This window comes from Winogradskyella algicola, assembly GCF_005869935.1.
Lineage (GTDB): Bacteria > Bacteroidota > Bacteroidia > Flavobacteriales > Flavobacteriaceae > Winogradskyella > Winogradskyella algicola.
On the sequence record NZ_SZQF01000001.1, the window covers coordinates 1 to 57,671 of the forward strand.

45 protein-coding genes and 1 tRNA gene (1 of these 46 running past the window's edge) are annotated in these 57,671 nt (G+C 34.9%); 7 read left to right on the forward strand and 39 right to left on the reverse strand.

The genetic code is table 11. The features are described 5' to 3' along the window. Nucleotides 1–2,386: choice-of-anchor L domain-containing protein (locus tag FC091_RS00005; protein ID WP_138432234.1), on the reverse strand; the 2,386-nt coding region annotated here is incomplete at its 3' end. A 185-nt stretch (nucleotides 2,387–2,571) separates the two neighbouring features. Here FC091_RS00005 and FC091_RS00010 point away from each other — a divergent pair. The 3 genes from FC091_RS00010 (at nucleotide 2,572) to FC091_RS00020 (ending at nucleotide 4,632) form a co-directional block, all read left to right on the forward strand. Next, complete coding sequence (locus tag FC091_RS00010) at nucleotides 2,572–3,474, forward strand: NifU family protein (protein ID WP_138432235.1); 903 nt, start codon at nucleotides 2,572–2,574, stop codon at nucleotides 3,472–3,474. A gap of 74 nt (nucleotides 3,475–3,548) precedes the next feature. Beyond that, the gene (locus tag FC091_RS00015; RefSeq protein WP_138432236.1) at nucleotides 3,549–3,749 is read left to right on the forward strand and encodes a dodecin family protein; all 201 of its coding nucleotides are present in this window, start codon (nucleotides 3,549–3,551) and stop codon (nucleotides 3,747–3,749) included. A 70-nt stretch (nucleotides 3,750–3,819) separates the two neighbouring features. Then, nucleotides 3,820–4,632, forward strand: coding sequence for a mechanosensitive ion channel family protein (locus FC091_RS00020; RefSeq protein ID WP_138432237.1), 813 nt, complete (start codon nucleotides 3,820–3,822; stop codon nucleotides 4,630–4,632). On the opposite strand, the gene tsaB is transcribed toward FC091_RS00020, so the two are convergent. From tsaB to FC091_RS00190, 34 genes are all read right to left on the reverse strand, one after another. Beyond that, entirely contained in the window at nucleotides 4,629–5,300 is a 672-nt protein-coding gene (gene tsaB, locus FC091_RS00025) for a tRNA (adenosine(37)-N6)-threonylcarbamoyltransferase complex dimerization subunit type 1 TsaB (protein ID WP_138432238.1), read from the reverse strand. The genes FC091_RS00020 and tsaB overlap by 4 nt on opposite strands. A 9-nt stretch (nucleotides 5,301–5,309) precedes the next feature. Beyond that, nucleotides 5,310–5,846, reverse strand: a complete 537-nt coding sequence (locus tag FC091_RS00030) for a hypothetical protein (protein ID WP_138432239.1) — start codon at nucleotides 5,844–5,846, stop codon at nucleotides 5,310–5,312. 48 nt (nucleotides 5,847–5,894) lie between these two features. After that, nucleotides 5,895–7,205 carry an efflux RND transporter periplasmic adaptor subunit gene (locus FC091_RS00035; protein WP_138432240.1) on the reverse strand — a complete coding sequence of 437 codons (1,311 nt, stop codon included), beginning with the start codon at nucleotides 7,203–7,205 and terminating at the stop codon, nucleotides 5,895–5,897. 8 nt (nucleotides 7,206–7,213) lie between these two features. After that, nucleotides 7,214–8,554, reverse strand: coding sequence for a TolC family protein (locus tag FC091_RS00040; protein WP_138432241.1), 1,341 nt, complete (start codon nucleotides 8,552–8,554; stop codon nucleotides 7,214–7,216). 140 nt (nucleotides 8,555–8,694) lie between these two features. After that, a complete protein-coding gene (locus FC091_RS00045; protein WP_138432242.1) occupies nucleotides 8,695–9,855 on the reverse strand; it encodes an efflux RND transporter periplasmic adaptor subunit in 1,161 nt (386 codons plus the stop codon). Nucleotides 9,856–9,894: 39 nt separating this feature from the next. Further along, nucleotides 9,895–11,154: an ABC transporter permease gene (locus tag FC091_RS00050; protein ID WP_138432243.1), complete on the reverse strand. Its 1,260-nt coding sequence runs from the start codon at nucleotides 11,152–11,154 to the stop codon at nucleotides 9,895–9,897. A 1-nt stretch (nucleotide 11,155) separates the two neighbouring features. Beyond that, complete coding sequence (locus FC091_RS00055; RefSeq protein WP_138432244.1) at nucleotides 11,156–12,400, reverse strand: ABC transporter permease; 1,245 nt, start codon at nucleotides 12,398–12,400, stop codon at nucleotides 11,156–11,158. Then, on the reverse strand, nucleotides 12,393–13,094 hold the full coding sequence (locus tag FC091_RS00060; protein WP_138432245.1) for an ABC transporter ATP-binding protein: 702 nt from the start codon (nucleotides 13,092–13,094) through the stop codon (nucleotides 12,393–12,395). Before FC091_RS00060 ends, FC091_RS00055 begins: the two co-directional genes overlap by 8 nt. Nucleotides 13,095–13,217: 123 nt before the next feature. Beyond that, the gene (locus FC091_RS00065; protein WP_138432246.1) at nucleotides 13,218–13,451 is read right to left on the reverse strand and encodes a hypothetical protein; all 234 of its coding nucleotides are present in this window, start codon (nucleotides 13,449–13,451) and stop codon (nucleotides 13,218–13,220) included. Between the two features lie 2 nt (nucleotides 13,452–13,453). Further along, nucleotides 13,454–13,999: a DUF420 domain-containing protein gene (locus FC091_RS00070; RefSeq protein WP_138432247.1), complete on the reverse strand. Its 546-nt coding sequence runs from the start codon at nucleotides 13,997–13,999 to the stop codon at nucleotides 13,454–13,456. A 1-nt stretch (nucleotide 14,000) separates the two neighbouring features. Then, complete coding sequence (locus tag FC091_RS00075) at nucleotides 14,001–14,750, reverse strand: SCO family protein (protein WP_138432248.1); 750 nt, start codon at nucleotides 14,748–14,750, stop codon at nucleotides 14,001–14,003. Further along, the gene (locus FC091_RS00080; RefSeq protein ID WP_138432249.1) at nucleotides 14,743–15,453 is read right to left on the reverse strand and encodes a hypothetical protein; all 711 of its coding nucleotides are present in this window, start codon (nucleotides 15,451–15,453) and stop codon (nucleotides 14,743–14,745) included. The genes FC091_RS00075 and FC091_RS00080 overlap by 8 nt, the downstream gene beginning before the upstream one ends. Nucleotides 15,454–15,522: 69 nt before the next feature. Continuing rightward, entirely contained in the window at nucleotides 15,523–15,969 is a 447-nt protein-coding gene (locus FC091_RS00085) for a cytochrome C oxidase subunit IV family protein (protein ID WP_138432250.1), read from the reverse strand. Between the two features lie 21 nt (nucleotides 15,970–15,990). Continuing rightward, a complete protein-coding gene (locus tag FC091_RS00090) occupies nucleotides 15,991–16,992 on the reverse strand; it encodes a cytochrome c oxidase subunit 3 (RefSeq protein WP_138432251.1) in 1,002 nt (333 codons plus the stop codon). A gap of 36 nt (nucleotides 16,993–17,028) precedes the next feature. Beyond that, a complete protein-coding gene (locus tag FC091_RS00095; RefSeq protein ID WP_138432252.1) occupies nucleotides 17,029–17,628 on the reverse strand; it encodes a cytochrome c oxidase subunit 3 in 600 nt (199 codons plus the stop codon). After that, nucleotides 17,629–18,522 carry a heme o synthase gene (gene cyoE / locus FC091_RS00100; RefSeq protein WP_138432253.1) on the reverse strand — a complete coding sequence of 298 codons (894 nt, stop codon included), beginning with the start codon at nucleotides 18,520–18,522 and terminating at the stop codon, nucleotides 17,629–17,631. Between the two features lie 94 nt (nucleotides 18,523–18,616). Then, a complete protein-coding gene (locus tag FC091_RS00105) occupies nucleotides 18,617–20,734 on the reverse strand; it encodes a capsule assembly Wzi family protein (RefSeq protein WP_138432254.1) in 2,118 nt (705 codons plus the stop codon). A gap of 108 nt (nucleotides 20,735–20,842) precedes the next feature. Continuing rightward, complete coding sequence (locus tag FC091_RS00110) at nucleotides 20,843–21,637, reverse strand: energy transducer TonB (RefSeq protein ID WP_138432255.1); 795 nt, start codon at nucleotides 21,635–21,637, stop codon at nucleotides 20,843–20,845. Between the two features lie 121 nt (nucleotides 21,638–21,758). Continuing rightward, the gene (locus tag FC091_RS00115; protein WP_138432256.1) at nucleotides 21,759–22,487 is read right to left on the reverse strand and encodes an energy transducer TonB; all 729 of its coding nucleotides are present in this window, start codon (nucleotides 22,485–22,487) and stop codon (nucleotides 21,759–21,761) included. 65 nt (nucleotides 22,488–22,552) lie between these two features. Further along, nucleotides 22,553–22,915 carry a VanZ family protein gene (locus tag FC091_RS00120; RefSeq protein WP_138432257.1) on the reverse strand — a complete coding sequence of 121 codons (363 nt, stop codon included), beginning with the start codon at nucleotides 22,913–22,915 and terminating at the stop codon, nucleotides 22,553–22,555. Next, nucleotides 22,908–23,288 carry a glycine cleavage system protein GcvH gene (gcvH, locus tag FC091_RS00125; protein ID WP_138432258.1) on the reverse strand — a complete coding sequence of 127 codons (381 nt, stop codon included), beginning with the start codon at nucleotides 23,286–23,288 and terminating at the stop codon, nucleotides 22,908–22,910. Before gcvH ends, FC091_RS00120 begins: the two co-directional genes overlap by 8 nt. Before the next feature lie 73 nt (nucleotides 23,289–23,361). Beyond that, nucleotides 23,362–30,621: a T9SS outer membrane translocon Sov/SprA gene (gene sov, locus FC091_RS00130; protein ID WP_171032423.1), complete on the reverse strand. Its 7,260-nt coding sequence runs from the start codon at nucleotides 30,619–30,621 to the stop codon at nucleotides 23,362–23,364. Nucleotides 30,622–30,626: 5 nt separating this feature from the next. Continuing rightward, nucleotides 30,627–31,208, reverse strand: coding sequence for a Holliday junction branch migration protein RuvA (gene ruvA / locus FC091_RS00135; protein WP_138432260.1), 582 nt, complete (start codon nucleotides 31,206–31,208; stop codon nucleotides 30,627–30,629). Between the two features lie 71 nt (nucleotides 31,209–31,279). Further along, nucleotides 31,280–33,568, reverse strand: coding sequence for an NADP-dependent malic enzyme (locus tag FC091_RS00140; protein WP_138432261.1), 2,289 nt, complete (start codon nucleotides 33,566–33,568; stop codon nucleotides 31,280–31,282). Between the two features lie 75 nt (nucleotides 33,569–33,643). Continuing rightward, nucleotides 33,644–34,570, reverse strand: a complete 927-nt coding sequence (gene queG / locus FC091_RS00145; protein ID WP_138432262.1) for a tRNA epoxyqueuosine(34) reductase QueG — start codon at nucleotides 34,568–34,570, stop codon at nucleotides 33,644–33,646. A gap of 37 nt (nucleotides 34,571–34,607) precedes the next feature. After that, on the reverse strand, nucleotides 34,608–35,630 hold the full coding sequence (gene ruvB, locus FC091_RS00150) for a Holliday junction branch migration DNA helicase RuvB (protein WP_138432263.1): 1,023 nt from the start codon (nucleotides 35,628–35,630) through the stop codon (nucleotides 34,608–34,610). Nucleotides 35,631–35,698: 68 nt separating this feature from the next. Further along, nucleotides 35,699–37,495, reverse strand: coding sequence for a cytochrome c oxidase subunit I (locus FC091_RS00155; RefSeq protein ID WP_138432264.1), 1,797 nt, complete (start codon nucleotides 37,493–37,495; stop codon nucleotides 35,699–35,701). 27 nt (nucleotides 37,496–37,522) lie between these two features. Next, complete coding sequence (locus FC091_RS00160; RefSeq protein ID WP_138432265.1) at nucleotides 37,523–38,587, reverse strand: cytochrome c oxidase subunit II; 1,065 nt, start codon at nucleotides 38,585–38,587, stop codon at nucleotides 37,523–37,525. 25 nt (nucleotides 38,588–38,612) lie between these two features. Beyond that, entirely contained in the window at nucleotides 38,613–39,986 is a 1,374-nt protein-coding gene (locus FC091_RS00165) for an urease accessory protein UreE (protein WP_171032424.1), read from the reverse strand. A 22-nt stretch (nucleotides 39,987–40,008) separates the two neighbouring features. Then, complete coding sequence (locus FC091_RS00170; RefSeq protein WP_171032425.1) at nucleotides 40,009–40,617, reverse strand: c-type cytochrome; 609 nt, start codon at nucleotides 40,615–40,617, stop codon at nucleotides 40,009–40,011. A gap of 1 nt (nucleotide 40,618) precedes the next feature. Beyond that, a complete protein-coding gene (locus FC091_RS00175; protein ID WP_138432267.1) occupies nucleotides 40,619–41,158 on the reverse strand; it encodes a DUF3341 domain-containing protein in 540 nt (179 codons plus the stop codon). Between the two features lie 8 nt (nucleotides 41,159–41,166). After that, nucleotides 41,167–42,903 carry an NrfD/PsrC family molybdoenzyme membrane anchor subunit gene (gene nrfD / locus FC091_RS00180; protein ID WP_138432268.1) on the reverse strand — a complete coding sequence of 579 codons (1,737 nt, stop codon included), beginning with the start codon at nucleotides 42,901–42,903 and terminating at the stop codon, nucleotides 41,167–41,169. A gap of 29 nt (nucleotides 42,904–42,932) precedes the next feature. Further along, nucleotides 42,933–46,040 (reverse strand): TAT-variant-translocated molybdopterin oxidoreductase, encoded by a 3,108-nt coding sequence (locus FC091_RS00185; protein ID WP_138432269.1) that lies wholly within the window; start codon nucleotides 46,038–46,040, stop codon nucleotides 42,933–42,935. A 27-nt stretch (nucleotides 46,041–46,067) separates the two neighbouring features. Continuing rightward, on the reverse strand, nucleotides 46,068–47,381 hold the full coding sequence (locus tag FC091_RS00190) for a c-type cytochrome (protein ID WP_138432270.1): 1,314 nt from the start codon (nucleotides 47,379–47,381) through the stop codon (nucleotides 46,068–46,070). Nucleotides 47,382–47,591: 210 nt separating this feature from the next. Here FC091_RS00190 and FC091_RS00195 point away from each other — a divergent pair, with 210 nt between their 5' ends. Further along, entirely contained in the window at nucleotides 47,592–47,975 is a 384-nt protein-coding gene (locus tag FC091_RS00195) for an SPOR domain-containing protein (protein ID WP_246035773.1), read from the forward strand. Between the two features lie 73 nt (nucleotides 47,976–48,048). On the opposite strand, the gene infB is transcribed toward FC091_RS00195, so the two are convergent. The 3 genes from infB to rimP form a co-directional block, all read right to left on the reverse strand. After that, entirely contained in the window at nucleotides 48,049–50,730 is a 2,682-nt protein-coding gene (infB, locus tag FC091_RS00200; protein ID WP_138432271.1) for a translation initiation factor IF-2, read from the reverse strand. A gap of 71 nt (nucleotides 50,731–50,801) precedes the next feature. Continuing rightward, nucleotides 50,802–52,034: a transcription termination factor NusA gene (gene nusA, locus FC091_RS00205; protein WP_076619800.1), complete on the reverse strand. Its 1,233-nt coding sequence runs from the start codon at nucleotides 52,032–52,034 to the stop codon at nucleotides 50,802–50,804. A gap of 12 nt (nucleotides 52,035–52,046) precedes the next feature. Next, on the reverse strand, nucleotides 52,047–52,511 hold the full coding sequence (gene rimP, locus FC091_RS00210; protein WP_138432272.1) for a ribosome assembly cofactor RimP: 465 nt from the start codon (nucleotides 52,509–52,511) through the stop codon (nucleotides 52,047–52,049). 154 nt (nucleotides 52,512–52,665) lie between these two features. Here rimP and FC091_RS00215 point away from each other — a divergent pair, with 154 nt between their 5' ends. Continuing rightward, nucleotides 52,666–53,490: a universal stress protein gene (locus FC091_RS00215; protein ID WP_138432273.1), complete on the forward strand. Its 825-nt coding sequence runs from the start codon at nucleotides 52,666–52,668 to the stop codon at nucleotides 53,488–53,490. Nucleotides 53,491–53,662: 172 nt separating this feature from the next. Here FC091_RS00215 and FC091_RS00220 read toward each other — a convergent pair. Then, nucleotides 53,663–53,735: transfer RNA gene (locus tag FC091_RS00220), tRNA-Gln, on the reverse strand. A gap of 153 nt (nucleotides 53,736–53,888) precedes the next feature. Between FC091_RS00220 and FC091_RS00225 the strand changes: the two genes are divergently transcribed. After that, nucleotides 53,889–57,326 carry a glycosyltransferase family 117 protein gene (locus FC091_RS00225; protein WP_138432274.1) on the forward strand — a complete coding sequence of 1,146 codons (3,438 nt, stop codon included), beginning with the start codon at nucleotides 53,889–53,891 and terminating at the stop codon, nucleotides 57,324–57,326. Between the two features lie 5 nt (nucleotides 57,327–57,331). After that, nucleotides 57,332–57,671 carry the 5' portion of a polysaccharide deacetylase family protein gene (locus FC091_RS00230; RefSeq protein ID WP_138432275.1) on the forward strand. The gene runs 326 nt beyond the window's last position, so the window shows 340 of its 666 coding nt (coding positions 1–340); its start codon is at nucleotides 57,332–57,334; its stop codon lies off the right edge, out of view.

A 57,671-nucleotide genomic window follows, 5' to 3' on the forward strand; every position in this document is an offset into this window, starting at 1 on the left:
CATCGCGGTCGCTCAGATCAAACTCCACAAAACCGTCGGTGTCGTCGTCGCATTCCTCCAAGGCCATTGGCATGTTCGCAACTGGATTGCCCAATACCTCTAGTTCTAAGGTGGTGACTGCATAACATTCATTATTAACATTATCTTCTAAACGCGCATAAATAGTTTGGTTGTTGGGTGTAACATTGTTATAAGAAGTAGGCAATGGAGATGCATTATTTTCAGCATCAGCTTGATTTAAATGATATGTTACAGTAACATCATCCGGATCGTTTGTTCCTATAATTTCAGCGTCTCTATCGGTTAGAGTGAACGTTCCTATTCCATCAGTTATATCGCCATCACAAACTTGTAATGGACTAATTGTATTTCCTATCGTAAGATCACTAAACAACAATTGAAATGAAGTAGTATCAAAACACTCTTGTGAATCATCAGCTATTCTAACCCATATGGTCTGTGGATTAGAAATGTTAATATAATTAGATGGTAAAGCACCAACATTATCGATAGCATCTTGTTCGGTGAGATGATAAGTTATGGTGAAATCATTAGAATCTTGACTTCCTAACACATCATCATCATTTTCTGATAAATCAAATTCTGCAGTGGCATCTGCATCACAAATAGATAAATCAGAAGCTGCATTTGCAACAGGACTTGGTCTAAACTCAACCAAAATACTGTCCGAAGTTTCGCAACCCGGAGCAAATTCAACTTCGACAAAGTAATATCCTTCGTCTGTTATATTAATTGTAGGACCTGTTTCTCCATTAATAAGAGTAGCATCATTAAGATCATCAGAATCTGGAGAATAATACCATGTATGTGTTGCTGTAGGAGCCTCAGTATCTAGGGTTATTGCATTACCACCACATTCTGCAGTACCAGCAGCAATTGTTATATCATCTCCTAAATCACCACCTAAATTGAAACTTCCAGCTTCTAAAAAGATAGCTGAATCCCATATAGAATCACCTTCATCGGCCGCCACCAATTTAATTTCGTAGGTTGTATTAGGAATTACTGTTGCTGATGCTGTAAGCACAACTGTTCTACCACCATAATTAGTTTCACCAATATTATATCCTTCAAAAAAAGCTGGGTTATCAGTACAGTTTCCTGAATTATTAATATTTGTTACATTTACTGGTGTACCATCTGGTAAAACAGCCAAATTGGTATAAGCAACCGTTCCTTCTTCACGAAGTAAAAATGCAAATCCATCTGCAAAACTACATTCTGTAGAACCATCATATTCTTCAGAAGCCATTAAATATCTAAAACTTATCTCATTAGAAGTAGGAACAAAGTTAAACTTCACAAATGTTGCATCATTTGTGTCACCTGCACCAAAACCTAATGCGTTTTCTAAATCTGCATCTCCTGCTTGGCCATTATTATTGGAAACTAAATTGGGATTAATATTATTCCCTGCCTGAGCAGCTACACCTGATGTTATAATAATACCTTCTTCGAATGGAAAATTAACTGCTCCGCCTCTAGTAAAATATCCGTAACTCTTAGTACCTGTGTCACCTGGGGCACCATTAACCTGAAATGAGAAATTATCAACACCTGAGCATCCACCAGACACTAAAACGTTCTCCACTAATTCTGGTAAAGACATAGATGATTCTGGAAAAGCATTATTATTTACAGACACGATTGCCTGTAAAACATTAACAAAAAAAGTAATACTTTCTTGACACCCTAAAGGATTATCATCTTGAACCGTAAGTGTAACTAAGTATGTACCTGAAGTGGTAAAAGTATTTGAAACATTAGTACCTGTTGCTGTATTACCATCACCAAAATTCCAGGAGTAGGTTGCATTTGTACCATCTACAGAGAATGTTGCTCCTCCAACAAAGTCAACAGTTTCTCCAGGTAAAATCTCAACAACATTTGGAGATGTCTCTACTGGTGTGGTACTAACAACTTGTGGTGTGATTGTTTGACAAGAAACGGCACATGTAATATCTGCCTCCCATCCTGTTGTATTACCTGCACCATTAGACGTGAATGTTATAGTTAAACATCCTGAAGCGTTAGTATCTGAGGCTATAATAGTTCCAGGAGAGGCTACACCTGAATATGTACCTAAAACAGCTGCAGTGGTATCGTCCCCATCATAAATTGTTAAAACATCTGCGTTTAGCTGAGTGCTAAAATCTAAAAAATCTAGTATAATGAATTCATCTGCATTAGGTGGACAGATCGTAGTTGTAAAATTTTCGTTATTTCCATATGGTCCAAATTCACCACCAGAATCAAAAAATTTATCTGGCGCACATCGTGTAAACGTTCCATCTTGCATTGAAAGATCTTGAGAAAACCCAAGAGACGAAATTATAAGCGTTGTTACAAATATTATCTTTTTCATAGTTAGTCAGAATTCATTTAAAAACCTTCAACAAATGTTATCGAATTAACACTTCATGTCCCGTTTTTGTAAATGAGGACGAAATTTAATCAAATAAAATGAATTGACTTAAGAAATTAGTTACAAAACATCATATATAGGATTAACGTTTAATGTTGATATTTCATATTTTTGTAGAAAAAAGAATGCCAAAGACAAAAATAACCATAGTACCTACCTCTAATGAGACCATATTAAAATTTGAAGCTGACCGATTTTTAACTAATCACAATAGCTTTGAATTTAACAACATAGATGAGGCCAAAAACTCTCCTTTAGCGCAGCAATTATTCTACATACCATTTGTTAAGAAGGTATATATAACTTCGAACTTTGTCGCTATTGAACGTTACAATATTGTAGAATGGAGCGATGTTCAAGAAGAAGTTGCTACTCAAATTGAAGATTATCTTTCTAATGATGGTATTATTGTTACTGAAGAGGCTATAAAACCAAAAGCAGCAGTAACTGTTTATGCAGAGAGCACTCCCAACCCAAGTGTTTTAAAGTTTGTTTGCAACAAAGTATTAGTTCCTAATATTTACGAGTTCACATCTATAGAAGAAGCTAAACCATCTCCGTTAGCAACAGCATTATTCCAATTTCCTTTTGTGAAGAATGTTTTTATGGAAAAAAACTTTATTTCCATTACAAAGTTTGATATTATAGAATGGGAGGAAATCACACTACAGCTTAGAGAATTTATTAAATCATATGTAGAAGAAGGTAAGACTATTCTTAATGATGATGCACCCAAACAACTTAATAAAACAGAAGCAGCAATAGAACAAAAATTTGAGGCGCTTGATGACACTTCTAAAAACATAGTAAATATCCTGGAGGAATATGTAAAGCCTGCAGTTGCAAGTGATGGTGGGAATATTGAATTTAGGTCTTACGACGAACAAACAAAAAAAGTTGAAGTATTATTACAAGGCGCTTGTAGCGGTTGTCCATCATCAACATTTACATTAAAAAACGGCATCGAAAATATGCTAAGAGAAATGTTGAATGATTCTTCGATTACTGTTAATGCAATAAATGGTTAAAGTTTTGTAACTTTAAGTGACTTTTTGCTCACAAAAGTTTCTAAAAAGAAAATAACCTTATAAAGCAACATATTATGGCAGTATTAAAAGTAATTGAAGTATTATCAAACTCAGACAAAAGTTGGGAAGATGCAACTAAAAAAGCAGTAAAAGAAGCCTCTAAAACTGTAAAAAATATACGTTCTGTATATGTGCAGGACCAAAGCGCTATTGTAAAAGGTGATGACGTTACTGAATTTAGAGTTAACCTAAAGTTGACATTTGAAGTTAAATAATTGTAAAACAATATTTTAAATTTACTCGGTTTTAAAGCCGAGTTTTTTTATTCAGCAAAAATTAATCAATATGGAAACACAAAAATGGATAGATGAGGGTTATAATCTAATTATAGAATTTGCACCAAAGGTTTTAGCTGCAATTCTGATATGGATTATTGGTAGTTGGATTATTAAAATGACAATGAGAGGCATAAAAAAAGCAATGACCAAAGCGAACTATGATGATAGCTTAAAAAAGTTTTTGCTCAATCTCATTAGCTGGATTTTTAAAATTGTTTTAATTCTCGTAGTACTTGGCACTGTTGGTGTAGAAACAACATCATTTGCAGCTGTATTAGCTGCAGCTGGCTTAGCTGTTGGTATGGCCTTACAAGGATCACTTGGCAATTTTGCAGGTGGTGTATTGATTATGATTTTTAAACCCTTTAAGATTGGTGATCTTATTGAAGCGCAAGGAGAAATTGGTGTTGTAAAGGAAATTGAAATCTTTACTACTAAGTTAACAGGTCTTTCTAACAAGGAAATTATAATTCCAAATGGTGCGCTTTCTAATGGCAATATAATTAATTACACTACTGAAGGCACAAGACGTGTAGACTTAGTGTTTGGCGTAAGTTATGATGCAGATATTAAACAAACCAAAGAAGTTTTAATGAATGTTCTTACCTCGCACCCAAAAGTTTTGAAAGAGCCTGATCCGGCAGTAACGGTAATAGAACTTGCAGACAGTTCGGTTAATTTTGCTGTAAGACCATGGTGCAAAACAGAACATTATTGGGATGTGTATTTTGATGTTACTGAAAACGCTAAAGAAGCTTTAGACACTGCTGGTATAGAAATACCTTATCCTCATAGCGTAGAAATACAAAAGAAAGCTTAGGCCTTCTTTTTAATCGCAACAAAGTCCTTTAAATAATAAGGTTCAAAATAGGCGACATCTTCGATGTCGCTTTTTTTATACTTGAGATCAGAAAGCAATCCCATCTCATTTGCTGATGGCAATTTACCTTCAATAAAAATTACATTTGAATGCTGTATAAGCTGGCTTGTTTTGGCGACACCATTTCCAACAAAATAGACTTTGCTTTTCTCTAATAAGTCTATATAACTGTCTTCTGTTAAAACCTCGGCTTTAATCTCTCTTATCAATTGGTGATTATGATTATAAATAGCCGAATACACTTCCATACGACGTGCATCTAACATAGGTATGATAAGTCCGTCTTCAATTATAACCTGATGGGATAAACTCTCTAAAGTTGAAATAGATATTAATGGTTTGTTTAAAGCGTAGCACAATCCTTTTGCAGTAGATACACCAATGCGCAAACCAGTATAAGAGCCAGGCCCTTTACTAACAGCTACTGCATCTATATTCGATGTTTTAATTTTTGCTTCTTCAAAAATGTTTTTTATAAACACATGTAAGGTTTCTGCATGAGAGTAACCAGAACTATTGTCTTCCCTTAAAACTAAAGTCTCTCCATCTTTAGATAGAGAGACTGAACAATTAGTTGTTGCTGTTTCTATATTTAGAATAATAGCCAATTCAAATATTTAAAATACACAAAGGTCTAAGATAAAGGTTCCGTTAATCTCACTCCCATCCTGACCAACTGCAGTTATAGTTCCTGTTAAAGTATCTGCATCAGCATCGTGCTCTGTAATAGTTACAGTACCACAAACCGCAAGTTCTGCAGTGGTAACAGGTACATTATTTTCTACAGCTACTCTATTGAAATTAATAGTATCACCGCCTGTATCAGAAAAAGTGTATGTTTGAAGGCTTAAATCATCTATTGGAAACTTTATAGAGTCCTGAGGGTCAGCATCGTTTCCAAAAATTGGGAACACACAATCTCCGCCAGTTCTATTTTCTACGTAAATAGTACAAGTGTAGCCGTTGTTTCCACCAGGTGCTAATATATAAGTTCCACCAGGTGACACGAAAGTTTCGCCTCTAAAATCTCCTTGAGCAGTCTGGTTTATTAAATCTGGACAATTACTTCCTCCTCCATCACCATCACTATCATCTGAACTACATGAAAATACTAAGACGGCTATAAAAGCAAATACGAATAAATTTTTTAACATAATTAAATTATTTCTGGTTTGTATTGAATGGTCACAAAACTACGAAAATTAATCATTGTCAGTTGCTTCGGATTCATCAGATTTCTTTTTATTCTTAGCCTCAATCATATCTCCAGGCTTTAATGTTTTAGAAACCATATTGTATGGTCCAGTAATAATTTTATCGTCTTTAGATAATCCTGAAGTAATTTCAATATTAGAATCATCTTGAATACCAGTTTTTACAACTCTTAGCTTTGCTTTACCGTTATCGTCTATAAACACACATTCGAACTTTTCTTCCTCTTTTTGAATTTCATCGTCATCAATCTCTACTTTCTTACCATAAGGCTTTTTAGTTGAACTTGTATCTGTTTTTATAACGATTGCACTAATTGGTACTGCAATAGCATCTTTTCTGGTTTGGGTGATTATATCTACTGTTGCAGTCATTCCAGGTCTAAAAGGGGAATACGTTTCTGGTTTTCCTTCTGTAAGGTCTTTATAGGATTCTTCAAGAATTCTAACTTTTACTTTAAAATTGGTTACTTGATCTGCTGTTAAGTTTCCTGCAGCAGAGTTTGCTATTTCTGTAACAACACCTTTAAATTCCTTTTTTAAGTACGCATCTACTTCAACTATTGTAGAATCACCAATATTTACTTTAACAATATCATTTTCGTTAACATCTACTTCAACTTCCATATTATTAAGATTTGCAACACGCAAAATCTCCGTACCTGCCATTTGCTGTGTACCTACCACACGCTCGCCAAGTTCTACATTAAGCATGGAAATTGTTCCGCTCATTGGAGCATAGATTGTTGTTCTGGTGAGGTTATCTTTAGCCTCATTTACAGATGCTGCTGCACTCTGCACGCTATAATATGCTGAACTTCTACCCGCAACAGCTGTTTCGTAATTAGCGATTGCCCTGTCCCAGTCAGCTTTAGAAATTACACCTTTTTCAAACAACGATTTGTTTCTGTCATAGTCCGCTTTGGCTTGTTTTAAAGTTGCTTCAGCTTGCTCTAAGTTAGCTCTTACATTTTGATATGTAGCCTGACTTCTGCTCACCGCAGACTGAATTAAATCTGGATTTACCCTTACTAATAAATCACCTTTTTTGACTTCTTGACCTTCTTTAAATGGAAGCTCTAAAATTTCGCCAGATACTTCAGAAGAAATTTTAACTTCAACTTCTGGTTGAATTTTACCAGTAGCGGAAACCGTCTCAACGATATCTTTTAAAGTAACTTCCTTTACTATAACTTCCTTGAAATTTCCTTTTTTACCAAACCATCCCATTGATTTTCCTGCTACTAACAATAATAGAAGTAGGACAATTATACCAATGATTATCTTTACAGTTTTACTCATTTTTAAAATTAGTTTAAGTCGGTTATTGGAAGCCCAAAATAGAATTCTAATATTTTAAGTCTAAAAATATAATCATATTTTGTTCTTACCACATCTGATTGTGCATTTTCATAAGCCGCTCTCGATTGGTTAAAATCGAATGAATTTGATAACCCTACATCGTAACGTTCTTTAGCATACTCAAAAGCTAAGCGACGAGCTTCTTCAGTTTTTAATGCAGCTTCATAAGATTTTTTAGAATTTTTAGCATCATTATAAGCTTGATATACCGTAGACTCTAAATCTAACTCGGTTTGTTCTAATTGGAATTTTTGACGCTCTATAGCTACTTTACCTCTTTGAACGTTGTTTCTAACACTGAATCCGTTAAAAACCGGAATCCTAAGTTGAAGTCCTAAAGAAGTTCCATCAAAAAGATATAATTGATCTATAAATGGAATATCTTCACCTGTAAACGGATTGGTTTGAGAACTCGCCCAACGAGTGTTATACTGCACAAAACCAGATAAAGTCGGAAAATAACCTGCTCTCGTTATTTCTAAATCTTTTTCAGCAACTTCTAAATTGGCTTTAGCTATTAATACATTATTAACTTCTTCCTTTGCTTTTTCTGCGATCTCAGAAGGTGTTCTATCTAAAATATCAGCAGCGACCAAACCATAGTCCACATCTACTATATCAAAGTTTAAATAATCTTTTAGTTGTAATGTTTGTGCAAGTCCTAATTTTGAAATAAACAATGTGTTCTCAGCATTAATGATTTGTTGCTCTTGTGTGGCATTTGTAGCCTGGATCTCTAATAAATCTCCTTGAGGCAAAACACCAGCATCTACTAAATCTTGTGTGTTTTTAATGTTTTCCTTAGTTACCTCGTTTTGGGCTTTTAAGACACGTAACTGCTCTCTATTAGCTAGAATTTGTAAAAAGGAATTTGCAACCATTAACGATATATCATCCTTCATTCTATCTAAACCGTACTGTGTTGCAATCTGATTGAGTTTAGCACGCTGTAATGTTTTCCAATTGGCTAAACCGTTAAAAATGTTAATACCAGAACTGATAGAGCCGTTAGCAGACTCAAAGGTATTGTTCTCAAACTGGTTTGTAGCTGGGTTAATGTTAGCACCCGTATTTTGTCCAAAGCTACCATTGGCATTTAATGTTGGCAGAAAATTACCAATTGCGTCTTTTTTGGCAATATCTGCTAAGTCTGTATCTAACTCACTTTGTTTAATAGAAATGTTATTCTCTAATGCATAATTAACACATTCTAAAAGCGTCCACTTTTTATCCTGTGCATTGGCAAAAGCTACAAAAAGCGTTAGTATTACTATGATTGATTTTTTCATCTGTTGTTTTTATTGATTTTATTATAGACAGATGGAATTTGTCATTAAATTTCTTAAAATATACCGAAAAATTATCTTGACTAATTTCACAATGCCTATATGTCTATATAAATTCTAATGTGTTACACTAAATGTTAAAATTATTGTTGCGCATATTTTGGCATTCCTTGCACCTGATTCCAAACTTTTATCTTATCGTCCTTGGTTATACCACTTTTAACTTCAACGAAAATACCATCGCTAATACCTAATTCCAGAGGTTTTTTCTCAAACTCCTGATCACCTACTTCAATCTCCACAAATGGCTTTTTTGTTTCTTTATCATATTGCACCAAAGCCTCTTTAATTGCCATAACGTTTTCGGCTTTTTCTAAAATGATCGAAGCATTTGCACTTAAACCTGCTCTTATAAATGTTGAATCTACCGTTTTAAGGCTACCTTTAATTTCAAACTGAATAGCACCATTTTCTGCTACACCCTTTGGAGCAATGTAATCTAAAACTGCATCAAACTTTTCGTTTTCAATGGCACCCACGGTAATCTCTAAAGGTAGTCCTTCTTTAATCTTTCCTACTTCACTTTCATCTACCTTACCTTCAAAAATCATTTTGGTAACATCAGCTAATGATGCAATTGATGTTCCCTCATTAAAATTATTAGCCTCAATAACCTGGTTACCAGCTTTTACAGGCACATCTAGCACCATACCAGAAACTGTTGCTCTTACTTGTGTTTGCGCTATATTACCTAAACCAGATGTTGTTCCTGTTTTTATAATGTCATAGTTTTGACGCGATTGCGTAACATTAATCCTTGCTTGCTCTACTTGTTGCTTAGCTTGTAAGTATGTATTATTTACTTGATCGAAATCATTTGCAGAGATTACACCCTTGTCAAATAAGGCTTTTTGGCGATCGTATATAGCTTTTTGTGTTTTATAATTAATTTCAGCAGTTTGCAAAGCTGTTTGATTAGATGCTATATTATTCTTAGCACTTGTTAAATTAGAAACGTTAGGTATTACTCTAATTTGAGCAATTAAATCTCCTTGTTTAACATATTCTCCAGCTTCTACAAAGACCTCATCTACAACACCAGAGATATTAGGTTTTATTAACACCTCCTCTTTTGGAACTATGCTACCTGTTGCTACGGTTTTAACCACAATAGTCTGTTCTGTTGGAGTTTCTGAAGTGTACGTTATTGGATCTTCTTGATTTTTTGACCATAGGTAAAAAAGGGACACCCCAAATACTACTACTATTAAAATTAATACGATGACGGTTGTTGTTCTTTTCATCTTTGATTGATATATAATTTATTTATCGATAAACGTTTTTTATTCTATTCTTAATGCGTCTACTGGTTTCATTTTTGTTGCTCTGTTAGCGGGAATTAATCCTGCTAAAAGACCAGAAACTACTAGTATTATAAGTGCAGTGAATACAACCTGCATACCCACACTTGGATTAGCAAAATTTTCTACATCACCAGCTTGATCTAATATGTAATTTAAAACCCATATCACCAAGGCTGCAAAGGACACTCCTAACATGCCAGATAAAATGGTAAGCACCAAACTTTCTTGAAGAATTTGACCTTTGATCATCCATGGTGTTGCACCCAATGCACGTCTTACACCAATCTCTTTTGTTCGCTCTTTAACAACAATCAGCATGATATTGTTAATACCAATGATACCAGACATTAACACCAATGCTCCTACAAAGTAACCCACTATCGTTAATATTGAAAAGAGACCGCTTATTCTACCAAACTGTTCAGATAAATCAAAATGACCAATAGCTCTATCATCTTCTGGGTGCACTTTGTGCCTTGATTTCATTAAATCAAAAATCTGTTGCTTAATTGAAGTTATTGGTACATCGTCTACAGCTGTTATGGCCATCCAACCTACATTTTCCCCTCTGTTAAAAGCTTGCGAAAAAGTTGTAAATGGTATATAAATAGTGCTAGCATCTTGCTCATCATCGCCTTGGCTATTACTCATTTTAAATGTACCAACAACCTTAAAATTAACTCCATTAATTTTAATATAGGTTCCTAATATTTCTTCTCCTTTATCGTATAGTCCTTTTACAACACCTGTTCCGATGACGCATATTTTTCTTTTTGAATTAATATCGGAATAACTTAAAAAACGGCCTTGGAGAATGTCCATTGGCTGTTGCTTAATGTACTCTGGATAGTCACCATAAATTTCAAAGGCACCTGTCTTTGTTCCTCTAATAACATTGTTAGCGCCTCGGTACCCACCTAATTGATTTCTTGGCGAAACATACTTAAGATTAGTAATTTCTGACTTTATAGCTTCGACGTCGTCTAGCTTATAATTAAAATATCGTCCTTTAGGAAGTCCTTTATAAGGCTTTGAGGTTCCTTGAGTCCACATAAACATAGAGTTTGTTGCAAAATCACCAAAATCTGCAGTCACACCATTTTTAAGACCATTTGTTAAGGCTAAGAGTAATACTAAGATTGTGATTCCCCAAAACACACCAAATGCAGTTAAAATAGTTCTAAACTTATTTGCATTTAGTGCTTCTAATATTTCGTTCCAACGGTCTCTGTTAAACATACTATTCGTCTCTTAATGCCACTATGGGTTTAATCTTTGCAGCTCTATAAGCAGGTATAAACCCAGCGAAAGCTCCTGCAATTACTAATATAAACACAGTTGTTAAAGCGATATTGAAATCTACCTGCGGATATTTAATAAAATCACTGTCTATTTGTGGACCAACTAATTCCAATAAACCTAACCCAAAAATCAATCCGAATAAACCTGCAAAAATAGTCACAAATACAGCTTCTTGTAAAATCATCCCAACTATGGACATTGGTAATGCGCCCAAGGCTTTTCTTATACCAATCTCTTTTGTACGCTCTTTTACAATTATTAGCATAATATTTCCTACACCGACTATACCAGCTATAATTGTTCCTATTCCCACGAACCAAAATACAGCTTGTATGGTCGCTATGAGAGAATATATTTTTTGGGCTTCTTCTAAGGTGTTGTTTACACGAACTGCGCTCTGGTCGTCTGGTGCTACAGTATGAAGCTCTTTTATCTGCGTTTCTATACCTTGTGCAATGGCAGTAGACTGTGCCACAGCTTCATCAAAATTATCTGCCATATTTACTGTAAACGACATATTTCTGATATTGTCTCCTGCATTAAAAACTTGTTGTGCTGTAGTGACTGGTATATAAACTTGACTTTCTTCTCGGTCTCCTCCCGGATCGTAGAAAACACCAACGACTTTAAAATTAACACCAAAAATTTGAATATTTTTGTCTATAGGATCTTCTTCTTTGAATAAATCCTTTTTCATTTTATTACCGATAACAGCTACTTTCTTCTTATCGGCTAAATCTAATTGACTAACAAAACGTCCATATCCTATATCTGCATTCTCAATAAACTGATTATCTGGCAAGGTTCCTCTAATTCTATAATTTCCTGATTCATTTTTGTAGGTCACAGTACCTCCCCAAATCATGTAATCCTTGCTTCGATATTCAAAATAGTCGTCATATTTTCGTTCTACAGATTCAAAGCTTGAGTTCTTAAGTTGAACATATCTACCAGGATTTAACCCTTTGTACCCTTTAGTTGTAACTCCTGTCCAAACAGAAATTCTATTAGTTGCATCTTGTTCGAACTGTGATTTTACACCATTTTCTATGCCTTTGCTAAAGCCTAAAAGGATAACCAGAATAAAAATTCCTGATGCTACCGAAAGCCCAGTTAAAAATGTACGAAGTTTATTTTTCCGTAAAGTTTCAAATATTTCTTGCCACCGTTCTAAATCAAACATGTGTTAAAGCTCTTACTTGTTCCACTTTACTATCATCTATTATTACACCATCTTTAAGATTAACGATGCGTTTGGTCATTTGTGCTATATCATGCTCGTGAGTTACAACCAGAATTGTTTTTCCTTCGTCATTAATCCCTTGAATAAGATCCATAACCTCGTAAGATGTTTTTGTGTCTAATGCACCTGTAGGCTCATCTGCCAAAAGCACTTTAGGCTCGCTCGCTAGTGCTCTGGCTATAGCAACACGTTGCTTTTGCCCACCGGATAACTCACTAGGTAAATGGTGAGACCATTCTGCAAGACCAACTTTTTCGAGGTAATGCATCGCTTTATCTGTACGCTCTTTTCGTTTTATACCCTTATAATACAATGGCATTGAAACGTTATCTAATGCACTTTTATAATTAATAAGATTAAAGGATTGAAAGATGAATCCTAAAAACTCATTTCTATATTTTGCGGCTATTTTTTCGTTGAGATTTTTAATTGGGACTCCATCCAAAATGTATTGACCAGAATCAGCTTCATCTAACATTCCCAGAATGTTTAATAACGTAGATTTACCAGAACCTGAAGAACCCATTATGGATACAAGTTCTCCCTCACTTACATTAAAATTTATGCCTTTTAAAACGTGAAGCGAATTGCTTCCCATATGGTAAGACTTATGCAAATCTTTAATCTGAATCATAACTTGATTGGTTAACTGATACAAGTTTAAGAAAATCTCAATATTTTTGTGCCAACAAATTGTTAAGACTTTAGCTTAAAACCCTATGATTAAGACTAAGAAAACAGAAATTTGTTACAAATTCTAAGTTGTTTTTTTTGATTTTTTTGAATTGTTAAAAGTTCGATATACAAAAAAACCTATGACCGCAACCAGAATATAAGGCACAGCCATTAGAAACATTATACCATCATTAATACCAGCAGCCGCAGATTGATCATCGCCACTTTCTAGCACTGCTCTACACATTGCACATTGGGCATTCATCTTTATATGAAAGAAAAAAACGATTAAAAAAAAGATGGTTTTCTGTTTCATTTTTATACGTAATAAGGAGAAATCATAAAGTAAACTATAACACCAGTTACTGCAACATAAAGCCATAATGGAAATGTTATTTTAGCTATTTTTTTGTGACGCTCAATGTTGTTAGTTATTGCCCTTACATAGGTAACTAGCACAAAAGGTATAATAACAACCGAAAGTAAGATATGAGTTATAAGAATGAAATAGTAAATATATTTTACAGCACCTTCACCTCCGAATTTTGTAGAATCGCTCGTCATGTGATAAGCCACATACATTACTAAAAAAATTACCGATAAAGCAATTGCAAACTTCATAAGGTTTTCGTGCAAGGTTCTATTCTTATTTTTAATTGCAACTACAGCCACGATTAAAACTATTGCTGTTAGTCCGTTAATAGTTGCGTAAATTGGTGGCAACATTGTTAAAGGTTCTACATCAAAGCCTAGCTCTCTAAGATTAATACCAAAAAGGGCTGCCACTGCAACGGGAATTATCACTGAAAGTGCTACAATCCACTTATTATATTTTTTTTCTTTTTCTAAATCAACAGTACTCATATTATTCTTTCAATAGTTTAGCAATATCTTCTTTTAAAATTGTTATTTCTTGAGGAATGCCTTCATCATCAACACCATCCTCTTCAGAGATTAGACCATTATAAAATATTAAAGGATTTCCAAAATTATCTCTTCTTGAACGTATATATCCTTCTTTATCTATTAAGGCAAAATTACCTGAATGTTCAAACCCTCCTTCGACAGATTCGTCTTTTGCTGTATATAGATTAAAACCTTGGTTGGCTAGTTTATAAATAGCATCTTCATTACCAGTCATTAAGTGCCAATTAGGATTATTAATTCCGTAGGCCTCAGCATAAGCTTTCAGAACCTCTGGTGAATCAACTTCTGGATTAATTGTAAATGAGGCTACTCCAAAATTTTCGAAATCTTTAAAATAATTTTGCACACTAACCAAATTACGATTCATTATTGGACATATTGTTGGGCAAGTAGTAAAAAAGAACTCTACAACGTACACCTTACCTAAATAATCTTCATTAGTAATGGTATTACCATTTTGATCTATAAAGCTAAAGGCAGGTATCTTTTTTGGCTTGTCACCAATATTTAGATAGGCTAAATCACTTTTAGTTCCTTTTATGTTATTAGAAACATTTTCGCTTCGACTTTCATCTCTAGTGATGTCATCATTGCTAATTCTACTAATGATTTTTGGAATAAATATGATGCCAAAAACTAAAATTATAAATGCTATACCTACGTATGAATAATTGGTTTTGCTACTCATTGGTTTGTTTTAAATCTTTACTTCTTCTTTGACTAGAATGGTCAAAATCTCCCTTACGCTTGTCTCTATATTCTTTAAACAGCACACGCATATCTTCTGCTGCCATTTTATTTTTTAACTCCGCTACTTCCACACAATCATAGCTATACAAACTATAAAGTGGCTTATTTGCTTCAATCTCTTTTTCAGTTCTATCATCTAATCGTCCTCTTTGATTCAAATCTCGGTCAATAATAAAAACCATACTACTAGAAAGATTATTATCCAACGCTTCTTCAGATTTTAAGCTATTAAACACACGCTTAATATCAGAGTCGTCTGCATAAACCAAATGCCAAAAGCGCAAATCTTCGTACGATTTGATTTCCTTAAGCAAGGCTTCAGCTTCAGTTTTTGCCTCATAAGGCAGTAACATTACTACCTGAAATGTCTTAAACCCTTTACTTCTATCGTAGACCAGCTCTTTCAAATTAAAAGCTGCTGTGGAATTTTCCATCGGTTTTTTTCCTAAAAACGACAGAATAGTAATGTGGTCTTTCAACTGTAAATTATCTTTATTATCAGGCAATTCCACGACCCCTTCCTTAACAATATCTAAAGGATTATAATTGTCCTTAGAAAGCAACATTACAAGTATAAATGCTACTGGTAGAAAGAATAAAATACTTAAGACAATATTGCGTTTTTTGCTACTTAATTCCATATTGCAAAAATAAAAAAGGTGGTTTAGAAAAACCACCTTTTTAATATCATTTAACTCAATATTTTGAGTTTAGAAGTCTCTTGTAATTAAAGCGTCATCTGCATTGTAAACTTCAAATACATAACCACCTTCTTGTAGTAAGATAAAGATTAAATAACAGATTAAGAAAACACCTGTCCAAACTACCATACGTCTCAAGGCTTTTACTTCATCTCTCATGTGCATGAAGTCCCATGTAATATAGTAAGCTTTTACAATAGTCAAGAGGATAAATATTAAGTTCAAAGGCTTCATGTATACAAATGGTGATAGAATAATATTACCAATTGTTGCAAAGAATCCACCTTCTAAAGGACTGATCCAAGTGTTCATTAGTATTTCTGGCTTGTATATACCAAGCACTACTTCTATAACAGTTACAAAAGTTAAGAATGCCAGTACACCCCAAATTTTTTGCGTGTTAGATTTAAATTTCCAACGTCCTCTAAATATCTCTAATTTATGTTCGTGTGCCATAATTTATTATCTAATTCTATTTTAAACTAAGTAGAAGAAGGTGAATACAAATACCCAAACTAAATCGACAAAGTGCCAGTAAAGACCAACTTTTTCAACCATTTCATAGCTACCTCTTCTTTCGTATGTACCTAATACCACGTTAAAGAATATGATAATATTTAGTACAACTCCCGAAAATACGTGGAATCCGTGAAATCCTGTAATGAAGAAAAAGAAGTCAGCGAAAAGTGAAGTACCATATTCATTGACTCTAAGGTTAGCTCCTTTTACCACAAGACTTCCATTCTCTTTAATTTGTTTCAATGACTCTTCTCTAGAAAGAACAGTCTTTTGTCCTTCTTCATTTATCAATTGTGTTCTGACTAATATATTTGGATTAGCTTCTAAACCTTGAAATATTTCGTTTACTGTATAAGGTGGCAGACTAGCTTCTTCCCTAAACCATAGACCATTCTTTCTTTCGTGCTCTTCGCGCACGTCTGGAATACTAACAGCAAAATCATCTATAGATACTCTTTTGAATTTTTCTGCACCATCTACTGTAACATACTCACCAAATTGTAGGATATTTCCACCCTTAGTCTGCACAGCTCCATAATCTCCCTGAATAAATGTTGCCCATTCCCAGGCTTGAGATCCAACAAATATTAAACCACCAATGATGGTTAAGAACATATACAAGGTTACTTTTGCCTTATTCATATGATGCCCTGCGTCTACAGCTAATACCATAGTTACTGAAGACATAATAAGAATAAACGTCATGAAAGCAACGTAAATCATTGGTAATTCTTGACCATGTAAAAAGGGAACGTGAGTAAACACCTCATCTGCAATAGGCCACTCTTTTATAAATTTAAATCTAGAAAAGCCATAAGCTGCTAAGAAACCTGAAAATGTCAATGCATCAGAAACGATAAAGAACCACATCATCATCTTACCATAACTTGCCTTTAGAGGTTTATTTCCTCCTCCCCAAATTTTCCCTTCTGTGCCAGTACTTGATACTGTAGAATCCATAGAAATTAATTAAATTTTAAGATTGGACAAAAATAATCAAATTATGTCTCTAAAAAAATATAAAAACAAAAAGAGCACAAGCCAAAGCAGGTCTACGAAATGCCAGAAATTTGCCGCCAGTTCTAATCCCAACATATTGTTGGTGTTGTACTTTTGTTTAAAATGATTATAAATAACAACAAGTATACAAATTAAACCAGCAATGACGTGCAATATATGCACAACAGCTATCAAATAGATGTAAGACATTGTGATGTTACTTGTTGGACCAGTAAAATTGTATCCTGCTTGGATGATTTGTCTAAAACCCTCAAACTGGCTAAAAACAAATCCAACTCCTAAAATAAAAGTAACTAACAACCATACGGTTGTCATTTGTCTGTTATTTTGTCTTAGTGCTTTTTTTGCTAATATAAAAGTTAAGCTACTCAACAATATAATAGCTACACTTATATAAAACGCGTTTGGTAGATCGTAACTGCTTAACCAATCTTTATCTTTTCTTTGTTTAGAGCTTACAATAAAAGCACTTATCAATGCCGAAAAGGACATTATTAAAGATCCTATACCAAACCAAAGCATCATTTTTTTTGATCTGGCTGTTTTTTCTTGACGTGTTCCTTCTGTTAAATCCATCTATCTCAAAAATTTATCTGCAACATATATAATTTGTAACATCGTAATATAAAATACGCTAGACAACATTAGTTGCTTAGCAGCTTTTACTGTTCGTTGTTTAAATAACCTTAATGCAAAAACCAACATCAGTACTCCTAATAAAAATACAACAACAGCACCTAGAATTGATAGTTTTAAATCTCCTGTAAAACCAAATACAGGAATTATAGATACCAAAACTGTCCAAACGCTATACATAATTATCTGTACAGCTGTACCCTTATCTCGTTTTCCTGTTGGCAACATAAAAAATCCTCCCTTTTCATAATCATCAAATAAAAACCAACCGATTGACCAAAAATGCGGAAATTGCCAAAAGAATTGAATTGCGAATAATGTTCCTGGCTCAATACCAAATTCTCCTCGAGCTGCTACCCAACCTAGCATAAAAGGAATAGCTCCCGGTATAGCTCCTACAAACACAGACAATGGTGTTTTTGTTTTTAGAGGTGTGTAAACACTTGTATATAAAAAAATGGAGATTGCTCCCCACATTGCTGTTTTTGGATTGATATTGTAAAGCGTAACAATACCTAAAATTGTAAATGCGGTTGCAATAATAAATGCTGTATTAACAGACATACGACCTGCAGGAATAGGCCTGTTCTTTGTTCGATCCATTAAAGCATCTAAGTCTCGCTCAATAATTTGGTTATAGGCATTTGAAGCGCCAACCATAAAGTATCCTCCAAGAGCCAGAAGCATAAGCGTGGTATAATTTATAGTGTCTGCCCCCAACAAATATCCAGCCAGTGCAGAAAACACAACACTAACAGACAATCCCATTTTGGTGATTTCCTTAAAATCTGTTATTACAGAAGTTTTTGATACCGAAGATTCTGTACTGCTCAAATCTAGTTATTTGTCCTATTCTTAGCGAGTGCAAAGATACTTTGAAAAAAGGTTTTCACCAACGCTATTAGAAAACTTTAATAAAGGTTAATCTTTAAAAATCGTTATACCAATTAAAAAGATCTGTTCGGATGCCTAAACTAAACCAAAGGGTGTTTGAGTCTGTTGTAGAAGAAGTAATAGTTTGCGGATTAAAATCTCGATAAATAATGTTGGCAAAAACTTTTAAATTCGTTTCAGGATTAAGTAAATAACCCACTTGCTGCTCCCACATAAAACTATTGGTTTTATTTCCTTGTCCAATAGTTATTCCAACATTACCAACACGATCATTTTCGTTAGTGTAGATATCTCCACCATATGCAAAGCTATCTTCATCAGTATTAAAATCGAAACCTCTTTGACCTATTATAAGCTTTGTATCTGCAAACCAACGTTTATAATTATAACGACCTATCAATACTAGTTCTCTAAAGTTTGCTCCCCAAAGATGAGCCATAGGCTGATTAAAATGACCATAGTTTAGAATTTCCGTGTTGTGTGAATACGTATAAGGGCGCACTTGATTATATTCTGCCTGAAGCAATAAATTATCTACTTTAAATGCATTGAAATATTTAGCACCTAACTGAAAACCAAACTTGTTTTTCCAGCTTTTATTTCCACCTGTGACATCACTTAATGAAAATTCATCTAGTATAAATTGACCATAAAGATTTACCTTATTATTCCATTTATATTTTGCACTTAGACCCAAAATAGCATTTCCTGCTCCTTGTCCAGTTTGAAACTCAATGGCTCTAAAGAAAATAATTGGATTAAGATAATTAACATCAAAACCTCTACCGTTGGTATCTGCCCACATCACTGATTCAAACAAGCCAATATTAAGCCTTTTGGAGACATTCCAGCTTAAATAATGATTTGCCATGTATTTTGTTAAAAAAGCGTCATCCACAACTACTTCTGGTCTAACATCTTTAAGCCACATCCATGTGCTTGTATATTTTATTTTCCAAAATGTAGTATTTAATTTTAAAAAAGGATATGGACTCGCTACATCGCTTTGAAATAATGAACGGTAACCATCACCAATAAAGTTTTTACCATGCCCAAACTGAATGTTTAGAAAATCTGCTGGCGTATAGGACAAATAAGCCTCTGCCACAGGATAGTCGTACGAATTTTCTTTAAACCTTTTTCCAATACCTCTACCAGGAATTATTGCAGGATCAGGACCAAAAGCCCTCAAACTTTCTGCATATGCATTAAAATAATCTGCAAACCTGCCTTGGCTTTCGTACACAGAAGTCGATATATTAAAGCGCTTGCCGAATCCTGCTTGTATAAATACACCTCTAGTGTTATTCCAAGTACCATCGTCACCCTCAGTTTCTGCACCAAGTTGTAAATCTACTATTGGATCTACTGTAAACCAGTAATCTTTTCCTTGTACCTGCACCAAATGCTCATTATAAAGCTTTCTCCCAAACCAACTATCGGTTGCTTTTGCCAGACTTTCTTTTTCTGCTTTAATGTCATAATATTTTGCAACATCTGTATGGACAAATGGTTTAGCAGCAGTATGACTATTAGTACCAATGGCATTCATTTCGTCATCAAAACGTGCATAATACGAATGTGTAAAAGGTATGTTTAACTGACTACTATACTCTAACTTTTCATAAGGTTTGAGACTTGCATTAACGTTATCAAACTCATCAGACAATGTTGCATTTAAGCTATCTTCTTCTTTAAAATTGGCATCTTTTTGAATGCCTTCTTCTCTACCTTCAGTTTCCTTAGTTGGTTTTTCTAAAGGTATCGCTATGCTTAAACTGTATTGAACAAAAGTAGGCTTAGAATTATATGTTGCTGGTTTTATTTTAGGTAAAGCGTCAAAGACGCGTTTACTTTCTTCCTTCAATTCGTCATAGATAGCATCTACATAAATAACCCTGAACTCTCCTTCTTTACTAACTTCGAAAAGAACCTGAACATCACCTGTATAATCTTCATTGGAAACAATTTCAGGGATTTTAAAATTGTTATAAATGAAATTGTTTAATGTAAAATTGAAACACGGTTTTAATTGATCTACACTTAGTGAATCACATTCACTAAAAACTGGTGGCTTTTCGTAAGTTGATAGTGTTTGCGCATTACTCCAAAAAGAAATTAATAAAACCGCAACAAGCCAAATATGCTTCATAAAACAGATCAATTATTAGTGCTCGAAAGATACTTATTTTTTTTAGTAACCCTAAAACAAAAAAACCGTTACTGCTAGTAACGGTTTTAAAAAATATGTAGTTTGTATTTAGTCTCTCACCATAAATTTAATTGGCAGATTATAGATAACACCAACTGGTTTATCTTGTTGGTAGCCAGGCTTCATCATAGGTATCTTATTAATAACTCGCAATGCCTCTTTTTCTAGTACTGGATGCGGTGTTCTAATTTTAACATTAGTAATGTTTCCATTCTTATCTACAGTAAATTGCGTTTGAATTTTCTGTAAGCCAGATATACCATGGTCGCTCGCAACGTCTGTATTAAACCTCTTACTTACAAGTTTACTTATCTTGTCTGACATACACTTCTTTCTGTCAGCATTCGTTTTCTTTTTTTCACACCCAGGATAGATTGGCGCCTTTTCTATCTTGTAAAAAGGCACATCAACAGGTTCAGGAATCTTTTCTACAACAATGTCTTCTGGTCTTGTAATCGGTTGATCAGAGGGTTTAGGATCATCTGGTGTGAAAATTTTTTGCTCTACGTCTGGTGTGTTGTTTTCAACTTCTTTATAAACATCTTTTAACTCTGTACTTCTTTCAACTTTAGGTTCGTTTTTTTTCTGAACAACCTCCTCAACACGATAATCTGGCGCTACATCAATAGTTGCCACATCATTAATTTCTACAGCATCAATTGTTACCTTTTTCTCTTGAAACTGCATTTCAAACAGTCCATAGGTAGCCAATAAACAAAGAATCAACCCTATTTGGAAATATAGGGTTGAGTTTTTTTGTAAATTTGCATCATGCTTTTGTGGTTTTCTCACCTCAGCAGTACTCTGACCAGTACTATTGAGATTTTTTTTCGAATTTTTCATAATACGTATTATTTAAAATGTTAATATTATGATAAAGTCACAATAAGCATACCAAAAAGAAAATCCCGTCCAATTAATTTTGAACGGGATTTTTATAATAAGATAATATCTTTTGTCTAATCTAATCTTGTACTTGGAATACAATTGGAATTGAGAAAGGCATAACTACAGCTTTACCTCTTTGCTTACCAGGCTTCATTTTTGGAAGCTTAGCCAAAACTTTCTGAGCTTCTTTCTCTAAAGCTGGGTGTGGACCACGTGTCTGAATCGCAGTAACATTTCCGTTTTTATCAACTTTAAACCTACAAAAGATTCTTTTCTTTCCTGGAGCCAATCCTAAGTCTTGTGCTAATTCTGTATTAAATTTTCTTTGAATAAATTTATTTACCTTTTCATTCATACATTCTTTCTTAGCAGCATTCCCTTTTTCGTTTTCACAACCAGGAAAAACAGCTACGTTTTCAATAACGTGAAAAGGTACTTCTAAATCTTCCTCTACTTCTTCTACTTCTACCTCTTCTACTTCTACTATTTCTGTTTCCATTTCAGTTTCTGTAGACTCAATAACGGTTTCTTCTACTTCTACCTCATCTTCAACTACCTCGATCACTTCAGGCGCTGCTGGTGGTGGTGGAGGTGGAGGTGGTGGAGTAACAATCTGTTCTGTTATTGGTGCTTCTTCTTCAAACTCATCATCTAGATTAAGCGTATCGGCAACAACATCAGCTTTATCATAAGTCTTGTAGTTTATTGCCATGTAAGTGATACCTAGCATGAGTGCTAATCCTACAGCAAAATACAAAGAACTGTTTCTGCTTACATCTGATTTTGGATTCTTCTTAGGTTCCATATTAAACTTTATTTTAAAGAGTTGCTAATTTAATTAAATAATAAGAAAAAAAGCAAAACTTCTATTTATTTTAACTTTATTATATCTAATCTTGCTGCAATTAACGTGCCAACTACAACACCCAAACAGTTTGCTAACAAATCGTATGTGTCATAGGTACGGTTTTGATTGAGTTGATGTTGCATAAGCTCTAACAAAACCCCAAACAAAATGACAACGACAAATACAAACCATAATGTTTGCTTTTTATGACTTGGTTTAAAATAGGTTGTCCATAAACCAGCCAAACCAGCATAGGCTATGAAATGATATATTTTATCATCAAAGGAAGAGCCTAAACTTGGTACTCCATTTAGATTTATAAACGTTGCAATAATCAGTGCTAATGTATAGATAACAGCAACTGATAACAGCAGTTTTCTAAGCACTTATTAAAGCTTTATAATCTTCAGCAGATAATAAATCATCTACTTGAGATGCATCAGAAAATTTTAATTTAATCATCCAACCGTCACCATAAGGGTCTGCATTTACCTTTTCTGGCTCGTCTTCAAGACTTTCGTTAAACTCAACAATCTCGCCAGATAATGGTAAAAATAAATCTGAAACAGTCTTTACAGCTTCAACCGTACCAAACACTTCTTCTGCCTCTAAAGTTTCGTCTACAGTTTCAACTTCTACATAAACAATATCTCCTAACTCTCCTTGGGCAAAATCTGTAATACCTACTATGGCGATATCACCTTCTATTTTTATCCACTCGTGGTCTTTGGTGTACTTTAATTCTGATGGTATATTCATCTTAAAATGTATAATATATTAGTGCAACAAAAGTAATTTTTTAATTGCTTGTTTTCAAACCAAAATCTCAAAATTAATTTCCAAAGTTATATCGTAGCGTAATACCAGACCTTAATGAGGTTTGCGGGAATGATGTAGATATTGCAAAATCTGAGAAAGTATAATCAAAATAGAAAATAGCTGTTAGGTTTTTACTGAATGCATAGTCTGCTGAAAACTTTCCGCTCCATATAGTTTGCCCTGCCGTTATTTGATTGTTATCTAAATCTAAATATCTAATAATTGTTTTATTATCTCTTACTGAGATATCTGCCCTCATGTTTAAATCGCTCTTCACAACTTGTTTTGAACCTGCCAAAGCAGATCTAATTCTAAGGTCCTTTATACGATAACCCAAGCCTAACGTATATTCCTGACCCTGAATCTCAGTAAGCAAATTGTTATCAAAACTTAACGACAACATTCTGTCTTTTTGAATTTCTGCCAAGACTTTAATAGAATTTTTCATTTCAAACTCTAAACGAACCAACGGACTAAATTGCTCTTCTAAATTGATATTGCTGTAGAGTGTTCTATTTTTTAAATTTCCATTAGCATCTTGGTTTGCAGGATTTATTGACCCTACTCCTGTACCTGAATCTACTACTAAATTATCTACCGAATCATCATAATCTAGGTTAGTTCTAAACTGATTAATTGTATATCTGGATCTATAACCATGCTGAATTGAAAAACGTCTAAAGGTCTTTTTAAACCAAGGGATTTTCATTAATCCAGTATACTTTAGAGTCCAATTTGGTATAGGCACATCTCTAAATGCTCTTGTGCTTACCTTTTCTGGATTAGTACCATGGTAAGCCGAAAGAAATGCAGGCAACAATACACGCTGGCTGTTCTTTCCAAATCCTATCGGATAACCTTCTGCATCTGTATTAAATGGTGTATTCCCGTAGAATTCTCTTGCAAGACGGTTAGCAATTATTAATCTATTGTCTCTAAATTCATCAAAAGCATCAGATTGGTTTTCATCACTTTTGCCAAATGCTGTCTTAATTAATGCTGTAGATATGTTGAAATTACCAAACGTATTTGGTGTAAGAGGAACATAAGTTAATTCATCATCAATTTCATCAACTCTAAAGTTTTCTGTGAAGTTCTCTGCGTAGGTTCTGTTTCCTATTAAATCGATTTTTAAATCGCGCATTGGCTCAACATTAACAGAATAATCTAAAGTTGTGTTTTTTACTGATGTGAACTGTTGATTAAAATCCGGGAATCTTGTTAACCATCCATTTCTCGCTACTAAATCTCTAATATCTCTTTGACTACCAAAGGTGTAACCCCAGGTTGGCCTTAACGTTCCTATAAAACCAGGTGTTGGTAAATATCCTGGTAAATATGTACCATTAGTTTCACTATAACCAAATTGAATACGCTTTACCATAGTAATAATATCTACCAATGTATTGTAAGCTTTCTTTCCTGTACTCAACTTACTAGGATCTCTCTTTTGATCGTTTTTGCTTAAAGATTTATCTGTATCTGGTGTTGCAGCTCTTGCTTTAGCCCTTGTATTTCTTGATCTTCCTCGCCTGTTATTTTTTCTAACCAAACCTATGGACTTATAAAAAGTCTCCATGTTTAAGGTAGAGTTAATATTATGGGTATTAGAATTTTGTATAGAATGTCCTAAGTTGAATGTTCCGATATCGGTTACTAAATTTTCATTTAAATCTGAACCTTTTTGCCATTGAAATGCGCCGTTATATGTATAGGTAGTTCTTAAGAAGCTTAAAGCAGGAATCTTGTATAATGGCAATTCATAATTAACTTGAAGCTGTTGCGTTTGGAAATTTGGATCACCAAAATCAAAGAAACCATCCCAAACATCTAGTGTTGGATCTTGTCTTCCATTGAGTTGGTCATCAATAAAGTAATTCCTAACAATGTTTGTATTGGCTGCAGTAAAATTAAGACTTAATGCATCTGTTAGATTGTAATTAATGACGTACTGAAAATCAAAAGTGTAGTTTCTTCTAAACAATTCTTCAATACCAATATTATCTCCTCCGAGCTCTACTTCTCTGAACTTTTGTTTACTAAACTGCCTATTAATATCTGTATTTACCGAAATGTTAGATGGCAATAAATTAAGGTTGAAATCTTTTAGAATCTTCCAATACTTTCCTGTAAATAAAGAATCATTCTTTTTAAATGGTTCTATTCTGGCAGGCTCAAAAGCATAATTATAATTAACACCTGCTCTTATGTTCTGGTCTAAAGAATTTTCAATTTCAAAATCACGATGCTCAACTTTATTGTACGAATAGTTAAAGGTTAAGTTTTCTACGTCATAGAAACGTTGTTTCTTTTCTCCTGTGCGCTGTTTTCTAACTCCAATAAAGTTAATACTCTTTCGTTTTGTATAATTCTCATTTACTCTAAGTATAGAATCTTGATTGGTAGTATTATCTAGCTGCGTTTGTAGTTCTATATCTCTGTAATACTCGTCGAATTGAGGTGTAATAATTTCTTCACTTTGCGAATAATTAAACGGAATTTGAATTCCCCATTTCTTAGGCAATAATTGTCCAAGCTGTACATTGGTAACAACGTCGTATTGTTTTACATCTTCTCTACTTCGCTCGTTTGGTGATTGCTCTATACCACCAAAACCAATAGTACTGCGTCTACCTGTAGCACTAATATCTGCAAAGTCTGCTATATTAGAATCCATACTCACAACAGCAGCCCAACCACCTTCGTTTTCTAAATCGGACATACGCAACTCATTAAACCAAACTTCACCACATGCATTTGTACCAGTTACACCAGAATTCTTAAGACCAACCATAAGTACTCTAATATCACCAAAATTAGGATTACCTTTTATTGCGACACGTTGTTGCCCTGTAGGTAAAGGAGAAAATTCTGCAACTGGTGTTTCATTTAGCACACCATCTACAACATCGTAAAATGTTGGGTCTTCATTAGATAAAGTTTGATCAAAAATTCCCTGAGATTTAATATCCTGAAGAATATCTAACGAGATATTAATTTCATTTACGGCTGGCCAAATACGTTCTTCAATTGATAAATTACCATCTACCAAATCGGTTGGCAATAAAGGGATTTCTATTTGATAAAAATTTTGCGTAAAGTCATTACCCATTCTTATAAAAGCAATCAACTCTCCTTCTTGAAGCGATTGACCCTCCTGCGCTTCGGCATGTAAGAACATGCGTAGCTTTTTGTACTGACGCATATCTACATTGATGTTTTTAAACACACCTCTAGAATCTTCGGGTTCTAACTCACAAGCCTCTAACACTAAAGACTGTTCATTCTGTCTTATAATGTTATTGTTATTATTTAGTTCTTCACGTCTTACACCAGGTGGTATAACATAATCCCCATCATTTTCTTGAACTCCAATAATACCTACGTTAAACTCTGCATTTGCACTGTTATTTGTTGGATCATTATCTAAATCTAATGTAAAACGTCTCCAATCACTTCTCACCAAATCTAAAGTTGCAAAACGCAATACCACGTCTTCAGTAAAATCTGTTAAATACATACGTGCAAAACGTACAGATCTAATGTCTGATATACCACCAATTGCGTTCGTAGGCTCATTAATAGGGATTCTAAACTGATACCAATTAACACTTCGTGTGTCTCCATTTGGAAGCGTTACTGGTATATTTTCTTTTGTGTCGTATATTAATGGGTTATTTAAATTTAAATTGTTTGGGTTTATTTCTACTTCATATTCGTAATAACTATCAATAGTATTCATAGTGTTATCACGATTAATATCCTCTACATCTGGTTGTGTTGTAGATCCTCTATTGGTATCTGTAAATACATCAGGAGTGTTACCTTGTAAACCATTGTACTGCTTGTAACGCTCAAAGATATCACCATCTGTATTAAGGTAATACGTATAGTTATCGTTTGCAGGATCATCACCAAATTGCGTACCGTACACAGCTATTTCTTCAGTATCATCATAACCGTCTAAACCAACATCTTGGTTAGTACGCTCTTGACCTGTTGTAGCAAATGTGTAAATTAAAGATTGGTTTTGAGGCACTACACTATTATAATCTGTAGGCTCTAGAATTGAAATATCACCATCTTCTGGAAGTCCGTTTTCATACTGTTTTTTTCCATCTTTTAAGACATCCTCAGAAATATTCCCAAGGTTAATAAAAAGCTTACCTCCTTGAGCAGATGGATTATCCATAAATGGATCTTGTACCCAAAACTCTATATATTCAACATTGGCTTGTTCAAAATCTGTAGAGGTGATTTGTCTAGATATACCTGCCCAACGTTGATTTGGTGTTACAGCTCCTTGAGCTTCAAGTGGGTCAAAATTATAAGGACCTCTTTCATCAGGATAATAGGCTAAGTCTAGTGTATTTATCACAGAGGTCTGCCCTTGTACAACATCAACCTCTGGAAAAATCTCTTCAATAAAAACACGTCTTGTATATAAATTTGATACATCGTCATCACTAATGCCGCCTGGACGTTGAGTGCTATAAAAAATAGGATCAACCGTATACCAATTTAAAAATCCTCTACCATAACCACTTACTTCTCCATTGTCATCACTACCTCTTATATTTCCAGGCAATTCTTTTGGTCTACTAGATAAGAACCATGACAAAGGACTTAATAAATCTATCGCTCCTTGAGTACCTTCAAAATCATCGATGTAGGCTGTAGCTTCACCATCGAAATCTGTACCTTTTGGCGCACCTGGTAACAAATAGGCAAACTCGCCACGAACAGATAAATTAGATGGTACATCTGTATCTATGTTTGGAAGTTTATTAACCAATCTCGTTAAAAACGGTACCTCTGTTGAATAATTACCATTAAATCCAAAGATGGTATTATTAATAGGCTCAGAATTAAAATTAGCCTTTTGAGTAATTGGTCTCTCGTTAAGATTTAAAAGGGTCGCTCCAAGGACAAAATTTTCATTGAATTGATGCTCAACGTTTATGCCTGTAAATCGTCTTGTTTGCTGACCAAAAACCGCATTATTTTCTACAGAAACATTAATTGGTGTGTTGGATGCTTTTAAGGCTTCATCTAAAATCTCTACGCGACCAAGCTGATAATTTACAGTATAATCTATACCTTCTACTAATACTCTTCCACCTGCTGTTACTCTCACTGAACCTCTAGGCACATTGAAAGCACCAATAGGAATACCACCATCGCCACCACTACTTTTAAAACGTCCCTTTATCTGAAACTTATTTTTCTCTGCCTCATCTAAGGCTTGCGTCTTTGTTGATTTGTAAAGCAAATCGTAAACGTATTTTTCCTGATTTTCGTTGGTATAGATGTCTTGTTCGTAATCCGTATCATTATTATTTGGATTGTTATCATCGTCTAAAACATCGAATAAATAACGACCAAAAGGCTCTGCTTTGGTGAAAATAATTTTACCGTTTTGCGTTAAAACCGTTAGACCAGGCACATAATCAAAGAAACCATCACCACCTTCTTGAGGGTCATTGTTAATATTTAATCGGTCTACATGAAATAATCGTATTAAAGGTGTTTCTTGTATTTCAGTATCATCGTTAGGATCTAATGGTGTGTTATTATTGTAAAGTGGAAATGTTGTACCCTCAACTGGTCTTATATAGTTGACTGGAGAGGCCTCTGTATAAAAAATGTTTAATCTAAAATCTTCTTGACTTAATTGAAAAGCACCAGTATCATAGATGTTTTTCATCATTAAGTCCCAAATAGGTTGCTCTACAGATGTTACAGCACTTTTTAGCATCTTTAGAATCAAACTTTGGTTGTTGATGACTTGGTTTCCTGTATTACCTTGACTAACTTGAGTTGCATCTACACCATCATTAGCAAATTCACCAACTTGGAAGACTTCACCTCCTCTTGTATATTGAAACGCAACTGCTAGAACCTCGTCATTTAACAAGCGTTGGTTTAATGATATATATCCCAACTCAGTATTTAGAACATAATCTCGTCCTTGCTCAAGCTTACGAGCTGCTTCGAGCTTACCGTAATCAAATCCTTCGTTAACGTTAACTGAAACACCAGCCTCTACATTAGTAATATCTCTAACTGCTTCAGTTAATAATGAACCTGCGCCACCAATATTGGTAGGATCAAAGTCGTTATTACCATTATCTGGAAGCGCACCAGGATTATTAATAAAACCACCAGGTAATGGATCTAAGCCAATATTATCAGCTTCTGATTCTCCCAAATCCTGAAAGGCAACGACATTTCTTACATTTTCAGTTTGATTGTTTCTGTTAGTTACCCATACCTCAACTCTGGTAATTTGCAGACCTTGATTATCTATAAATGGATACTGTAATAAAGCTTTGTCATAATTATCTCTAAAGTAATGCGATAAAAAATAGTGCCTATTTTCATCATAATCTCTGGCAAAAAACTCAAACTCTTCTAATGTACCACCACCTTGTGCTACTACAGATCTAGACTGCGATTGTTGTTCTGAGAAAACCGCTGTAACTCTTGTTTTACCAAATTGTAATTCTGTTTTAACACCAAATAGACTTTGCGCACCTCTAATTAAAGAACTGTTAAGTGGCATATTTACATTACCAACTTCTATCTTTCTTATGATATCATCCTCAGTTGGTGTGTATTCTAACTTTACAATTTGTTGAAAATCAAACGTTGCTTCTGTATCATAATTAGCCGTTACCTGAAGTCTAGTACCAACTTTACCAAGTAAGCTTAATCCTATTCTTTGATCAAAATCAAAAGTGAAGTTGGTTCGGTTTCTTGGGGAAAAGGCAGGATTATCTTGTCTAGAAAAAAGCACTCCTAAATCTACTTCTGCGTAACCACTAGGTATAACGCTAATTGTGTTACCTCCAAAAATAGTTTCAAAAAGTCCAGAATTGACATAAAACTCTGGCAATAGATTTTTCTGATCTTCTTCACTTCCTTCCTTTTGCCCTGCAGCAGCATCTGCCATACGCTTGTAATATTCTTTTAGCTTTTCTTCTAAAACTAAGCGTTGAAATTCTTCAGGAGTAAGAATTAAAGGGTAATTAATATTAAAATCCCCTATTTTTTCAGTGTAAACATACCGATCTAAAATAGGGTCATAGGTATATTTTGAAACAATACTATTGGGATTTGGCATTTTTAGCTTCCCTAATGCATAGGTTGTTTTTGTAGAATCTTGCTCTTCTGGTTCTTGTGAAAAAACAGACACACTCACTAGCATCATAAATACTAATGACACATAAAAACTGATTGATTTTAATTGATTGTAGTTAGTTATATTCAATTGTATTATAAGTTTTTAAGAGCTTCTTTTATGATTTGCTCTACAAGGGCATCGGGTTGGGCTTGTAATATTTTATCAACTACTTTTTCGGATTGTTTTTTGTTAAATCCTAAAACATCTAAAGCAGATAACGCTTCATCTTTGTTAGTATTGTTTGGTATGAGAGAAAGTTCGTCTATACCGTACACTTTTAACACTTTATCCTTTAGGTCTATGATAACACGTTGAGCGGTTTTGGCTCCAATACCCTTTACACTTTGAATTAAAGCTACATCACCAGCTGCTATACCTTCTTTAACTTGTTCTGGTGTTAAAGAAGATAACATTGTACGTGCTGTATTGGCACCTATTCCACTAACCGAAATTAAAAGCTTAAAGATTTCTCGCTCGGTTTTAGAAGAAAAACCATACAAGCTATGTGAATCTTCCCTTACTTGCAAATACGTATATAACTTAAGATTTTCTCTATCAGTAATTTGAGAAAATGTATGTAGAGATATATTAATAAAATATCCTACTCCATTGCAATCTATCACAACGTCTGTAGGATTTTTTTCTACGAGTTTTCCCTCTAAGTGTGTAATCATTTATTACCAAAGGTTAAAGTCCCAAATGTAATAAAATTATTTACAATAAACGGATTGCTACTAATGTAAGACTAGTTCTTCTTTTGCTCACGTTTTTCGCGCTCTTGCGCATCTATAACAGCAATAGCAGCCATATTAACAATTTCATCTACACTTGCGTCTAATTGTAGAATATGTACTGGTTTTGCCATGCCCATCATAATTGGTCCAATAGATTCTGATTTGTTGAGTTCTTTAAGTAGCTTATAAGTAATATTTGCTGCATCAAGGTTAGGAAAAATAAGTGTATTGACCTTACGCCCTGCTAATTTAGAGAATGGAAAAATATCTTGTAGCATTTTAGCATTTAAAGCAAAGTCGGTTTGCAGTTCTCCATCAACAACCATATCTGGATAGGCTTTGTGTAAGAATGCAACAGCATCCTGAACTTTTCTTGCTCTTGGATTTTCTGATGAACCAAAATTGGAATATGAAATCATTGCTGTTACTGGATCTATACCAAACATTCTAGCGACCCTAGATGTCATTCTTGCAATTCTGGCTAAATCTTTTGCATCTGGATCTATATTAATCGCTGTATCGCTTAAAAACATAGGGCCACGTTGCGTCACCATAACGTTAGTTGTTGCAATCCTATTAACGCCTTCTGCCATGCCAATCAACTCTAACATTGGTTTTACAACTGAAGGATAACTCCGAGAATAACCCGTAATAAGGGCATCTGCATCACCCACGTTTACCATCATTGCAGCGTAGAAATTACGTTCGCGCATTTTCTTTTTGGCGGAATAAAAGGTTACTCCTTGTCTATGTCGTTTTTCCCAATAGACTTTTGCATATTGGTTTTTACGTTCAGTTTCTTCATCAGATTTTGGGTCAATAATTTCAACGTCTGCATCAAACTCAATTTCAGACATCAAATTCTCTATAACATCCTTTCTACCTAAAAGTATAGGTTCTGCTACACCTTCCTCATATACTATCTGAGCTGCTTTTAAGACATCTAACTGATCAGCTTCTGCAAAAACTACTCTTTTAGGATTGGTACGTGCCCTACCCAATAATTGGCGCACTAACTTGTTATCTGAACCTAATCGCTCTAATAAAATGTTTTTATAACGATCCCAATCTTCAATTGGTTCTTGAGCGACACCACTTTCCATTGCAGCTTTTGCAACTGCGGGAGGAACTTCGGCAATTAATCTTGGGTCAAATGGTTTTGGAATGATATAATCTCTTCCAAAGGTTAATCTGGTTTCATTATAAGCTAAATTGACTTGTTCTGGAACTGGTTCTTTTGCTAATCTAGATAGTGCTTTAACAGCAGCCATCTTCATTTCTTCATTAATCTTAGTGGCTCTAACATCTAAAGCACCTCTAAAAATAAATGGAAAGCCGAGTACGTTATTAACCTGATTTGGATGATCACTACGACCAGTTGCCATAATGATATCCTCTCTAGTGTCTATAGCTAAATCGTAATTTATTTCGGGATTTGGGTTAGCCATTGCAAAAACAATTGGGTTTGCTGACATGGATTTTAACATCTCTGGCGTTACTATATCTGCCATAGATAAACCAATGAAGACATCTGCATTATTCATGGCCTCATCTAGAGTATTTATTTTTCTGTCTGTTGCAAACTCAGCTTTTTGAGACGTAAGGTTATCTCTATCTTTTCTAATAACCCCTTTACTATCTAGCATTACGATATTTTCACTCTTAGCTCCGAAAGCTTTGTATAATCGCGTACACGAAATGGCTGCAGCACCTGCTCCGCTAACAACTATTTTTACATCCTCAATACTTTTTTCAGCAAGTTCTAAAGCATTTAAAAGTGCGGCTGCAGAAATTATTGCAGTACCATGTTGATCGTCGTGCATTACAGGAATGTCTAATTCTTCCTTCAGACGACGTTCAATTTCAAAGGCTTCTGGTGCTTTTATATCCTCAAGGTTAATACCACCAAAAGTTGGTGCAATATTTTTAACCGTTTCAATAAAGTCGTCAACATTTTCGGTATTAACTTCAATATCAAAAACATCAATATCTGCAAAGATTTTAAACAGCAACCCCTTTCCTTCCATTACAGGTTTTGAAGCTTCTGGACCAATATTTCCTAAGCCTAAAACAGCTGTTCCGTTAGATATTACAGCGACTAAGTTTCCTTTTGCAGTATATTTATAAACGTTATTAACGTCTTTTTCAATTTCTAAGCAAGGTTCTGCAACACCTGGAGAATATGCTAAGGATAAATCGCGTTGAGATGCGTACTTCTTAGTAGGTACAACTTTTATCTTTCCTGGAGTTGGTTTGGCGTGATATAATAAAGCTTCTATTCGTTTGCTTTGTTTGCTCATAATCAATTTTAATTAAGATGCAAAGATACGCAAATGCTTAATCGTCTAAAAAGTTATTGTTTTTATAAAAAAAGTTTAATCCTTTAAAAATTCAATATTTCGTTTTAACCCAGAATACTTAGTTCGTTTTACAGCTGATTTTTTAAACACTTTTCTAAAGGTGTCTTCTGTAATTTCTTCCCAATCTTTTTTTGTCATTGCTAACAGCTCAGGGTGTGGGTTAAATAAAGGTTCTTTATGTGGTTTTGAAAAGCGATTCCAAGGGCAAACGTCTTGGCAAATATCACAACCAAACATCCAGTCATTAAACTTACCTTTCATTTCCGTTGGTAAATTGTCTTTTAATTCTATTGTAAAATAAGAGATACACTTACTTCCGTCTACAACATAGGGTTCTGTTATAGCTTCCGTTGGGCAAGCATCTATACAAGCAGTACATGTACCACAATGATCTGTAACTGGTGTATCATAATCTAACTCTAAGTCTATTATGAGCTCAGCAATAAAATAGTAAGAGCCTACTTTTTGAGTTAATAGATTAGAATGTTTTCCAATCCATCCTAAACCAGATTTCGCCGCCCAAGCTTTATCTAAAACTGGTGCAGAATCCACAAATGCGCGTCCATAAACTTCACCTATTTCTTCTTGAATAAAAGCCAGCAATAACTTAAGTTTATCCTTTATTACAAAATGATAATCTGTACCATAAGCATACTTGGACAACTTGTAAGATTCGTTAGTTTGAACCTCTGAAGGATAGTAATTCAATAGCAGAGACACCACACTTTTTGATCCTTCAACAAGTAGTGTCGGATCTAAGCGTTTATCGAAATGGTTTTCCATATAACGCATTTCGCCATGCATATTTTTATTTAACCAAGATTCTAACCTTGGGGCTTCTTCTTCTAAAAATCCTGCTTGACTAATACCACAAGATAAAAAACCGAGACGTTTTGCTTCGGTTTTAATAAGTTGTGTGTATCTAGATTTGTTGTTCAACATTAAAATGAGATGCTAAAACAAGTTCAGTATGACAAATTCAAAAAAGTCCGCCTTGTATTGACCCTTTTATCTTTCCAAGATGTTTATAAGCCTGCTCTGTTACTTCTCGACCTCTTGGTGTACGCATAATAAAGCCTTGTTGTATTAAAAAAGGTTCATAGACTTCTTCTATAGTTTCAGCACTTTCACTAACAGCTGTAGCTAGAGTTGTAATTCCAACTGGCCCTCCTTTAAACTTTTCGATTATTGTTGTGAGGATTTTGTTATCCATTTCATCTAAACCGTGAGCATCTACATTTAGAGCTTCCAATGCAAACTTGGAAATCTCTATATCTATTTTACCATTACCTTTTATCTGTGCAAAATCTCTAACACGTCTCAATAATGCATTTGCTATTCTCGGAGTGCCGCGACTACGACCTGCTATTTCTATTGCTGCTTCCATAGAAATAGGTACATTTAATATCGAAGAACTACGTTGTACAATGGTAGTAAGTAAGTCTGTTTTATAATATTGTAAACGACTACTAATTCCAAAACGAGCCCTCATAGGTGCTGTTAACAATCCTGAACGTGTGGTAGCGCCAACTAAAGTGAATGGATTTAAATTAATCTGAACCGTTCTTGCGTTTGGACCAGATTCTATCATAATGTCTATCTTATAATCCTCCATAGCAGAATATAAGTACTCTTCTACAATTGGACTTAAGCGATGTATTTCATCAATAAACAAGACATCCCTATCTTCTAAATTTGTAAGAAGTCCTGCTAAGTCACCTGGTTTATCTAAAACAGGGCCTGAAGTTACTTTTATGTTTACATCTAGCTCATTTGCTAGTATGTGTGCTAAAGTTGTTTTTCCTAATCCTGGAGGACCATGAAACAACGTATGATCTAGTGCTTCGCCTCTTAAATTAGCAGCCTGAACAAAAATCAATAAATTCTCTAGTACCTGATCTTGACCTGTAAAATCATTAAAAGTTAAAGGTCTTAACTTTTTTTCTAAGTCAAGTTCTTCTGGACTATAATTATCGTTAGATGGATTTAGGTTTTCATTCATACAAAACAAATATAAAGAAAAAGCCTTTCTTAAATCGAAAGGCTTTTTATAATTATATGTCTTAAACTTTAGTGATGTAATTCCTCTTCACCTTCTTTCATTGGTACTGTTTGCGGCACAAAGTCTTCATCATGGCCTGGCTTGCTGTAATCGTAAGGCCAACGGTATACGTGAGGTATTGCACCTGGCCAGTTACCATGCAAGTGTTTTACAGGAGTCGTCCACTCTAAAGTAGTTGATCTCCATGGATTTTGTTCTGCCTTCTTACCATAGAAGATGCTACTGAAGAAATTGTATAAGAATATGATTTGAGCTACACCGGCAATTAGAGCAAATACTGTAATTACAACTTGTGTGTTTGCAGTATCATCAAACAATGGGAAGTTTGAGTTTGTGTAATATCGTCTTGGTAAACCAGCCATACCAATAAAGTGCATTGGGAAGAATACACCGTATGCACATATTGCAGTAATCCAGAAATGGATATAACCAAGATTCTTATTCATCATTCGTCCAAACATTTTAGGGAACCAATGATAAACACCTGCAAACACACCATACAGTGCAGAGATACCCATTACTAAATGGAAGTGAGCCACTACGAAATATGTATCGTGCACATTGATGTCTAGCGCACTATCACCTAAAATAATGCCTGTTAGACCACCTGTGATAAATGTAGAAACTAGTCCAATAGAAAACAGCATTGCTGGGTTCATTTGGAGGTTACCTTTCCACAAGGTTGTGATATAGTTAAATGCTTTTACCGCAGAAGGTATTGCAATTAACAATGTTGTAAATGTAAATACAGAACCTAAGAAAGGATTCATACCTGAAACGAACATATGGTGACCCCAAACTATCGTTGATAAGAATGCGATTGCTAGGATTGATAAAATCATTGCTCTATATCCAAAGATTGGTTTTCTAGAATTTGTTGCAATAATTTCTGAGGTGATACCCAAAGCAGGTAATAATACGATATATACTTCTGGATGTCCTAAGAACCAGAATAAATGCTCATAAAGTACAGGAGAACCGCCTTGGTAATGTAATACTTCACCCTGGATAAATATATCTGATAAGAAGAATGAAGTACCGAAACTTCTATCCATGATTAAAAGTAATGCTGCAGATAATAATACTGGGAATGAAATTACACCAATGACTGCCGTGATGAAGAATGCCCAAATTGTTAATGGCATTCTTGTCATTGACATACCTTTTGTTCTAAGGTTAAGTACAGTTACAATGTAATTTAATGACCCTAATAAAGACGAGGCAATAAATATAGCCATTGACACTAACCACATTGTCATACCTGTACCAGAACCTGGTTGTGCCATTGGTAGTGCACTCAGTGGTGGGTATACCGTCCATCCAGCTGCTGCAGGACCTGCTTCGACAAAAAAGGACAATATCATAATAACACAAGACACAAAGAATAACCAATAAGAAACCATATTAAGGAAACCTGAGGCCATATCTCTTGCTCCAATCTGTAATGGGATTAAAAGGTTACTAAATGTACCGCTTAAACCGGCTGTTAACACAAAAAAAACCATGATAGTACCATGAATAGTAACTAATGCTAAATAAATATCTGCATCCATAACCCCTTCTGGAGCCCATTTACCAAGTAGTGCTTGAAAAACAGCATTTGGTTGTTCTGGCCATGCAATTTGCATACGTATCATCAAAGACATTAAAATACCTATGATACCCATAACAATTACTCCAGTAATTAAATACTGCTTAGCAATCATTTTGTGATCCTGACTAAAAATATATTTAGTCACGAAAGTTTCTTTGTGATGATGTACGTCGTGATCGTCGTGATTGTGTGTATCTACTGTTGCTGACATAATCTATTCTCTTTTTCTAATTTTTTTTTAATTCAATGATTTTGCAAAAGTGGTCTGCTCAGCCATCCAAGCATTATACTCTTCCTCTGTTTCTACTACTATCTTCATCTGCATATTGTAGTGAGACTTACCACATATTTTATTACAAATTAAAAGGTAATCAAATTCATATGGTTCCAAAGCTTCTTCACCATTTGCAGTTAACTCCTTGCTTTTTTCAGTTCTTATTTTATTAATATTAAGAACCTTATCTTTCATATCTTCTGTTTCACGCATATCTGCTGTTGTAACTGTTGGAGTGAAACCAAATTGGGTTACCATACCAGGTACACAGTTCATTTGCGCTCTAAAATGAGGCATGTAAGCCGAGTGCAATACGTCTTGAGAACGCATTTTGAATAAAACTGGTCTATTTACAGGTAAGTGTAATTCCGTTACAATAACGTCGTCTTGAGCGTTTGGATCATTTTCATCAACACCTAATATGTTGGCTCTATCTAAATCAATCAGTCTAACGTTTGCTTTTCCTAGTACATTATCCTCACCTCCGTATCTTGCTTTCCAGTTGAATTGCTGTGCATAAAGCTCAACTATTAATGGGTCTTCTTGGTCGTCGACGTTCATGATATCATTCCATGTAAATAACCCGTATATAATTAATCCTGCTAAAACAATTACAGGAATACCAGTCCATATGGCCTCTAGGGTATTATTATCTGCGTAAAACAAAGCTTTTCTGCCTTTCTCACCTTTATACTTAAAAGCAAAATAATGTAATAAGAATTGTGTTACGGTTTGTACAATAAAAATAACGACCATAGATATAGCCATTAGATTATCTATACCTGGACCATGTTCTGAAGCTGAATTAGACATCAATGGTAAATCACCTAAATACCAAAAACAAAGTATAGTAATTATATATATGAAGGCTAAGAAGCCCATCATTAAATAACCATTCATTTTATTGTCCTTATCATCAGCAATCTGAGTATTGCTTGCGCCTACTTGAGCTAAGTCAAAAATCTTTATCAATTGCCAAATGGCAACAGCTACAAAGAGTACAATTATAATTGTTAATAAACTAGTCATTATTACTTCTGTTCTTTTTTAAATATTAATAGTGGAAATGTTCACTTTCCTTCATAAATGGGTTTCCTTTAGCTAACAATGGAGCCTTACCTAAAGCAGTAAATACAATAAATAAGAATAATCCACCGAATAATAAAATAGCACCGATTTCTGGCATACCAATAAACCATCTATCTACTACTGTTGCAGGCATAATCCAATTGAAAACATCTAAATAATGTCCACATAAGATGACAATACCTGTCATAATTACAAACCAATTAATACGCTTATAATCGCTGTTCATTAACAACAGTAATGGGAAAATGAAATTCATAGCTAACATTCCGAAGAAAGGTAGCTTATAATGTTCAATTCTGGTAACGAAATAGGTGACCTCTTCTGGGATATTTGAATACCAAATTAGCATAAACTGTGAGAACCATAAATAGGTCCAGAAAATACTGATACCGAACATAAATTTAGCTAAGTCGTGTATATGGCTGTCATTTACAAATTCTAATAATCCTTTGGATTTTAAGTAGATGGTTATCATTGCTATAACAGTTATACCACTTACAAACATACTTGCAAAAACATACCATCCAAATAAAGTACTAAACCAGTGAGGATCTACACTCATTATCCAATCCCAAGCCATCATAGACTCTGTATAGATGTAGAATACTAAAAACGCTGCTGAAATTCTGAAATTCTTTTTAAAGTTTTTATTGTCGTCAGCACTGTCCTGTGCAATAGAGAATTTTCTTGAAAAATACCTATATAATGACCAACCGCCTAAAAAGATGAGACCTCTGATAAAGAAACCTGTTTTATTTAACCAACCAGATTTTCCTGCTACTAATTTATCATAGTTTTCATGGCCAACTTCTGTAACACCTTCTTTTAACCAAACAAACAAATGGCTATCTGCAGCAAATGCAATAGCTAGTACAATTAAACCGCCAGGTAAGACATAGGAGGTTATACCTTCCATAACTCTAAATAATACCGGTGACCATCCTGCTTGTGCAGCATATTGAATGGCATAGAAGGCAAGTACACCTAGAGCAATCATAAAGAAAAAGAATGCTCCTACGTAAAGTGCCGCATAAGGTCTATTGTGAATTTGATGAAGTGCATGTTCTTCATGATGTGTTAATCCACCATGAGCTTTATCGCTATTGTGTTCTTCGCCATGGGCTACAACTTCTCCATGTCCAGAATCTGCATGTTCGTTTCCATGAGATTCGGTTGCATGAGCATCGCCATGACCATGGTGTTCGGCTGCTAAAACTTCGGAAATATTGGCTTCTGTTACACTGTGCGAATCCATAAAACCGTATACAACGCCTATCAAGCCAAGCACCATCATAATGATAGCACCCATTCTTAATCGATTTGAAATTTTATATTCCATTTATATAATCTTTATCTAAATCTTATTTTTCTAAATCTGCTTTAAGTTTTTCAACATATGCTACCACTTGCCAACGCTCTTCTTCGTTTAACTGATTAGCATACGATCCCATAGTATTTTTACCATAATAAATCACATGGTAAATACTACCTGTTGTAATGGCTCTACCAGCATCATCATAACTTGGGACACCTAAAATCTTTTCGCGTTCAACTAATTTCCCTTTACCATCACCTTTAACTCCATGACAAATTGCACAGTAGATAGTGTATAAAGGACCACCGACCGCATAATCAACTCTAGATACATTTGGATCCGCTTTGATAGAATCTGCCATACTTAAAGGAATTGGATCTGCCAATGGGTTTTTTAAAGTTGCCTTTGCCATTTCATAGCCTTCATTTGTGTCTTCAATTTCATAAGGCATAAAATTACCTCTTGGGATTGTACCATCTACTGGTAGCTGTGCTTCCACGCCATTTGCAAAAGCATCAGATTCTTGGTAAGCTTCGTACCCAACAGATTCGTACATGTTAGGCATGTATTGATAGTTTGGTCTTGAATTCTTTTGGCAAGACACAAAACCTACCAATACAACTAGTACTCCGATATATTTTAATGATGTCTTCATATTAATGTGCATCTTCGTCTTTATCTACAATATTAATTTCAACAGCACCTGTTTCTTGTAATAATGAAGTTAATTCTCCTTCGTTATTATGAACAGCAATTTCCATTAAGAAATGATCGTCTGTTGTTCTGGGATCTGGGTTTTCAGCTTTTTTAAATGGCCACATTCTACTTCTTAAATAGAACGTAATAACCATAAGGTGTGCTGCAAAAAATACCGTTAACTCAAACATAATTGGTACAAATGCTGGCATGTTTTCTAAATAACTAAAGCTTGGCTTACCGCCAATATCTTGTGGCCAATCTTTAATCATTATAAAATTCATCATTAATACAGCAACTGTTAAACCAACACAACCATATAAAAATGCCGTTATTGCAAGTCTAGTTGGTGCTAAACCCATTGCTTTGTCTAATCCGTGAACAGGAAAAGGTGTATATATTTCTTCAATGTGATGTTTTTGAGCCTTTACCTTTTTTACGGCAGACATTAACACATCATCATCTGTATAAATAGCATGAATTACTTTTGAAGCTTCCATATACTATATTAGTTATTTAATAAATTTTTCGCTTGTCCCGCCCAATCATCACGTTCTGCTCTTCCCGGGAAAGAACCTGTGATCGAATCTAACAAATCGTATTCTGTTTTTGTCATCTTACTTACTTGTAAGTAGGTATAAATACCGATACTATTAAGCACTTCTTCCATTTTTGGGCCAACACCACTAATTTTCTTTAAATCGTCGGCTGTTTCAGTTGAGGAATCAAAGGTTCCTATTGTGCCAAGAAGATTGTTAACTTTATCATCGTTTACATCTGGTAAAGGGTTTTCAGTAGATGTTGTAAATTCTAGATTTGTATTGGAAGTTCTTGGATCTGCACCAGTTCCAACTAAGCTTTCACCTCTTTCTCTAATATTCTTGTAACGTTCACCTGAAGATTTTAAAATCGTCTTTACCTCTGCCTGTGCAATCACTGGAAAAGTACGTGAATACAGCAAGAATAATACAAAGAAGAAACCAATTGTTCCGATGAAGATCCCTATATCAACGAATGTTGGCGAGAACATTGTCCAAGATGAAGGTAAATAATCTCTATGTAATGATGTTACAATGATAACGAAACGCTCAAACCACATACCAATGTTCACGACAATTGAAATAAAAAATGAGAACATAATACTTGTTCTTAATTTCTTAAACCACATGAACTGAGGTGAGAAAACGTTACAAGTCATCATAGCCCAATATGCCCACCAGTAAGGACCAGTTGCTCTGTTTAAGAACGCATATTGCTCGTACTCTACACCAGAGTACCACGCAATGAATAACTCTGTAATATATGCCACACCAACAATAGAACCTGTAATCATAATTACAATGTTCATTAACTCGATATGTTGTACCGTGATATAGTCTTCAAGATTACACACTTTTCTCATAATAATAAGAAGGGTGTTTACCATCGCAAATCCTGAGAAAATCGCACCCGCAACGAAGTACGGTGGGAAAATCGTCGTATGCCAACCAGGTATAACAGAGGTTGCGAAGTCAAACGATACAATTGTGTGTACAGAAAGTACTAATGGAGTTGCTAAACCAGCAAGTACTAAAGACACCTCTTCAAAACGTTGCCAATCCTTTGCTCTTCCTGACCAACCGAAACTAATTAGAGAATATATTTTCTTTTGGAATGGTCTTACCGCCCTATCCCTCAGCATCGCAAAATCTGGCAATAAACCTGTCCACCAGAATACTAATGACACAGATAAATATGTAGAGATTGCAAATACGTCCCAAAGTAATGGCGAGTTAAAGTTTACCCATAAAGAACCGAATTGGTTTGGTATAGGCAATACCCAATACGCTAACCATGGACGACCCATGTGAATAATTGGGAACAAACCAGCTTGAACAACCGAGAAAATTGTCATCGCTTCAGCAGAACGGTTAATTGCCATTCTCCATTTTTGACGGAATAATAAAAGTACTGCAGAAATCAGTGTTCCTGCGTGACCAATACCTACCCACCAAACAAAGTTAGTAATATCCCAAGCCCAGTTTACAGTCTTGTTAAGACCCCAAACTCCAATACCAGTTGCTACGGTATAAATAATACAACCTATTCCCCAAAGGAATGCAACCAAAGAAATGCCGAAAACAATCCACCAAGCTTTGTTTGCTTTGCCTTCAACCGGTCTTGCTACATCTACTGTAACATCGTGATACGATTTTTCGCCAGTAACTAAAGGTCTTCTAATAGGTGCTTCGTAATGAGACGCCATAATTATATAATTGATTCTTTAATTTAAATTTATGCTTCTGTTGTGTTACGTACTTTTGTCTGATAAACCACATTTGGCTTAACACCTACGTGCTCTAACAAGTGGTACGCTCTATTATCTTCTCTTAGTTCAGCAATCTTGCTCTCTTTGTCATTAACATCACCAAATACCATTGCACCATTACCACAAGCTGCAGAACAAGCCGTTTGGAATTCTCCATCTTTAACCGGACGACCTTCTCTCTTAGCATCAAGAATAGTTTTTTGTGTCTTTTGGATACACATAGAACATTTTTCCATAACACCACGAGAACGAACAGTAACGTCTGGGTTTAATACCATACGACCTAAGTCATCATTCATGTAGTAATCAAACTCATCATTTTGATTGTATAAGAACCAGTTGAAGCGTCGTACTTTGTAAGGACAATTGTTTGCACAATACCTTGTACCTACACAACGGTTATAAGCCATATGGTTTTGACCTTGGCGACCGTGAGCTGTTGCTGCAACAGGACAAACTGTTTCACAAGGAGCATGATTACAATGCTGACACATTACTGGTTGGAAAGCTACTTGTGGATTATCCGCTGGACTTTCCATTTCACCAAATTCGCTTAACGAACTACCTAAACCAGAAATATTATCTTTTTTATCGTTATCACCTTCAAAAGTATCTTGAGAAGAATAATATCTGTCAATACGCAACCAGTGCATATCTCTACTACGTCTCATTTCAGACTTACCTACTACTGGTACGTTGTTTTCTGCATGACACGCAATAACACAAGCTCCACAACCTGTACAAGCATTTAAGTCAATAGATAAATTAAAATGATGGCCTATAGAACGATCGAACTCATCCCATAAGTCTACATCTGGAGACGTTACCGGAGTTTCAACATGGTTTAAAGACACTTCTGGAACTGCATTCCAGTAATGCTTATCTTTAGTGTTGAAAATCTCTAATGATGTTTCTTTGATGATGTCTCCACGACCCATCAATGTATTATGCAACTGTACACAGGCAAACTCGTGCATACCAGATGATTTCTCAACAGTTACCTCTTGTACCGTATTAAAGTTTTGATATAAAGGATAGGCATTTACACCTGTCTTCATTTCTTCTTTTAGTGCTGAAGATGTTCTACCGTATCCAAATGCTAAACCAACAGAACCCTTAGCTTGACCAGGTTGAATTAAAACTGGCACGTTTTCAATGGTTGCTCCGTTAACAGTAACCTTTGCGTAGCTACCATTTAAGCCACCGTTAGCAACATTTTCGTTTACTAAACCAAGTTGCTCTGCATCAGCTCTAGAAACTGTTAAATAGTTATCCCAGGTAGTTCTAGAAATTGGATCTGGAAACTCTTGTAACCATGGGTTGTTAGCCTGCTGACCATCTCCCATTCCTGTTTTTGTATAAAGCGTTAACTCCATACCACCAGACTTAGAAGAACGCGCTAAGGCTCTTGCCGTGTTACCGTTAGGCGTTTCAGATTCTTCAGTTGTGTCTTCTGTTGATGCTACAACATCAGCTTCAGAAGCTGAAGACGTTGACACAAAGAATCCATCTTGAACAGCTTTATTAAACGAAGCTCCGTTTAATATATCAGCAGTCCAAACTGATTTTAAGTAATCTCTATATGATGAGCTATTTCCATTCCATGCCAAAAGCACTTCTTGAAATTGTTTTGTATCAAATAAAGGACGAATTGTAGGTTGCATCATTGAATAATGACCAGACTTCAATTCGAAATCACCCCAAGACTCAAGGTTATGAGGTAGAGCTGCTATGTAATCACAAATAGTAGCCGTCTCATCTTGCTTCATCGAAAACGCAATTGATAATTCCGCTTTTTTCAACCCTTCTTCAAAATCATTGGAATTAGGAAGTGTATACATTGGGTTAACACCATTCATTATAACAGCACCAACATTACCAGCTTTCATATCAGCTACCAATTGCATTACTGCCTTATTACTTCCTTGTCTTGTATTTATTGTTGTTTTAGGATCAAACGCCTTACTGTTTAAATATTCATTGATTTCTAATGCAACTGTTTGTGCATTTACATCCTGAATACCTGTAACAACAACAGCATTACTTCCTGCTTTTGAAATTTCGTTTGCTGCAGATTGAACTGCTTTAGCAATATTTTCAGGCAGATCTACTGACACAGCACCACCAACAACCAAACTATATAATTTAGCTAAAGCTAATTTTTGTTGGCTTGGCGTTAAAGGCACACGCTTATCTGCATTAGCACCAGTTAACGACATGTTAGATTCAAACTGAATATGTCTCGACATCTTTCCGTGGTCTGGAATTCGCTTCTTAGCATAACCAGACTCAAAACCACCACCTTGCCAGTCACCAATAAAATCAGCACCAACAGAAACTATGGTTTTTGCTTTAGAGAAATCGTAGTTAGCCATTCCTCTTTTACCATATTTAGCTTGGTACGCATCTAGCGTTGCTGATTCTGAGACAGCATCGTATACTACATGCTTTACATTACCATACTTTTCAGCAAATTCAGAAACTAATTTCTTAGTCGATGGACTTGGCATTGTTGACGTTAAGAAAACAATTTGCTTATCGTCACTTAATCCGTTTAATTTTGAAGTCGTTTCGGACATGAAGGTGTCCCAAGAAATCTTAGCATCACCTTTCATTGGAGACTTAACCCTTAGATTGTCATACAACCCTAAAACCGACGCATTCACTCTGGCATTGGCTATTCCATTTGTTGCGGCATCTGTGTTGTTTTCAATCTTAATTGGTCGGCCTTCTCTTGTTTTTACCAAAACACTTGTAAAATCAAACCCATCTGCAATTGTTGTTGCATAGTAGTTTGCAACACCAGGAATGATTTCCGTTGGTTGCACTACATAAGGAATAGATTTAATTACAGGCCCTTCACATGCAGCTAATGAAGCTGCAGCTGTACTGAACCCTACATACTTTAAGAAATCACGACGCGATGTTGAAGAAGACTCTAAAGCTTCTTTATCACCTAAAAACTCATCTGTTGGAATTTCTTCTACAAATTCATTTTGTTGTAGCGTCTCAACAATAGAGCTGTTTTCGTTTAGCTCTTCAACACTTTTCCAGTATTTCTTGTTTGATGACATATAATTCTGAATTACTTCTTATTAAAATTAATAATGGCACTTACCACATTCTAATCCACCCATTTGTGCCGCAGTTAACTGATCAACACCATACTTTTTCGATAATTCTTCATGAATTTTAGTATAGTATCCGTTGTCTTTAACTTTTACGTTTGTCTCTCTATGACAATTGATACACCAACCCATAGTTAATGGCGAGTGCTGGTACATTATCTCCATTTCCTCAACCGGACCATGACAAGTCTGACACTCTACTCCTGCCACAGAAACGTGCTGTGAGTGATTGAAATATGCAAAGTCTGGTAAATTGTGTATACGAATCCATTTTACTGGTTTAGACTCACCTGTATAACCAGTACCATCCCAACCAACAGCGTCGTATAATTTTTGAATTTCAGCATCATAATCTACTCCATATTCTTTTCCTTCAGCTAAGGTTTCTGGCGCTACATTAGCGATCGATTTATGGCAATTCATACAAATATTTAACGAAGGGATACCCGAATGCTTACTTACTCTAGCTGATGAGTGGCAATACTTACAATCAATACCATTGTCGCCAGCATGTATTCTGTGTGAATAATGTATTGGTTGTATAGGCTCATAGCCTTGATCGACACCAATTTGCATTAAATAACCATATGCGAAATAACCACTTGCCAATAAAAAGAAAATAGCTGTTACCAATACTAAAAATTGATTTTCGATAAACGCTTTCCACAATGGTTTTCTTTGTTCCTCTACAGGGATTTGAATTCCCTTTGCATCGGCAAAACGATTTAAAGTACGTTTTACTAAAACAAGAGCCATCGCCAACAAAGCAAATAATACCGCTAAAGCTCCTAAAATAAGATTTTGTGATATACCACCTGAACCTGATTCACCCTCTTGCGTTGGAGGCGGAATATATCCAGGACAATCTGGTGAAGATTGAGGATTTAACTCACATGGATCAACAGCAGTATAAGCTAAAATATCAGAAATATCTTGATCTGACAGCGTAGGAAAAGCAGTCATTGCCACATTGTTCCACTCTGCATACACCTTGTTAGCATAAGCATCACCAGACTTTATTAGCGCAGAACTGTTACGAATCCAAGCATTAAGCCATTCTCTATCTAAGCCCTCTTCTTCAGCTAATCTTGCCTCAACATTACGAAGCGCAGGACCAGTCATTGGCTTGTCCAATTTATGACAAGCAGCACAATTTGTGTTAAATAAAGATTTTCCCTTTGCTGGGTCGCCCTCTTGAGCAGTCAGTGAAGTTGAAAACGTAAGTAATAAAATAAAACCAAGGCTAAGTATCTTAGAGGTTAAATTACGGTAAATCACCTGTTTCATATTGTTAGTTGAATTATCTTCTAAACTTTGGTACGATTTTTTCAGTTAAATATGACAAAAGTCATGTTTCTGAAACTCTGGCAAAAGTAAGATATAAAGTCGATTTTAGAAATCTTAGAGAACTGTTAATAACTAATTTATACACATTCTAAATAACATTTTTATGGCTATATCGTTGAATAATATAACTTTGCATTTAAACCATTAATTATGAGCAAAAAAATAAAATATATAAGCACTACAATTTTAACATTATTACTATCATTAACTTTAAATGCACAACAAGGTGAGGTCAATGTAGACCAAGACAGCGACATCGATAAACTCTTAGAGTATAAAAAAGATATAAAGACTTCAAAAGTATACAGAATACAAGTGTACCAAAGTATAGATCCAGACAAGGCAGATCGTGAAAAATCTAACTTTTTGAATGCTTATGATGAATGGCCTGTGGAAATCGTTTGGAATACACCAAATTATAAAGTTTGGGTAGGAAATTTTGCAACTAGACTTGAAGCTGATAGAGCTTTAGCGAAGATTAAAAAGAAGTATATGAACGCTATTATTTTTCAACCTAAATCGGACAAAAAATAGATAGACACAAAATAAAAACATAAAAAAAAGCGACTTGTACAAGTCGCTTTTTTCTTTAAATCTATTTTAGAAATTACTTTAATTTCTTTTTCACTTCTACTTCTTGGAAAGCTTCTATGATATCACCTTCATAAATGTCATTATATCCTTTAATTTGCATACCGCAATCATAACCTTTAGACACTTCCTTAACATCGTCTTTAAATCGTTTTAAAGATGCCAATTCACCTGTATAAACTACGACTCCATCTCTGATAAGTCTAATACCAGAATTTCTGTAAATTTTACCGTTTGTAACCATACAACCAGCAATAGTACCAATCTTAGAAATCTTGAAAGTTTCTCTTATTTCTGCTGTACCAGTAACTTCTTCTTTAAGTTCTGGTGACAACATACCTTCCATTGCATCCTTGAGATCATTGATAGCGTCATAGATGATAGAATATGTTCTGATATCTATTTCTTCTTTGTCCGCAATTGTTCTTGCATTACCCACTGGACGCACATTAAATCCAACGATTATCGCGTCTGAAGCAGATGCGAGCAGCACGTCACTTTCTGTTATTGCACCCACACCTTTGTGTATGATATTAACCTGAATTTCTTCAGTTGATAATTTCTGGAAAGAATCTGTTAAAGCTTCCACAGAACCATCCACATCACCTTTTAGAATGATGTTTAACTCTTGGAAATCACCAAGCGCAATACGTCTTCCGATTTCATCTAATGTGATATGACGTTGCGTTCTTACCGATTGCTCTCGTTGTAATTGTGTACGTTTAGCCGCAATTTGTTTAGCCTCACGCTCATCTTCAAAGACATTAAATTTATCACCTGCTTGAGGTGCACCATCTAAACCAAGAATAGATACTGGAGTTGATGGACCAGCAGCTTCTATATCATTACCACGTTCATCGTGCATAGCCTTAACCTTACCACTATTCTTTCCTGCTAAGACGTAATCACCTACTTTTAAAGTACCAGCTTGAACAAGTATTGTAGATACATACCCTCTACCTTTATCTAGGTAAGCTTCAACGACTGTTCCACTCGCTGGTTTATTAGGGTTTGCTTTTAATTCTAATAATTCAGCTTCAAGAAGTACTTTTTCTAAAAGTTCTTTTACACCTGTACCAAACTTAGCAGAAATATCGTGAGATTGAATTTTCCCTCCCCAATCTTCTACCAATAAATTCATATTGGCTAATCCTTCTTTTACCTTATCAGGGTTGGCATCTGGTTTATCAATTTTATTAATCGCAAAAACGATTGGTACTCCAGCCGCCTGAGCATGGGAAATAGCCTCTTTTGTTTGCGGCATTATAGCATCATCAGCAGCCACAACGATAATAGCGATATCTGTAACTTGAGCACCACGAGCACGCATTGCCGTAAAGGCCTCGTGACCTGGTGTATCTAAAAACGCTATTTTCTGACCACTTTCTAATTGTACACCATAAGCACCAATGTGTTGTGTAATTCCACCTGACTCACCTGCAATTACGTTTTCTTCACGAATATAATCTAGCAACGATGTCTTACCATGATCTACGTGCCCCATTACTGTTACAATTGGCGCACGTGGTTTTAAATCTTTTGGATCATCTTCTACAGTCTCAATAGACTCTTCGATATCTGCTGTTACAAACTCAACTTCGTAACCAAACTCTTCAGCAACTATAGATAAAGTTTCAGCATCTAAACGCTGGTTCATAGTCACCATCATACCTAAAGACATACATGCAGAAATAACTTGGGTTACTCCAACATCCATCATTGTGGCAACTTCACTTACGGTTACAAACTCAGTAACCTTAAGTATTTTACTTTCTGCTGCTTCTGCCTGAAGTTCTTTTTCAGATTGCTCTCTATGTCGATCTCTTTTTTCACGACGATTTTTAGCACCTCTACCTTTGCTAGACTTTCCCTGAAGCTTTTCAAGTGTTTCTCTGACTTGTTTTTGTACTTCTTCTTCGCTAGGCTCTTCCTTAACTACTTTTGGTCTAGAACCTCTTCCTTTACCTCCTCTTCTATTATCAAAGTTTGGTCTTCCACCACTATCGTTTCCGCCTTTGCTAATTCTACGTCTTTTACGCTTATTACCATCGTTAGAAGATTCTGTTTTCTTTTCTTCTTTCTTCTTTTTTGGCTTGTTGAATTGAGAAAGATCTATCTTTTTACCAGTCGTAGTTGGACCAGATAATTTTTGATATTGCGTTTTTAACTTTTCATCAGTTCTAGGTTCTGTAGGTTCTTCCTTTTTCTCAACTTTAGGCTCAACCTTTTTTGGCTCTTCTTTTTTAGGTTCTTCCTTTTTCGGTTTTTCTACTTCTACCTTTGGCTTTTCAACCTTAACTGGCTCTTCTTTCTTAGGCGCTTCTTTTTTCTCTTCTTTAGCTTTTGGTTTCTTATCTAAATCAATTTTACCAATTTGCTTTGGCCCACTAAGCTCAGCTTTAGCTTTAACTACAGTTTCTTTAGCGGCTTCTTTCTTTTCTTTTTCTTCAATTTCGCGTTCGCGTTGCTCACGGAGCTTCTCTTTCTCCTTGAGTTTTGCTTCACTTACTTCTTGAGCTTTCTCACGTTTAGATGCATCTGTTTGAAATTCATCAGACAACGTGTCATAAACCTCTTGCGAAATTTTTGTATTAGGACTTTTCTCAATTTCGATGCCTTTAGACTCTAAAAAGTCTACTGCACGGTCTAATGAGATATTTAGTTCTCTTAATACTTTATTAATTCTAATTTGAGCCATAAATTGCTGTAATATACTTAAATCTGTTTTATATCAATCTAACTTCTATTGTTTTTAAAGTTAAACTGCTATTAGTCTTCAAATTCTTCCTTAAGAATTCTAATAACTTCTAATATTGTTTCTTCTTCTAAATCTGTACGTTTTACTAAATCGTCAACATCTTGCTCTAGAATGCTTTTTGCTGTATCTAAACCAGCTTTACTGAATTCATCAATAATCCATCCATCGATTTCATCTGAGAATTCTTTTAACTCTACATCTTCTTCAGCACCTTCTCTAAATACGTCTATCTCGTAACCTGTTAATTGACCAGCTAAACGAATATTATGACCACCTCTACCAATAGCTTTTGATACTTCCTCTGGTTTTAACAACACTTCAGCACGCATGTTTTCCTCATCTAACTTTAAAGATGTTACTCTTGCTGGACTTAATGCTCTGGTTACAAAAAGTTGAATATTGTTTGTGTAATTGATAACATCTATGTTTTCATTACCAAGCTCACGTACAATACCATGAATACGTGATCCCTTCATACCTACACAAGCACCAACAGGATCTATTCTATCATCATAAGAATCTACTGCTACTTTTGCTTTTTCACCTGGTATACGAACTACCTTTTTAACTGTAATTAATCCGTCAAATACTTCTGGGATTTCTTGCTCAAACAACTTTTCTAAGAACAATGGTGATGTTCTAGACATTATAATTGCTGGCTTACTTCCTTTCAATTCAACACTTTCAATTATACCTCTTACATTCTCACCTTTTCTGAAGAAATCTGAAGGTATTTGTCTGTCTTTTGGCAAGATAATTTCATTACCATCATCGTCTAACAAAATTATTGCTCTATGACGAATGTGATGTACCTCAGCGGTATAGATTTCACCTTCTAATTCTTTGAACTGCTTATAGATGTTAGTATTATCGTGCTCGTGGATTTTAGAAATAAGATTTTGTCTTAATGCTAAAATTGAACGTCTTCCTAAATCAACCAATTTTACTTCTTCTGCAACGTCCTCACCAACTTCAAAATCTGGCTCTATTTTCTGAGCTTCTGATAATGCAATTTCTTGATTTGGATCCTCTACTTCACCATCTGCAACAACGATACGGTTTCTCCAGATTTCTAAATCACCTTTATCTGGATTTATAATAATATCAAAGTTATCGTCGTCTCCGTACTTCTTTTTTAAAGCATTACGTAACACATCTTCTAGAATCGCCATCAGCGTCACTCTATCAATTAACTTATCGTCCTTAAATTCTGAAAATGACTCTATTAACGCTACATTTTCCATAATTGAATTGAATTAAAATTTTATTTTAACTTTTGCTTCTTTAATGTTTTCAAAAGCAATATTAACTTCTTTTATTACTGTTACCTTGCCCTTACCTACTGGCTTTGGCTCTCTTGTTTTCCACTTTAACGTTATATCTTTAGCGTTAACATCTACTAGTTGCCCTTCAACTTTATCTCCTTCAACAGTTTTAACCTCTAAATTTCTACCAATATGCTTATTGTATTGCCTTGGTAGCTGTAATGGTGCTGTTGCACCACATGATGTTACTTCTAATGAAAAATCCTGTTCTTCTCTATCAAGGTTATGTTCTATAGCTCTACTGATAAAAATACAGTCTTCTACTAACACACCTTTATCACCATCGATCACAACTCTAATCGTATTGTCAGACAAAATTTCAAAATCTATAAGAAACAAATCCTTACGTTGATCTAACGCCTGATTTAACAAATCTTTTACCGTATCCTTAAACATCTCTTGATATAAAAAGAGAGGACTTTTCGTCCTCTCTCGTTTTCTTTCCGTAAACAATGGTGCAAATATACAATATTTATATCAATTTTTCAAAGCCAAATAAAGTGGATTTATTTTCGTAGATTTATAAGACTAATAATAATCATTCAATATAATGAACAGAATTTTAGTCCCTACAGATTTTTCGGAGCAAGCAACAAACGCTTTGGAAGTAGCTGCAATGTTGGCCAAAAAGCATAATGCTGATATTTATTTATTGCATATGATGGAAATCCCAATGCAACACATTGATCCTGGTGCTGTAAAGAGTGATATTCCTGAAACGTTGTTTTTTATGCGACTAGCTCACAAAAAGTTTGAAGACCTTTTGGACAGTGATTTTTTAGAAGGGATTACTGTACATGAAACTGTTAAAGCAGACATTACATTTAACGAAATAAAGGACGCTTGCAAGGATTTTGATATTGATTTGATTGTTATGGGTTCTCATGGTGCATCTGGCCTGAAAGAAATGTTTATAGGTTCTAATGCTGAGAAAGTGGTGCGTTCTTCGGATGTTCCTGTTTTAGTTATTAAAAATAAGCATCACAGTTTTGATATTAAGAATTTTGTTTTTGCATCTGACTTTAAAAACGATAATAGAGAAACTTACAAGCAAGCCATAAAGTTTGCCGAGTTATTTGATGCTAAAATTCATCTACTTTTAGTAAATACTGCTAATAATTTTATAACAACTTATGAATCTAGAACTCGAATTAATGATTTTATTTCTGGACAAACTTTTGAGAATTACACTATAAATGTACACAACGATACAAGTGTAGAAGAGGGTATATTAAATTTTTCTGCTGAAATAGACGCTGATCTTATTGGCATTAGCACACATGGTAGACAAGGTATTGCCCATTTTTTCAATAGCAGCATAAGTGAAGATTTAGTAAACCATGCTAAACGGCCTGTAATAACTTTTAAGATATAATTGAGAATTAATATTCTGAAAATAAAAAATCCTAATCGAAATGATTAGGATTTTTTGTTGGCCTACTAGGGCTTACCTCGACTGCGCTCGGCACAGGCTTCTCACCCTTTTGTGTTTTTTGTATTAAAAGCAAAAGTCCCAACTACTAATTGTAGTTAGGACTCTTTTTCTGTTGGCCTACTAGGGCTCGAACCTAGACTCTTCTGGACCAAAACCAGACGTGTTGCCAGTTACACCATAGGCCAATCTCTTAAATTGAGGGTGCAAATTTAATACAAAAGTTGTCTTGGACAAAAAAAAAGTAAAAAAATAATTGAAATTACTTAACGTTAACTTAAAAATGTAGGCATTACTGTAATAATTAGTAAATTCGCCAGCATCATTAACTAAGGTTTTCAATGACAGAATTCAACTTTAAAAAATGGAATAATATATTAGCATGGCTAGTATTTGCAATCTCTTGCACAGTCTATGCTTTAACTGTAGAGCCAACAGTAAGTTTTTGGGATGCAGGTGAATACATCCTAACATCTTCTAAACTACAGGTTGGACATCCACCAGGAGCACCACTATTTCAGATGATGGGTGCGTTTTTTTCCATTTTTGCGCTAGAGCCTTCTCAAATTGGTATGATTATGAATTTAATGAGTGCTGTATCAAGTGCATTCACCATTTTATTCATGTTTTGGACGATCAGTCTATTATTAGTTAAACTCGTAAAATATAATAAGGACTCTAGCACAAGCAAAGGCATGGCTATTTTAGGAAGTGCTTTTGTAGGAAGTTTAGCATTTACCTTTACTGATTCATTTTGGTTCAACGCTGTTGAAACAGAGGTTTATGCTATGGCAACTTTAATTATGTCTATAATGTTCTATTTAGCGCTGCGTTGGGAACAAGACATGCATAAGCCAAGAGGTAACCGTTGGTTAATTCTTATTGCATTTGTAATCGGGTTGTCGTTTGGTGTTCACTTTATGGGACTGTTAACCATTCCTGCTATTGGCCTTATTTACTACTTTAAGAATTATAAAACCATCACAGTTAAAAACTTTATAATTGCCAATGTTGTTTCAGCGGCTATACTATTGTTTATTTTCAAATTATTATTGCCTTCCACATTAAAACTTTTCGGTTATCTCGAAGTGTTTTTTGTAAACTCAATGGGACTACCTTTTAATTCAGGCACCATAATAACAGGCTTATTAGTTATCGCCCTATTCTATTTTGGATTGAATTACACTCGTAAAAAAGGTATGATTCATGTTAATACATTAGTACTGTGCTTAATGTTCATCTTTATTGGGTTTTCATCATGGATGATGTTACCAATACGCGCTAATGCCAATGTTATTATTAACGAAAATGATCCTTCTGATGCCAGAGAACTATTAGCCTACTACAACTTAGAGCAATATCCAGAAACACACCTATTTTACGGACCACAGTTTACTGAAATTTATTCTGGCGCTGATAAGGATGAACCCTACGTAGATGATAAAAAGAACTATGAACGCGATGAAAAATTAGGCGAGTATGTAGTTATTAACGATTGGGAAGGCACAAAACAAAACTACAATCATGAGCATGCTTCAATCTTACCAAGAATGTGGAGTAGCGAACATGCTGATAACTACATGATGTTTACTGGTTTTATTGACTTTAAGGTAAATCCAAATCTTCAAAAAAATGCTTTTGATGAGGCGTATAGTGTGTTTATGAATGATGCTATGCGACAAGGTCTGAGCGAAGCTGAAGCAGACCAAATCGCTTCGGAACAGGCAAGTTCTTATGCATTGCAAGAAAAACGTCGTTTTGACCAGATTGTTAATGATTTTAGAATGCGTATTAGAAAAGGTGAGGTTGACTATGAAGACTACGATAAGTTTTTAAGACGTTATGGTCAACAGTATTTAGTAGTGGAAAAACCTTCATTTGGTGATAATTTGGCGTACATGTTTCAATATCAGTTTGGTTACATGTATTGGCGCTATTTTATGTGGAATTTTACAGGAAGACAAAACGACATCCAGGGTAAATACGATGACTTTAATGGCAATTGGATTTCTGGTATTAAATTCATTGATGAGCTACATCTAGGCGTATCGCAAGATAATTTACCAACAGAAGTTTTAGAAAATAAAGCAAGAAATACGTATTACTTCTTACCGCTTATTTTAGGATTATTAGGCTTTTTGTTTTTAATGTATTCCGATGCCAAACGCTTTTGGGTGCTTTTAGTTTTCTTTTTAATGACTGGTTTAGCCATACAGTTCTACACAAATATTAGACCTTTTGAGCCTCGTGAACGCGATTATTCTGTAGTTGGTTCTTTCTATGTATTTGCCATTTGGATTGGATTTGGAGTTTATGCTATTTATGACCTATTAAAGTCTAGCGTAAAAACAAAACTATTAGCTCCTGCTGTAACTTTGGTTTGCTTAGTTATTGTTCCTGGTGTTTTAGCTGCAAATAATTGGGATGACCATGACCGCTCAGGAAAATATACAGCTAATGCTATGGCACGCAAATATTTAGAATCCTGTGCACCAAATGCCATACTATTTACAATTGGAGATAATGACTCTTTTCCATTATGGTATTTACAAGAAATTGAAGGAGTTAGGACAGATGTTCGTGTGGTAAATACAAGTTTATTTCAAACAGATTGGTACATCGATCAAATGAAACGTAAGGCTTATGAAAGTGATCCAATTCCTTCGCAATTAACACACAACCAATACAGAGGTAGCACAAGAGATGTAATTATCAGAAGAGAAATCACTAAAGACACGCTACCTATAAGTGACTTTATGGATTTTATATCTAACGATGATCCTAAAACCAAGTTTGGATATGTGGTTAAAGCACAAGGTGAGGATCCTAGACAATACCCAAAACACATTCAAAACACAAATTATTTTCCTACCAGACACATTAGCATTCCTGTTAACAAGTATCAAGTGCTTAAAAATGGTATTGTAAGTGCCAAAGATGCTGATAAAATTGAGGATAACCTATATGCTGAAATTGAAGGAAGTTACATTTACAAAAACAGATTGTTAATGCTAGATATTATTGCCAACAATAATTGGGAACGTCCAATATATTTTACTGGTGGTGCATTTGGTGCTGATGACTATGTTTGGTTAAAAGACTATCTACAACTTGATGGTATGTGCTATAAACTTGTACCCATAAAAACTCCTGTAGATAGAGCCAACCCTTATGACATGGGTCGCGTAGATCCAGACCTTATGTACAATATGGTAAAAGAATGGAATTGGGGCGGAAGCGGTGAAGATATCTATCACGATATTGAAACAAGAAGAAATGGTATTACATATAGAGGCAATCTTGCACGACTAATAGAAGCGCTTATTAACGAAGATAAATTAAAAGAGGCTGAAGAAATTGCAGATATAGCCATGGAGAAAATGCCAGTAGATAAATTTGGCTATCACTCACTCCTAGAACCTTACATAAGTGCTTATTATGAAGTTGGTAACACCGAAAAAGGAAGGGCATTATATAAAGACGTAGCTAAAGTCTATCAAGAAAATCTTGTGTATTACGGAGGCTTGGACGAGTATGACCAAATAAGACTAATTGATGATATCTACTTGGACATACAACGCTATAGAGCTTTAGTAGACCTACTGGTTATTTACAATGACAAGGAGTTTGCTCTAGAAGAAACCAAAAAATTTAATAGTTATTTGAGCTTACTTAAACTTATGGATTCTGATGAAGAGGATGAAGTGCCATTAGATGATCTGGATGTTAATACAATTTTAAACGATACTATTAAAGACTCAATTGTTCCTGAAGGATAACCAAGATGAAGATTATTCCTGCTAAGACACCTGGATTTGTAAAAACTCTATTTCCAAAATTTGTCTGGAATATCAATACCAAAAAAAAAGAGCTCTATCTTACATTTGATGATGGTCCAACACCTGAAATAACGGATTGGGTACTTCAGACTTTACAAGAATATAATGCTAAAGCTACTTTTTTTTGCATAGGAAAGAATATTGAATCTCATCCAGATATTTTTCAATCTATTTTAAAGCAAGGTCATAGTGTTGGCAACCATACGTATAATCACCTCAAAGGTTGGAAAACAAAAACTAAAGATTATATAGATGATGTTGAACGTACTCAGAATTTAATGAATT

Excerpts from the sequence above, each read along its gene's own strand:
- queG (WP_138432262.1), bottom strand. The coding sequence starts at position 34,570 with ATGTTGAACAACAAATCTAGATACACACAACTTATTAAAACCGAAGCA.
- FC091_RS00060 (WP_138432245.1), bottom strand. The coding sequence starts at position 13,094 with ATGATTCAGATTAAAGATTTGCATAAGTCTTACCATATGGGAAGCAAT.
- FC091_RS00190 (WP_138432270.1), bottom strand. The coding sequence starts at position 47,381 with ATGAAACAGGTGATTTACCGTAATTTAACCTCTAAGATACTTAGCCTT.
- FC091_RS00175 (WP_138432267.1), bottom strand. The coding sequence starts at position 41,158 with ATGGAAGCTTCAAAAGTAATTCATGCTATTTATACAGATGATGATGTG.
- ruvB (WP_138432263.1), bottom strand. The coding sequence starts at position 35,630 with ATGAATGAAAACCTAAATCCATCTAACGATAATTATAGTCCAGAAGAA.
- FC091_RS00035 (WP_138432240.1), bottom strand. The coding sequence starts at position 7,205 with ATGAGTAAAACTGTAAAGATAATCATTGGTATAATTGTCCTACTTCTA.
- FC091_RS00215 (WP_138432273.1), top strand. The coding sequence starts at position 52,666 with ATGAACAGAATTTTAGTCCCTACAGATTTTTCGGAGCAAGCAACAAAC.
- FC091_RS00050 (WP_138432243.1), bottom strand. The coding sequence starts at position 11,154 with ATGTTTAACAGAGACCGTTGGAACGAAATATTAGAAGCACTAAATGCA.
- FC091_RS00090 (WP_138432251.1), bottom strand. The coding sequence starts at position 16,992 with ATGGATTCTACAGTATCAAGTACTGGCACAGAAGGGAAAATTTGGGGA.
- infB (WP_138432271.1), bottom strand. The coding sequence starts at position 50,730 with ATGGCTCAAATTAGAATTAATAAAGTATTAAGAGAACTAAATATCTCA.
- nusA (WP_076619800.1), bottom strand. The coding sequence starts at position 52,034 with ATGGAAAATGTAGCGTTAATAGAGTCATTTTCAGAATTTAAGGACGAT.
- FC091_RS00155 (WP_138432264.1), bottom strand. The coding sequence starts at position 37,495 with ATGTCAGCAACAGTAGATACACACAATCACGACGATCACGACGTACAT.
- FC091_RS00225 (WP_138432274.1), top strand. The coding sequence starts at position 53,889 with ATGACAGAATTCAACTTTAAAAAATGGAATAATATATTAGCATGGCTA.
- ruvA (WP_138432260.1), bottom strand. The coding sequence starts at position 31,208 with ATGATTACACACTTAGAGGGAAAACTCGTAGAAAAAAATCCTACAGAC.
- FC091_RS00065 (WP_138432246.1), bottom strand. The coding sequence starts at position 13,451 with ATGAAACAGAAAACCATCTTTTTTTTAATCGTTTTTTTCTTTCATATA.
- FC091_RS00115 (WP_138432256.1), bottom strand. The coding sequence starts at position 22,487 with ATGGAACCTAAGAAGAATCCAAAATCAGATGTAAGCAGAAACAGTTCT.
- FC091_RS00105 (WP_138432254.1), bottom strand. The coding sequence starts at position 20,734 with ATGAAGCATATTTGGCTTGTTGCGGTTTTATTAATTTCTTTTTGGAGT.
- rimP (WP_138432272.1), bottom strand. The coding sequence starts at position 52,511 with ATGTTTAAGGATACGGTAAAAGATTTGTTAAATCAGGCGTTAGATCAA.
- FC091_RS00080 (WP_138432249.1), bottom strand. The coding sequence starts at position 15,453 with ATGGAATTAAGTAGCAAAAAACGCAATATTGTCTTAAGTATTTTATTC.
- FC091_RS00010 (WP_138432235.1), top strand. The coding sequence starts at position 2,572 with ATGCCAAAGACAAAAATAACCATAGTACCTACCTCTAATGAGACCATA.
- FC091_RS00195 (WP_246035773.1), top strand. The coding sequence starts at position 47,592 with ATGAGCAAAAAAATAAAATATATAAGCACTACAATTTTAACATTATTA.
- FC091_RS00055 (WP_138432244.1), bottom strand. The coding sequence starts at position 12,400 with ATGTTTGATTTAGAACGGTGGCAAGAAATATTTGAAACTTTACGGAAA.
- FC091_RS00030 (WP_138432239.1), bottom strand. The coding sequence starts at position 5,846 with ATGTTAAAAAATTTATTCGTATTTGCTTTTATAGCCGTCTTAGTATTT.
- FC091_RS00015 (WP_138432236.1), top strand. The coding sequence starts at position 3,549 with ATGGCAGTATTAAAAGTAATTGAAGTATTATCAAACTCAGACAAAAGT.
- FC091_RS00110 (WP_138432255.1), bottom strand. The coding sequence starts at position 21,637 with ATGAAAAATTCGAAAAAAAATCTCAATAGTACTGGTCAGAGTACTGCT.
- FC091_RS00045 (WP_138432242.1), bottom strand. The coding sequence starts at position 9,855 with ATGAAAAGAACAACAACCGTCATCGTATTAATTTTAATAGTAGTAGTA.
- FC091_RS00160 (WP_138432265.1), bottom strand. The coding sequence starts at position 38,587 with ATGACTAGTTTATTAACAATTATAATTGTACTCTTTGTAGCTGTTGCC.
- gcvH (WP_138432258.1), bottom strand. The coding sequence starts at position 23,288 with ATGAATATACCATCAGAATTAAAGTACACCAAAGACCACGAGTGGATA.
- FC091_RS00085 (WP_138432250.1), bottom strand. The coding sequence starts at position 15,969 with ATGGCACACGAACATAAATTAGAGATATTTAGAGGACGTTGGAAATTT.
- FC091_RS00075 (WP_138432248.1), bottom strand. The coding sequence starts at position 14,750 with ATGAGTAGCAAAACCAATTATTCATACGTAGGTATAGCATTTATAATT.
- FC091_RS00165 (WP_171032424.1), bottom strand. The coding sequence starts at position 39,986 with ATGGAATATAAAATTTCAAATCGATTAAGAATGGGTGCTATCATTATG.
- FC091_RS00185 (WP_138432269.1), bottom strand. The coding sequence starts at position 46,040 with ATGTCATCAAACAAGAAATACTGGAAAAGTGTTGAAGAGCTAAACGAA.
- FC091_RS00070 (WP_138432247.1), bottom strand. The coding sequence starts at position 13,999 with ATGAGTACTGTTGATTTAGAAAAAGAAAAAAAATATAATAAGTGGATT.
- FC091_RS00020 (WP_138432237.1), top strand. The coding sequence starts at position 3,820 with ATGGAAACACAAAAATGGATAGATGAGGGTTATAATCTAATTATAGAA.
- FC091_RS00095 (WP_138432252.1), bottom strand. The coding sequence starts at position 17,628 with ATGGATTTAACAGAAGGAACACGTCAAGAAAAAACAGCCAGATCAAAA.
- FC091_RS00170 (WP_171032425.1), bottom strand. The coding sequence starts at position 40,617 with ATGAAGACATCATTAAAATATATCGGAGTACTAGTTGTATTGGTAGGT.
- FC091_RS00140 (WP_138432261.1), bottom strand. The coding sequence starts at position 33,568 with ATGAGCAAACAAAGCAAACGAATAGAAGCTTTATTATATCACGCCAAA.
- nrfD (WP_138432268.1), bottom strand. The coding sequence starts at position 42,903 with ATGGCGTCTCATTACGAAGCACCTATTAGAAGACCTTTAGTTACTGGC.
- FC091_RS00040 (WP_138432241.1), bottom strand. The coding sequence starts at position 8,554 with ATGAAAAAATCAATCATAGTAATACTAACGCTTTTTGTAGCTTTTGCC.